The organism is Arachidicoccus terrestris (assembly GCF_020042345.1).
GTDB lineage: Bacteria > Bacteroidota > Bacteroidia > Chitinophagales > Chitinophagaceae > Arachidicoccus > Arachidicoccus terrestris.
Genome location: NZ_CP083387.1, coordinates 2,941,248 through 2,998,918 on the forward strand (window position 1 = coordinate 2,941,248; position 57,671 = coordinate 2,998,918).

Consider the following 57,671-nt stretch of genomic DNA (forward strand, 5'->3'; position numbering starts at 1 on the left):
TTTGAATCCTGAAAACCTAGCTTTATCCATGGAAGAAAGTACACAAATACAAGACAATCTGGCATTTGTACATACGGAAATCAGGTCCGCCTGCCTGCTGGCCGGCCGGCCTGAAGACAGCGTCCGTTTACTACTGGCTACTAAAACCGTTGAGCCGGAAAGGATCCGAATGGCTATTGCGGCCGGAGAAACGTTGATCGGAGAAAATAAAGTACAGGAATACCAGCAAAAGGCGGACGCCCTAGCAGACCTAAACTGTGAAAGGCATTTTATCGGCCATCTGCAAACCAATAAAGTCAAGGATATATTGAAGTACGTCACTTGTATTCAATCCGTTGACAGGATTACGCTGGCAGAAAAGCTACAGTCACAATTAGAGAACCTGGACCGGGAACTGGACATCTATATACAGATCAACACTTCGGGTGAGCAGAGCAAATCAGGTGCGGCACCTGAAGAGGCGCTGCGGTTGATGGAGCACCTTACTGCGCTGCCCCGATTAAAGGTGAAAGGACTCATGACCATTGGACTATTTAGCGATAATGAAGTGTTGGTCAGAAAGAGCTATGCGCTGCTCAGAACGTTCAGGGATAAAGGACTTGAGCAAGGGTTGTTACCCGGAGGCCCGCTGGAACTCTCGATGGGCATGAGCGGCGATCTGAACTGGGCCATTCAGGAAGGATCTACCATGGTACGCGTCGGATCCGCCGTTTTCGGTAAAAGAAACTATCATTGATATGACTGCAGGAACAGGCTGCTTAAGCTCCGATTGGTAATAGATTTTGTCAGTATTAATGCCAGTAACCTTTCCGTGTTTACTGTATCGGATGACGTATTGGCTGCAGGCTTAATATGCGCCTGAATATAGATTAATCCTGTATCTGCTTGGCGTTTTAATTAAAATCTACGTATCTTACTTGCCTTATTTTTATGGAAAAACGCTGGAAAATATTACCCACAGACCTGATGCATGAACGCGCGCTGCATGCAGTACTGAAGATCAATCCGGTACTTTGCAGGCTGTTGGTGCAAAGGGGATATCCTACCTTTGAAAAAGCGAAAGCCTTTTTTAGGCCGGTGCTGTCGGATCTGCACGACCCGATGCGCATGAAGGATATGGATAAGGCGGTCCAGCGGATCTTACAGGCACTGGAAAATGGTGAAAAAATACTTGTCTATGGAGATTATGACGTAGATGGAACGACGTCAGTTGCCAGCATGTTCAATTTTTTATCCGAAATCCACTCCGAGGTAATGTTTTATATTCCTCATAGGTACAAAGAGGGGTATGGCGTATCCAAAACTGGTATTGACTATGCTGCAGGTGAAGACGTACGACTGATTATATCGCTGGACTGTGGCATTAAAGCGGCAGAGCTGATCGGTTATGCAGCCAGCCTTGGTATCGACTTTATTGTTTGTGATCACCACTTGCCTGATGCGGTATTGCCTCCGGCGGTAGCCATCCTCAATCCTAAACAGCCTGATTGCCTTTATCCCTATAAAGAGCTTTGCGGCTGCGGTGTTGGATATAAACTGATGCAGGCATTAGCCGCTGCCAGAGGGCTGCCTGCGGAAAGTTACGAGCGGTATTTAGATCTGGTGGTAACGGCTATCGCTGCGGATATCGTACCGGTTACGGGTGAAAACAGAATACTGGCCTTCTATGGACTAAAAAGAGTGAATGAACAACCCTCTGTTGGCATTAAGGCACTCCTTGATCTCTCTGATAAAAAGGTCGAAGAGATCAATATGCAGAACCTGATTTTTATGGTTGCGCCGCGTATCAATGCGGCCGGCAGGATGGACGATGCCCGAAAGGCGGTGGAACTGTTTACCCAAAAGGACCCGGAGAAAGCAGCAGCGATCGCACGTCAATTGCACGCAGATAATTCAGATCGAAAGGAGGCCGACAGTCAGATTACACAACAGGCACTTGAAATGCTTTCTGCCGATGCTAAAGCCGTATTGCGTAAAACGACAGTTTTATATCAGGAGCACTGGCATAAAGGCGTGTTGGGTATCGTTGCGTCCCGACTGATAGAAACCTATTTTCGGCCTACGATCGTCTTGACGCTCTCCGAGGGGGTTGTCTGCGGAAGTGCCCGCAGCGTTCCAGGTTTTAATCTTTATGAGGCTATCCACGGCTGCAGGGATTATCTTTTAGGGTATGGCGGCCACTTCGCCGCTGCCGGACTAACCATGCTTCCTGAACATGTTGCTGGATTTAGCGAAGCATTTGAACAAGTTGTAGCTGATAACCTAACGGACGAACACCTTGTTCCCGAAGTGTCTATCGATGCGGAAATTAATTTTTCAGATATAAAATTCAGTTTTTACAATATTATTCAGCAGATGCGGCCCTTTGGCCCCGAAAACCGGACACCTGTTTTTGTCGCAAGAAACGTAGAAAATACAGGTCTTTCCAAGATCGTCAAGGAGAAACATATCCGTTTTGTCGTACGTCAGGGACGCCACCATTTTACCGGAATCGGGTTTGGACTGGCAGATAAATTTGATATTTTACAGCGTAGCCCCCAGATCGATCTGGTGTTTAAAATAGATGAAAATCACTGGAATAACAGCAGGACCCTGCAGTTGACAGTGGTTGATTTTGCAGCTTCTCAAGGCGCGGGCTGAAAGTTATGATCAGCAGGGGGTGTCGCAAAAAAAGCTGAAAAATTAAATGCTGATTTTAAAATATCAGACTTACATTTGCTTTTTAATCAATTTAAACAAATAATGGTAGATGTTATTCTCGGCCTGCAATGGGGCGACGAAGGAAAAGGAAAAATAGTTGATTACTTTGCACCTAATTACGATATTGTTGCCAGGTTCCAGGGCGGGCCTAACGCCGGTCATACATTGTATGTCGAAGGTAAGAAGGTCGTACTGCATCAGATCCCATCCGGTATTTTTCATCAGGGCGCTCAAAATATCATCGGCGGCGGCGTAGTGCTGGATCCGGTCATCTTACAAAAAGAATGTGCTACTGTTGAGAGCTTCGGCATTGATGTAAAGAAAAACCTGTTTTTATCCCATCGTACCAATTTGATCTTGCCAACCCACAGGGCCCTGGATAAGGCCTCTGAGCTGCAGAAAGGAGAAGGCAAAATCGGGTCCACCCTGAAGGGCATCGGACCTGCTTATATGGACAAGACCGGTCGCAATGCCCTGCGTGTAGGTGACCTGCTAAATAAAAATTTTACGTCACAGTACATTAAGTTACGTCTTAAACATCAGCGCTTGCTGGATACTTTTAATTTCTCTGAGGACATTTCAGCGTGGGAAGATGAGTTTTTCGAAGCGATAGAAGCATTGCGCTCCTTTAAGATCATTAATTCTGAATATTATATCAATGATGAGATCAGCGCCGGCAAAAAGGTGTTGGCGGAAGGCGCCCAGGCAGCAATGCTGGATATCGACTTCGGTACCTATCCTTACGTGACATCTTCCAATACGATTTCTGCTGGCGTATGTACCGGTCTGGGTGTGGCACCGCAAAAGATCAAAGACGTATTAGGAGTGACCAAGTCTTATTGTACAAGAGTCGGTAGCGGACCTTTCCCTACCGAACTGGAGAATGAAACCGGTGAAAAACTACGGCAGACCGGTGGAGAATTTGGTGCGACTACTGGCCGGCCGCGTCGTTGTGGCTGGATTGACCTGGTGGCCTTGAAATATGCCTGCATGATCAATGGCGTCACTCAGGTAGTTATGACAAAGGCAGATGTACTGGATAAATTTGAAAACCTGGATGTTTGCTTGTCTTACAATATTAATGGCGAAAGCACCCGTCAGGTTCCATTGCAGATGGAGAAATCGCCGTTGGCTCCTGAATATCAGAGTTTTAAAGGATGGAACACAGATACAACCGCTATCAGAGAGGCAGCGCAGCTCCCAGGTGATATGGATGCTTATATCCGTTTTATCAATGATTATTTGGGTGCACCCATCAAGTATGTGTCCAATGGCCCGGGCAGGGATCAGATCATTGCTCTGTAGAAAAATTTAACCCAAAAAAATAATTGAAAAAAAATTTGTTTGATTGGAAATCTCGTTGAAATTTTACAGTAGAAATCTTGATGAATTATGGCAACAAAATCTGACAAGGGCGCTAACAAAAAGCAGCCTGCTAAAAAAGTAGAGGGTCCTAAAAAAGTGAATGCAGGATCTAAAGCAAAAAAAGACCAGGATATGGATGAGGAGGATGAACTGGATGAGGATCTGGCCTTTTTTGACGCTGACGAAAAGAAAGGGAAAAGCAAACCTGGCTCAAAAAAATCTTCTAAGGCCTCTAAAGATGAAGACGAGGATGAAGAAGACGACGATTTTGAGGTGGAAGATGACTGGAACTCGGCAGATCAGGAAGACGACTGGGACCCTGATTTTGAAGAGTTTGATATTCCTAAATCCAAAAGTGCCAAAAAGTCTGCCGGTGGTAAAAAGAAAGGCAAGCTGGATGAGGATGACGACTTTAAGTTTGAGGATGATGACTTCGGTAATCTGGATCTCTTTAATGATGATTTTGATGAGGAAGATGACTTTTAATTAGGATAAGAATCTCCTGAAATAATAGAAAGGCATTAAATTATATATACGTTATAATTTAATGCCTTTTTTAATTTATGTAATATCCGGTTTTTTTGCATCTCAAAGAAAAATTACCTTTATCCTGATAAAAACCAACTCAGATGAAAAAAACAGCCGGTAACCTCTTCCTGATTTTAGCCTTATCCTTGACTTTTTCCCGTGCATGGTCCCAACAGAAGACCTCTCTGGATGGACTCTGGCTCCGGGCTGATACGCTGATCAACACGGCAAACCAACCCAGGGCGGCCCTTAGCTTACTGGATACGATCACTGCCATTGCCAGAAAGCAACATCAAAGCGATGAGCTGATCCGGGCCTCGGTCTATCGTCTGTCCTTGCAACAAACCATACAAGATGAGGATCCCGGCCATTATATGCTTTTTATAGATTCATTAATAAAGGCAGCGGATGGCGCTGTGGAAAGGAGCCTGCTGACCGTTTTGAAAGCCAGACTATTAATAGCCATCTATAACGGGGATCGCCGTAAGATCGTGAGTAGAACGGTTATTCAGGGAGGGCCACCGGATGAAACCAGGATCGCTTATTGGACAACGGCAGATTTTCAGATCAAAATACATGATTTATATACCAGGGCCCTGGCACCTGCTGCTTTATTACAACAAAGCCCTAACAAGAAATATGATGCCATTATCAAGAAAGGTAACACCCCTTTATTAAGACCGACCCTTTATGACCTTATCATGCATGATGCCATAGCGTATTATCATTCCGGTCTGGCCGGTGAAAGCGCCTCTGAGCCCGGTTATGTCTTAGAGGACCCACAGATACTGGCCGGAGCTGCCGCGTTTGCGACGCACAAATTTATACAGCCGGAGGCCAGTGACTCTTTGAATAGTACATGGATACAATTAAGATATTATCAGGCCCTGATAGCCTTTCACCTCAAAGATAAAGAGCCCATAGCTTTAGCGGATCTTGATCTGGAGAGGCTGGATTGGGCACATGACGTATTGACCGAACAGGCGCGCGATAAATACAAAGATGAATACAGGTCGGCGCTTGAGAAGGCCATTAAAGCATATGAGGGTACCGACGCCGCGCTTTACGGGGCTTTCCAGCTGGCTGACACATACGCAGATGATGCCAGCAATTATAACGCAGCTGAAGATACTGCCCACCGGTATGATTATGTCAGCGCGCTCAAGATTATTGAGCGGTTCCAATCCAGACTGGATCAGGCGCTTGAAGCTTCATCCGGTACTAAAAATAAAAATAAGTTGAGTCCGGGTGCTGCCGGTCTTTTGAATCTTAAAAACAGGATACTCGAGCCGGCAATTAACCTGGAAATGGAATCTGTGAATACGCCTGATGAACCGATGCGCGCACTGGTTAAATTCAGTAACGTTTCTAAGCTTTATTTTAGCATACTTCAAGTGCCGGTATCTCTGGAAAGCCTGGATTTGACGGATAGTCTCTGGAAAGTTCTGGTGAACAGGACACCTCTGAAGCGTTTTTCTCAGGCACTTCCGGCGACCGGCGACCACCAGCAGCATGCTGTAGAGATAAAGATTCCGGCACTGGGCAAGGGAGGCTATTTATTACTAGTGAGTGCAAGCCCTGACTTTCATACGGACAGCACCCTTACAGCAGTGAATTTTAATGTTTCCAGGCTGGCATATGTGAGCCAGGGCGCCGACATGTTCTTTGTCGATCGAAAAACAGGCCGGCCACTTAATGGTGTGGAGGTTCATTTTTATGATAAAATCTGGAAAAAAGACCGTTATAAGTATCTTCTTAATACGAGCATGCGTACCGACAAAGATGGACGCGTGACCATGCGTAAAGAGAATAATGGAAGCTTTTCGGTTATGGCCGTTTATGATGAAGATTCTCTGACTTCAAACGCTTCCTTTTATCAGGTTTACCGTTATCGTAATAACGATGAAGAGAGCGAAGCGCAGAAAAGCTGGCTGTTCTATTTAGACCGAAGTATCTATCGCCCGGGTCAACAGCTATTTTTTAAAGGAATCGCTACAATTATGTATCCAGACGTCCGTGGCCGCAAACTGCTGAAGGACGAGCGGCCCCATAAGATCTATTTATACGATGCGAATGGCCAGAAAGTGGATTCCGTGTCTCTGACGCTCAATGATTACGGGGCATTGTCGGGGAATTTCACACTGCCCGCGGGCCGCCTGCCCGGCAGCTATGCGTTGGGTGCTGAAGATTTTCAGGGAAGGCAATATTTTCAGGTCGAAGCATACAAAAGACCTACATATGTTGTCAATTTCGATACCTTGAAGGCGGCGGTGGCCCTGGGGGACAGTGTAACCGTTAAAGGGCAGGCAATGGCTTATAGCGGCTACCCGATTTCTGGTGCCAAAGTCAACATTCTCGTGACCCGAAATATATATTTCCCTTATAGCTGGTACCGGTATGTGCCCAATGTTTCCCCCAGCCCTATCGCACACGGGACTGTCATAACGGACGATAAAGGGCATTTTGAATTCACATTCAAAGCGCTTGAAGGAGAAAAAAACTGGAGCCGGTTAATGCCGAATTATCACTATACGGTGGCAGCCACCAGTACAGATCAGAATGGGGAGACACGGGAGGCCAGTACTTTGATCGTCGTAGGTTCACAGCCGTTTAATTTGTCCGTAGGCGTACCGGAAGATACGCCTGGGGACCTTTTGGATACGCTCAATCTGGTAAGTACAACGGCTGGTGGTCAGTTCATCCCCCAACAGGTCTCATTACGTATTACGAAATTACAGGCACCCCGGCGTCTCCTGAGAGCACGGCTCTGGCAAGTCCCTGATCTCGCCGTTATTGACTCAGCTTCTTTTGTACAGGATTTTCCGAACGACCCTTATATGGATGAGGCAAACAAGGATTTTTGGAAAAGAGATGCTGTCGTTTATAATGAGCAGGTAACGACCAATAGGACGGGTAAAATAGGGCTGAATAAGAAAATAGGACCGGGGTGGTATGAAATTACTTCCGAAGCGCCGGGTATTCACGGGCAGACCATTAAAGACCGTAAGTATGTCTATTTATATAATGCTAAAACCCCTTTAGTCGCTCCGGAATATAACTGGTCAGATCCCGGCCAGACTGAGCTGCTGCCCGGAGAACAGTCTGGGATTACACTGGCGAGTTCTGCCGGGGAACAATATGTTATCTATTCAACGACAAGAATGCCCCAAAACAAGCAGGTACAGCGCTATGGCCATTTAACAATAGGGGAGAAACCGGTATTATTACCATTGAGTTTGACAGAAAAAGAAGTACATGGTGCTGCATTGAATTATGTGTTTGTACGGGATAGCAGGCAGTATACCGGTAATTTGAGTGTGCACCTGAAGGACACGGCTAGCCTGCCGGAGATCGTCTACGAAAGTTTCAGGGATAAGACAGAACCCGGAAGCAAGGAACACTGGACATTGCATATTAATAAAGGGAAAGAGCGTTTAAAGGATATGGAATTACTGTCATCTATGTATGATGCTTCGCTGGATCAGTTTACCATGCATAACTGGTCTCTACCTGGTATGGATAACGGCAACAGGGTTTACCCCGGCTATTGGCAAACCGGTCAGATGTTCAGCGTTGCGAATTCCAGATCAAATAATGTTTTCAAAAGGAATTACACCTCTGTTAAAACTTATGATAGCTTTATTTACGATCAGTTATTGGGCAGAATGACACACGGAATTATGCTGCGGGGTGTTCGTCCGGTGCTGGCCGGTCGTATTAGAGGCGTTGCGGTCAATAGCCCTGCTGCACAGATGGATGAAGTCGTCGTGATGGGTTATGCCGCTCAGCAGGCCAAGGAAAAAGAATCTGTTTCCAGGGAGTCGTTAACTGCAGGTGTAAAGGTTGTCGATAACTCATTTTCAGGGCCGGTCCGCAGTGACTTCAGGGAAACAGCTTTTTTCTTCCCGGAGGTACACAGTGACAGTGAGGGAAATTATACCATTGACTTTCAGATGCCCGATGCACTGACGAAGTGGAAGTGGATGAATCTGGCCTATGATAAAGAGCTGCATATGGTTAAGAGCGAGAAGAAGGTTGTTACCCAGAAGACGTTAATGGTCGTTCCGAATCTGCCACGCTTTGTCAGAAATGGAGATCATTGGACCTTGTCTGCAAAGGTTGTTAACCTGAGTAAAGAGGCCATCAACAGCAAAGTCAGTCTGGTTATAGAAGATCCCGTTACCGGGCAGAAACTCAATTGGGTGGGAAGTGATAATACTGATAAAAGTGTGACGGTTCAGGCAGACGGTACCGCTACTGTCCGCTTTGATATCATGCAACCGGCGGACTTTACCGGACCGGTTAATATGACCGTTCAGGCAAAAGGGGGTGAATACCGTGATGCCGAAAAAAACATGATACCGGTGTTGACAAATAAGATGCAGGTCACAGAAACGTTGCCGATCTATCTAAAAGGGGATGGCGAGAAGACCTTTACATTGGATAAACTACTTTCTTTGACAGGCAAAGATAAGGAAAGCAAACAGCTGGTATTGGAACTGACGACTAACCCGATCTGGAATGTGGTCACGGCGTTACCCGATATACAGATCGGAGAAAAGCCAAATGGTATGGATGTACTAAACAAACTCTATGCAGATGCCATGGGGGCTTACGTGATGAGGACCTATCCGGCTATTACAAAAGTGATCGGGCAGTGGTCCACAGATACAGCAGCAGAGAATAGAGACGCGTTATTGTCGGCGCTGGAGAAAAACCCACATTTAAAATCGGTTCTTCTGCAACAGACACCTTGGGTCATGGATGCCCGCGATGAAACGGCTCAACATAAAGCGCTCGTGCGTTTTTTAAATAAACGGGCACTGGATTCCGGCCAACGCGTACTTGTAACCCAACTGCTCAGCTTACAGGATGATAACGGTGGGTTTAGTTGGTTTTCCGGTGGTCGTACGGATATTACTTCTACGCAAAATATACTAACTGGCATCCATCAGCTCATGCGCGACAAATTAAAGGACCCTTCTTTAGCGATTCCGTTATCAAAAATAGCAGGTGACGCAAGTCAGTATTTGAATGGCTATTATACGATGGAATATGAACAGTGGCATACAAAGAAAATACAAGCTATTGCTGCAATGAAAAACGGAGATAAACCGGATACGACCTATCCGATAGGCAGCCGTGAAATTCAGTATCTTTATGCGGTCAGCCTGAATCCGGAAACCGGTCAGTTGAACGAGATGCAAAAATTCTTCCTCGGGCAGGAGAAAAAAAACTGGCAGAGCAGGTCGGTATATCTGCAGTTAATGATTGCAGCAACACAGTATAGGATGGGCGATAAAGCGTTTGCGGTGAATACAATCATGCAATCGCTGCTGGACAGAACAGTCCGAGATAAAAACATTGGCATATACTGGAAAAAGGATACCCGTTACTATAACTGGTATGAGAATCCGTTGCGGGCACATGCATTGGCTATTAGCCTGCTCACAGAGACCGGTGCTAAAGCCGCTCATCCTGAATGGCAATCCTATGTCGATGAAATGATGCGTTATCTGATTGGTCAAAAACAGGTAAACCGCTGGCCGTCCACTACGACAACAATAGATGCCTGTGTGGCCATGATTGATGCCGCTCCCGAAAATTTCACCGCTGATAGATCCATTGATGTCAAACTGGGGAATAAAAAACTGGATCTCAGGCAGCAAACGGGAACCGGTTATATGAGGTATGCCGTCAACGCTAAAGATATACAACCGTCCATGGGCAAAGTGACAGTAGATGTAAAAGGCGTTGGTGGTCAAACTGCTGTTCCGGCATACGGAGCTTTGTACTGGCAATATATCAGCGCTATGAGTTCCGTCGAAGCGGCGGATAAAGCTCCGGGAATCAGTTTGCAGAAAGGTTTGTACAGAGAAATCAGTACCAATGGCGGTACGCGGCTGGTGGCTGTGAAAGCAGCAGATGTGCTGCATGTTGGCGATAAGCTTGTATCCAGATTAACGATCAACCTGGACAGAGATATGGATTATGTTCACCTGCGTGAAATGCGCGCGGCCGGCGTACAGCCGGATCAGACCATTAGCGGGTATCAATTTAACGACGGACTTTCTTATTATCAGACTGTCGGTGATCTGACAACAGATCTGTATTTTGACCATATCGCAAAAGGATCGTATGTGATAGAATATCCGGTACATATCAGTCATGCGGGCAGCTTCGAAGCAGGTACGGCGACGATGGAGTCTTTCTATTCGCCTGAATTTGCAACACATACTGAAGGTATCCGGATCCGGTCGGAACAATAAGGCATATATACAGGATAGCGTTAAAAATTGAAATATAGATACAAATGGGATATTCATTGGGAGAGGTAACAGTGGTATTATCGGAGAAGGGCATTCTTCTGGGTGACGAGACTTATATACAGCGACAGGGAGATAGAATTGAACATTTAGCGACTGATAGCCGCAAAATAAGTTTTGCGGCCAGTTCGCTGTTTTTTGCATTGACAACGGCTACAAGAGACGGGCAAAATTTTATACAACAAGCCTATGATGCAGGTGTAAGAAATTTTATATTACACCAGCCGCCTGATGACCGGCAGGCATTGCCGGATGCAAACCTGCTGGTCGTTACCGATACAACCCTTGCCTTGCAACAATTGGCCACCTACCATAGAAATCGTTTTACTTACCCCGTTATTGGCATTACAGGTAGCAACGGGAAGACGATCGTAAAGGAGTGGCTAAATTTTCTGCTGGAAGACAGATTCAAGATTGTACGCAGTCCCAGGAGTTTTAATTCTCAAATCGGCGTTCCTTTAAGTGTTTGGGAGATGTCTGATGAAGATCAGCTTGGGATATTTGAAGCTGGAATATCGACTGTAAGGGAAATGCAGTACCTGCAACCAGTAATCGCGCCTACGATTGGCATACTGACCAATATAGGTAATGCCCATGACAGCGGGTTTAACAACAAGAAAGAGAAGCTCCGGGAAAAATTGCTGTTGTTTAAAAAAGCACAGATTATTTTTTATACAGCAGAGAAAGATTGGATCCATGACGAAATGGAACGTCAGTTTAAAGGTTCGCCCATTCGCCTCAAGCGTATCGGTCATGATACAGATGCCGACTTGGTGTTACTCAGCGCTACGGTCAATGAGCAGACCCATACAACTGAGATGGCTACACTGATCAAAGTAACTGACGGTCAGCACAAGCAGGCCCGTTATACAATTCCATTTACCGATCAGGCAGCGATACAGAACGCCAGCATCTGTCAGGCAGTAATAACTTATTTGGGCATGCCGGCAGCGGCCTTTAATGAGAAAGCCAGCAATTTACCGGTAATAGATATGCGATTACAGGTTTTACCCGCCATTAATCATTGTAGCGTGATTAATGACAGTTATAGCCTGGATCAGAACTCCCTGCAGGTCGCGCTGGATTTATTAAACCAACAGTTACCCTCTAAGACATTGATCTTATCCGATATACCAGGATTGCATGGGCAAGACAACGCTTTTGCTTATGAAGAGATGGCGGCACTCATCCACAATAAGCATGTGCATCGATTAATTACCATTGGACCGGAGTGGCAAAAGTTCGCGGAACATTTAAATGTACCGGTACTGGAGCAGTATGGCAGCACAACAGCTTTTACAGCAGGGTTTCAGCCGGGGCAGTTCAAGGACGAGGCAATTTTACTCAAGGGGGCCCGGGCCTTCGGATTTGAAGCGATCTTTTATCTGTTACGGGAGAAAGTGCATCAAACCCGGCTTGAGATCAATCTGACGGCTATTGTTCATAATCAGAAAATATACCGCTCGCTTTTACACCCAAATGTCAAAATGATGGCCATGGTTAAAGCCTTTGCTTACGGGAGTGGCCTGTTGGAAATGGCCAGCGTACTTCAGTATCACAATATTGACTATCTGGCAGTTGCTTATGCTGACGAAGGAGTAGCGCTCAGGAATGGGGGAATCACCGTGCCTGTTATGGTTATGAATATGGATGAGTATGGTTTTGAAACCCTGGTCGCACACGGGCTGGAACCAGAGATCTATTCTTTTAGACTCTTGAATCAGTTTATCCATTTTTTAAACAGTCAGGGACTCAGCCAGTATCCGATCCATATTAAACTGGATACCGGCATGCATCGCCTGGGCTTTGACCCGGCTGAAGTAGCGAGCCTCGCAGAACAGCTCAGCCAGCAGCGCACCGTCTACGTAAAATCGGTCTTCAGTCATTTTACCAGTAGTGAGGATGAGCATGACGACCATTTCAGTTTGCGACAGGGGAGTCTGCTGATAGAGGGCTGTGAGATACTGGAAACTGCTCTTGGATATACATTTATACGGCATATTGCCAATTCTGCTGCTATAGCTAGGTTCCCCCAGTTCCAGCTGGATATGGTACGTCTGGGTATTGGGCTATATGGTATCAATACGACCCATGAAGATCTTCCTCTTAGGACTGTTGCGACACTGAAAGCCACTATCGCCCAGATAAAGGAATTGGCACCGGGAGAAACTGTCGGCTACAACAGAATGGGTAAGGTGGATAAAAAGACCCGGGTCGCAACGATCAGGATCGGTTATGCGGATGGCTTTAGCCGGATGCTTGGCAATGGTAGGGGACAGGTCTGGTTGCATGACAAGATCTGCCCGGTTATCGGGAATGTCTGTATGGACATGACCATGGTGGATATCTCTGCTGTTGCTGCAGCCAGAGAAGGTGATGAGGTGGAAATTTTTGGACCGCATTTGCCGGTACAGCAAATGGCGGCTGCCAGCGGCACCAGCAGCTACGAGATTTTTACTTCAATTGGCCAGCGGATCAACCGGATTTATGTAGAGGATTAGCTTTTACCAGGTCCTGTTTTATTGTAAAGAGAAAAATGGAGGCTATATTTGGCGTAAATCATGATGCAATGTTTTATATAGCTCGTCGTTATCCGTCAGGGCGAATGCCAGCGGCCATAAAGTCAATAATGGCGTCAATATTTATTATTTTTTGTTCCAGTGTCGGCTATTCACAGCGTACGCCTGAACATTTCAATAAGGATGTGCGTGCTTATTTTTTAGCGCGCCTTCATCAAACCGAAACAGATAGTATATTGATGCCTTTTGAGGGGCGCCATACAATCAGGATCAAGGATATACCGAAGATAAGGGCTGAGATTTGGCAACTATACAGGGGCGTGGTCTCGAGCGAAACACCGCTTGCCGTGCCGGTCAACGCATCTGCTCAGGTGTTTCCGGTCAACCATTGGAATCTGATCAAGGAAGACCCCATGCCTTTTTACTATTTTTTAAAGGATAGCGGGCAAACGCTAAATCAGCCGTTGCCGTTATATTTAGCATTACACGGATCCGGGCCCAGGGACCATGAGTTTGCGGCAACATTGAAATGGTGCCTCAGATATAATGATGGACCCAGTTATTATTTTATCCCTCAGATACCTACTGAAAAAAGATACAGATGGTGGTATAAAGCCGAGCAATATGCGTGGGAAAGATTATTTAGGTCTTCGGTTGCCAGCGGTAAGGTTGATCCTAACCGGATCTATGTGCTGGGTATCTCTGAAGGAGGTTATGGCAGCCAGCGCCTCGGTGCGTTTTATGCCGATTATCTGGCAGGTGCCGGACCAATGGCTGGTGGTGAGCCTCTGCAGAATGCTCCTGTAGAGAATTTTAGAAATATTGCCTTCTCTCTGCAGACGGGCAGTCTGGATAGCGGCTTCGGCAGAAATAGTTTAACACTCCGTGCCAAAACTGCTTTTGACAGTTTAGCACATCTGAATCCGGGCTTTTTCATCCATAAAATTGAACTCCAGCCGGGCAGGGGCCACCATATTGATTATACGGTTACAACACCCTGGCTTAAGCAATTCATCAGAAATCCATATCCCCTGGAGGTTAGCTGGATACGCTATCCGATGGATGGCAGGTACCGGTCGGGGTTCTATAATATAGCCATTGAATCAGATTTGGGAACTAAAGAATGGGATAGGTTTGACAGATCTGGTTTTACTATTGTATTTGACCGTAAGCATAATAAGATCTTTATTTCTGCGTATTTAACCACACCCGAATTGGATCAGAGAGAAAGTATCCGGCGGGGAAAGATAGGCATTTTCTTAGACCAACATTATATCAACTTGAAAAAGAAGGTTACCGTTTATCTGAATAAGAAAGAGGTATTTAACGCAAAGGTACCGATTGATAAGAAATATATGGCCGAAAGCTGCGGCTTGTTTGGCGATTCTGCCAGGGTCTTCCCGGCTAAGATCAGTATTCAGCTACAGTGATCAAAGATGGCGCTTAACAGGCCAGACGTTTACTTATTAAACTGCCCGGACTATAATCCTGTTTTAGGAAATAGCCGGGCAGATAGATATAGCTGAATATTCCGGAAGCATGGAAGTATTAAACATTAAATGGGCTTACGCCCACTGAACTATTTTAATCGCCATATAGAATCCCAACATCACAATTGCGGGCGACAGATACCAGGCTGTATTTGCCTTGATAAATACGCTGCGCAGGCTTTGGAAACAGATGGTAATCATCAGGAAGAAGGCATATACACTAAATATGGTTGACCAGCTGCCGCTGAAAAAGGAACTGAATCCACCTAGGTAATTATGTCCTGAAAAAAACAGCTGCAACAGGCAGATGACAATGAGCAAAACAATCAGTGGCAACGCACATAAGGCCCCGGTCAGGAGTTCATTCTGGAACTCCACTTGCTTATGGTGGATTTTTTTTATACACCAGGTCAGCAGTCCAATAAAGATCAATGCGATCATAACCGCGATCCCGATCTGTAAGAAGAACCTGAAGCCCAGAAATCTTCTGGCAGAGCCGACCAGCAAATAGGGTAGAAATGTGAATAAGATACCCGTCAGCAAAACAAGAACCGTGGTCTTTACCTGTGCATCCGGTTGTTTAAATTCCTGATTAAGTTCCAGCGGTTGAAAAAATACTTTTTTAATGAGCGGCCCGAAGCCTTCGGCAAGAAATTTTTTTGCAGCGTCCTTGGATTCCTGAAAATCCTTTAAGTGCTCTTTGTGCGCATTTGTTTCCATATTGCCAGGTTTTAGGTTAAAAAGATGGTGGAACAACATTCTGCCCTGTGAAATTAAAACAATTTTGAGGACTCTGACAAACAGGTTTCGCACAGGATGTGCATTACCTGGGTGCCAGACATCTGAATGAAATGAAAAGAGCATAAAAAAACTCCCCATCCGGTAAGGATGAGGAGCGTTGACATATGTGGAATTGTACTTAGCGCTCTGTATGTGTAGCAGGGATAACTTTTAGTGTTTCGGAGCCGGTTCCCGATGTACATACAGACTGATGTCTGATGCGTCGATCAGACGGAGCCCGTCTGCTATCAGGTTGGCGAGTTCGGGATCCTGTCCTGCCTTCTGCTCTAAATATCCTCTTATGGCCGATGCTTCATCTGAAAATACGCCATTATGGAGCATGAGCTCCAGGATTTCCATCGGTCCCAGCCAGTCTTCCGGGTGCTCAGTCTTGAGTTTTTCCCAGATAACTGGCAATAACCCTAAATCGCCTTTTTGTGTCCTTATTGACCGGATTTGACCATACAGCTTCTGTTTTTCAATGGTTTTGGCGTCGTAGGTAATCTTAGGCTCATCAGAAACAGGTGCGACATCCAGTGGATAATTCTTCTTATCTGCATGGCCGTTATATACAGAAATGATTTTCTCGCCGACTGCCATGTCGTAATTGCCCCATTCAGGTTTAAATAATACTTTACCCGTCGGGCGGTGCGTTACAGAACAGTCCGCAAAATGAATCAGCAGGTTTTTTCCCTCTCTTTTCGTAATACCCCTGACTTCACCACTTACCTCAACACCACTTTCAAAGAAAAGGCAGGCTTTATTGCCCTGAAAGATGCCCAGTTGACGCAACGCCGCCTCATCTGCGTCTTCCAGGGGCAGGTTTAAATTTTTGATCCTGCCTACGGGCGAACTAAAGCCGTCTGCATGGGTAACAGTCCCATGTCCTTCCAGTTCTTGATCTTTATAGGAAAGGGAGGTCGGACCAGCCAGGCGTATGAAAGCAGGCTGTGGGACAGGATTTTCTTTTTGCGGAATATCAGATGGCCAGGCTTCGGTGAAGATGCCACTGACTTGTAACCCGGAGCTATACACCGCAGTAGCGATATTCTTGCTTTCTATGGCTTTTATCAGACTGTCCAGGCCTCCCACCCTGAAGGCCATCGTATCTGCAAACGCCTCCAAAACATCGATTAAATTTTGAAAGGTAGGGGTCACAAATAGCTGTGGCTGCGCTTTGGTAATATCATATGCCTGGTCCGCAGCCGCTAATGTATACCATCTTTTTGTTACCTCCGGCTGCATACAACTCACGCTTTCGCCAATAGACGATAGTAATCCGGCCCCATAAATCTTTGGGTTTTCCAGCGTGCCTATAAGTCCATATTCTACAGACCACCAGTGTAGTCTGCTTAACATAGCCATTTCCGAAGGGTCGCCCAGGTTGTTGAAACAGTCGTCCAGGTGTTTTTCAGCTGCGGTTATTTTATCAGGAACCGTTCCGGGTATTTCCTTAAGAATAGATAAAGCGCGAATGGCATCGTACAGCTCATAATCCTTCGAAGAGAATAATGCTTTAGCGCCAATGGCTCCGAAATAGCTCAAATAGTTATTATAATCGGGATCCGCAATGATGGGGGCATGTCCTGCGGATTCATGGATAATATCGGGTGTAGGCGTGTATGCGATATGTTCCAGCTGCCGGATGTCCGCAGCGATGACCAAGACTTTATATTCCTGAAATTCCATAAAAATAGCAGGCGGAATAAATCCATCCACTGCAACGGCGCCCCAGCCAATTTCTGCGAGATTATCGTTCATTGTCTGCAGGTCCGGTATATGTTCAATGCTGAGTCCGGCTCTTTCCAGCCCCCTGATATAGGGATAATAAGCTACCGTTTTGAGATAGCTGTAGTTCTGGCGCATTACATAACGCCACACTGCGTGATCAATGGGCGTATACCTTTCATAATGCTGTGGCACAATATATTGCCTGAGATGCGGGGGCAAACCGGCCACCTGCGGATTATTAAAATCATAAAATGCCATACCGGTCCTCTTTACGGAAGGCAAGTTAGCAATTATTTTATAAACACGAACGTTTGTAAGCTAAAATATTCTTCAGAGAGTTTAATGGGGCCTGAACGGAAGTAAAGACAATGCTCATAGTAAGTCACCATTCAGATACGACTTAAAAATATAATCTGGATTTTCATAATACAGGCTGCTGTAGAAATCCTCAATTTTCCGGCAGCTGCATTTCTGCATATCCGCCATGATATACTTCCATATTTGTAAAGCCACCTGAATTTTACTGAACAGCAAATCGTCAGTCAGTTTTGTGACTGCATTGCGGTTGATTGCAGACATTTGCCCAGGCGCATAAAAACACCTAAGGCAGGAACCTGGTCCCTGCCTTTTGCAATAAACAATTATGAATTTTTAGCTTTTTAAAGCTTTGACAGCTTCTGTCAGCCTCGGTATTACCTCAAAGGCGTCACCCACAATGCCATAGTCAGCCGCCTTGAAGAAAGGCGCCTCGGGGTCTTTATTGACGACAACGATTGTCTTACTTCTGTTAACACCGCCCAGGTGTTGTATGGCACCTGAAATACCGATAGCGATATATAGATTAGGTGCGATCTGGATACCAGTCTGGCCAACGTGTTCATGATGCGGTCTCCAACCGTCATCAGCAACAGGCCGGCTACAGGCGATGGCACCATGCAATGCATGCGCCAGGTCAGTTACCAGGTGCCAGTTTTCAGGCCCTTTAAGGCCGCGGCCACCGCTCACGACGATTTCTGCCTCTGTCAACGGGACTTCTCCCTCTACTTTTTGTACGCCGGTAATGGTGACTTTGCTGGCTGCAGGGTGCAGATCCAGCGTAGTAATCGTTGCTGTACCTTCCGTCTTTTCTACAGGATAGCTGTTACCGGTCAGTGTAATCACCTTAACAGGCGTATTTATTTTTACATGGGCAAACGCCTTACCGGAGAAAACGACTTTTTTGACCGTAAATCCGTTTTCCAGTTCAGGAAGCGCAACTGCAAAGCTAACCAGCCCTGCTTTAAGGCGGACGGCAGTTCTGGGAGCTAACGCCACACCATTGGCATTTGCAGCGAAGATTAACACTTCTGCACCGCTCTGCGCGGCTGCACTGGCTATCACTTGTGAGAGAGCCTGTGAATCGGCTTTATCAAACGCTTCATCAGCTGCCTGATGAACGGTGCTGACACCATAGGCGCCAAGTGCCGAAAGATCCTCATTCACATGACCCAGAACCAGGCCTTCAGCTGTTGTATTTAATTTGTTTGCAAGTGCTGCACCATAGCTGATCGCTTCCAGCGCTGATTTCTTGATCTGACCGTCTGCATGGTCAATATATATTAAAACTGACATGGTTTTATTTTGTATTCGATATTCGTATTGATAAACTAATGTAGGAAGGAGCCCAATGAGCGTTAGATCACCTTTGCTTCTTCGTGAAGCAGACGTGCCAGTTCTGCTTCCTGTCCGGCTTCGATCATTTTTACACCTGTTTTAGCAGGCGGTAATTCAAAGCGGACGGTTTCAGTGCGTTGATCTACCTGTACAGGTTCAACGACTTTAATGGTTTTGGAGCGGGCGGCAATCACATTGCGGATGCCAGCCATACGCTGCTTGGCCATACCTTTCGCGCAACTGATCAGTACCGGGAAGCTGACTTCTTCGGTTTGCTCACCACCTTCTATTTCTTTCACGACAACGGCTTTGTCTCCCTCAACGGTTAATTTGGTCGCTACCGGTATACAGGGGATCTCAAGTAATTCTGCCAGCATACCCGGGACGGCGCCATCATTAAAGTCAATGGTTTCCTTACCGGTTAATATCAGGTCATAACCGCCATCCTTAGCTACAGCCGCCAATTGGCTGGCTACGCTAAAGCTGTCAGTAGGCTTACAGTTCACACGAATGGCCTCATCGCCACCCAGCGCCAGCGCCTTGCGCAAAATAACATCAGCTCCGCTTTCATCCACACTCACCAAGTGTATTACTGTATCTGGAGCCGCTTCTTTTAATTCTATTGCACGTACCAATGCATACCACTCGTCGTATGGATTGACAATCCACTGAACACCGTCCTCGTTAAAGGCGGTGTTGTTATCTTTAAAGGTTATTTTGGCGGTTGTATCGGGTGCTTTGCTTACCGCAACTAAAATTTTCATGTAGAGATAAAACTATTTATTATAAAAAATGTTAAAATGATGGTCTCAAATATAGTACAAAACTCCAATTTAGGCTTACGAATTCCGTAAATATTCAGGGGAGAAGGCCTAATTTTGTTCCATGAACAGAATGGAACAATTGCGGAAGCTTCTGGAAGAGAGCCCCAAAGACAGTTTTTTGAGGCATGCGCTGGCGCTTGAGCTCCAGAAAACAGGGGAGGACTACGCGGCCATTCAGCAGTTAGAATCTCTTCTGTCAGACGATCCCGGCTATATCGGTTCCTACTACCAATTAGGCAAACTTCTGGAAAAGACAGGAAATGAGAACATGGCCATCCGTTGGTATGAGCAGGGTATGGAATATGCCAAGAATGCCGGAGAAAAAAGAGCTTACAATGAACTGCGGTCTGCCTTGGAAGAGCTGACTTTCTAGTCATGGCTTTTATGGATTCCCCTTCGCTTCTCCATCATTTTTTTGAAGGTTTTTACACAGGTATTTCGCAGTTGAATAGAAAATGTTGTAAATTGAGCATACATTAAATTCAAATGCTATGATTAAAATTCAGGAACTTAAACAGGGTGATTTTGTAATAGCCGTATTTGAAGATGTGGAAAGAAGAGGGACTGTGGCTGAAGTAGCTGCCGATGATAAGATGGCACGCGTTATTACAGAAAACGGTAAACAGGACTTTTGGTATGACATGGATCATGTATTTCCGATTGCCTTATCTGACGCTGAAATGGGGCGTTTCGGATTTGACAGGGAGATTCTGCCGGACGGTGCCATCAAGTACAAAAAGAATGCGTTCAGACTGGTTATTCCCAGAGAAAACGATTTTTCGGAAGTAGAGATCTGGTACCGGGAAGATATCCGTAAGAATCCCAACGTACATGCGGTACATCAGCTGCAGAATCATTTTCATCAGATGACCAAGATCTACCTGGAAGAAGTCGCAAACACGACGATCATTTAGTCAGCGTGTAAGGAGCGTTTCCTCCTTTAAAAATTAAAAATAAGCTTGACTGCCCCATGGCAATTTTCGAAGGAAAATACAGACAGGGCAGTCTTTTTTTGCAATGAATTGTTTCAAATTATGTCAATGCCAAATAGCTGTAAATGAGTGTATCCCGCCATTTGACCGTCCATCATAAATAAATGCTATAATGCGGTATTTGTTGCATCTTTAGTATCAGAAAACTATATGCCCATGTCTGACAATGTATTATCGATTCAGTCTCTATCCAAAAGTTACGGCACGCTTCAGGCACTTGCTGCAGTCTCCTTTGATGTACCTAAAGGTAGTATCTATGGTATTTTGGGGCCTAATGGTAGCGGAAAGACGACACTGCTGGGGATCTTGACCGATGTACTCCGCCCTGATAACGGTCAGTTTACACTTTTGGAGGAGCCAGATCCGGTTTCAGCGCGCAAAAGAATCGGCACATTACTGGAAACGCCTAACTTTTATCCCTATCTGTCTGCCTATAAAAATCTGGAAATCAGCGCTGCAATAAAAGGCGTCAGCACGATGGAAATAGATCCCGTATTAGACAGAGTAGGGCTCCTGGCGCGTAAACATAGTAAGTTCAGTACTTTTTCACTGGGGATGAAACAGCGGCTTGCAATCGGTTCGGCCTTACTTGGCAACCCCGAGATGCTCATATTGGATGAGCCGACTAATGGCCTGGATCCTAACGGCATCGCAGAAATAAGAAACCTGATCAAGGGGCTGTCACAGGAAGGCAGAACGGTGCTTATGGCCAGTCATTTGCTGGATGAAGTAGAAAAGGTTTGCACGCATGTGGCCATTATTAAAAATGGGAAACTGCTGGCAAGCGGCAGTGTAGGCGAAGTCCTGGCAAGTGATGATGTGATTGCTTTGCGTGCTGCGGACCTGGAAAGGTTGGCAGAGATTCTCCCTGGTGTTAAAGGCTATGTTTCCCAGGACCGCCTGGAAAGCCGGATCCTGTTGCATGCCGATCTTGGCACCAGCAGCCTGGAGGAGATCAACCGTTATTGCTTTGAGCATGGCGTCGTCCTGGAGCATTTAGCCTTACAGCGTGCCTCCCTGGAAGCCAAGTTCCTGGAGATTACTCATTAGTTGCATGCATTTTCGGGAATGCATCAAACCTTGTTTAAAATATTTTATATGTTTAAGAATTTATCTATTGAATGGCTGAAATTAAAGAACTACCGGACTTTCTGGTGGCTCATGGGCTTGTTTGCCCTCTGTTTGATCGGTAGTAACTATATTACTTATCAGCTTAAGGTCGTTACTTCTGCCCAAAGCCATGGCGGGCTGGATCTGCTCATTGGTAATCCCTTTGGATTTCCTGATGTATGGCAGTCAGTTGCCTATGTCAGCAGTTACGTACTTTTTTTGCCCGGATTTTTAATGGTTATTCTTATTACCAATGAGTATAATTTTAAAACGCACCGGCAAAATATTATAGACGGTATGCGGCGATCTGAGTTTGCCTTGACTAAAATCCTGCTGGCAGTCTGCCTGAGTGTCTTGTCGACTATTCTTGTATTTATTATTGCATCTGTTACGGGACTTATCAGCGGAAGTAGTTTTAGCCTAACTGGCGCTGTTTATATCTTGTATTTCCTGCTGCAAGCGCTGACTTACACCCTTGGCGGCCTATTACTGGGCACGCTGTTGAAAAGATCCGGTCTTTCTATCGCTATTTATCTGATTTATATTGGGTTCATTAAAAACCTGATCGCTTTTCTGGCTGATCGTTATCTGGGAGGTATTGGTAGCTATACACCTGTAAAGAGCGCTGATAACCTGATTCCCCTGCCGTTTTTCAAGCAGGTCACCAAACAATTGATGACACCTCCGGATCTGACCTGGCTTTTGATTATGACCGTGCTATATCTGACGGCCTTTTATTGGCTTACGCTTCAAAAATATAAGATGCAGGATCTATAGCGGGATTTGATTTTGAAGCGTCTGTGGACAGGATCTAGTCTGTTTCACAGCCAAAATACGCATAATTTCTGCTAACTTTTGTGCAACAGTTCCAAAGTAAGTGGTGTAATTTCATGGTTTGATATCAACCGCGAGATACGAGCGGATCTTACTGCTCAACGTATTGTCTGTGGTAAGAATATCCATCCACCAAATTCAAAGAATTGAACCATGCAAAAGAAAAGATCTTACGCGAATACGCGCTCAAAATTGTCTGCTCTTATACTGGGCATCGCTATGGCCGGTTCGGCTTGTACACAGAAAGCTCCGCCGCCACCTGCACCCTACGGCGCACTTCCCACGCAAAATCAGCTGGATTGGCAGGAAAATAATATCTATGCCTTTATTCATTTTGGGATCAATACTTTTACAGACAAGGAATGGGGATATGGAGATGAAGATCCTGCTTTGTTTAATCCCAAGGATTTTGATGCGGATCAGATCGTAAAGAGTATCGCACAAGGAGGTTTTAAAGGAATCGTCCTTACCTGTAAGCATCATGATGGATTCTGTCTGTGGCCAACGAAAACCACGACTCATAATATTACAAAGAGCCCTTTTAGGGATGGGAAAGGAGATTTGGTAAAAGAGATTGAGCAGGCTTGCCGTAAATACGGGCTGAAGTTTGGTGTTTACCTGTCTCCATGGGACAGAAACGCATCCAGCTATGGCAGTCAGGAATATGTCAAAATGTACCGGGCGCAGTTAACTGAGTTGTTAACCCAATATGGAGATATATTTGAGATATGGCATGATGGCGCTAATGGAGGAGACGGCTATTACGGAGGTGCCAGAGAACGGCGGAATATTGACCGTTCCACTTATTATAACTGGCCAAGTGTCTGGGCGCTTGAAAGAAAGCTGCAGCCAAAGGCATTGATCTTCGGAGATATAGGCGCTGATCTTCGTTGGGTAGGGAATGAAAGAGGCTATGCGGGTGACCCTTGCTGGCAAACATTTACCCCTGTTTCCAATGAACCCGGCAAGGCTCCGTCTAATGGAACGATTAAAAGTGAACTTTCTACTAATGGCACCAGAAACGGGAAGTTTTGGATGCCGGCTGAAGTAGACTTTTCTATTCGCCCCGGATGGTTCTGGCATGCCAGTCAAAATGATCAGGTACGCACCGCACTCAATCTCTGGGACCATTATTTTTTGTCTGCAGGCAGAGGGGCGTCCATGCTGTTGAATATTCCGCCCGATAAAAACGGCTTGGTGTATAAAACGGATTCTATCCAATTGAAGGTATTCGGCGACATTCTTAAAGAGACTTTTTCCAGAGATTTAGCAAAAGGCGCTACTGCCACAGCGTCGAATATACGTGGAGAGGACCAGAAAGACTATGGCACGCAACATCTGTTTGACGGCGATCAGTTCAGTTACTGGGCTACTGACGACGCCATTCACACGCCCGAAGTAACGATCCAGTTAAAAGGGGAACAGACGTTTGATATTATCCGTCTTAAGGAAAACACCAAGCTGGGGCAGAGAATTGATTCTCTTGAGGTCGACGGCTGGCTGGATGGCAGCTGGAAAAGGCTTGCCGGTGCCAATTCTATCGGTTCCAATAGACTGATACGTCTTCCTGCAAAGGTTACAACAGAGAAACTGCGAATCAGAATTATTGCAGCCCCGGTTTGTCCGGCATTGAGTGATGTCAGCTTATTTAGCCAGCCCCTCCTGGTGGCTCAGTTACAAAAAGAGACACAGCTGGCACAGAGCACCAAGAAAGCGGTCAATCAGAATTGGAAAGTAATCGAGCCAGGTGGAGCGAATACCGCTACTATCCTGGATGATCAACCGGCAACCGTTTGGCAGTCGACTGATGCAGGTAAGGAGAATAAAACATCTGTCGTTTTAGATGCGGGCAGTGGCAGGTCCGTATTGGGACTCAATTATCTGCCACCCGGCAATAGTCAGGGAGCCATTGATAAATACAATATTTACGTGAAGGGAAAAGGAGAGGATTGGCAAAAAGTCGCCGGAGGGGAGTTCTCTAATATTAAGGCAAATCCGGTTGTCCAGACCGTCCATTTTTCGACACCGGTGAATGCCAGGTATATTAAACTTGAAGCTTTACATACAGTGGACGGCAAGCCTGCGGCTATTGCCGACCTGAACATCCTTGAACAATAACGGTGCCTAGGGGAGGTTGTATGAGGTAGAAAATAAAAATACGCTATAACTACATAGCGTATTTTTATTTTTTAAGCTTCGCTATTGTCTCATGGGAAAAATAGGCTAGCTTGCTGCTTGGATGATGCTTATTCGGTTCATCTATGGTCTTTAGCTTTGTAGAAAAGCGATTGTGGTTTGATAAAGTAAACTTTCCTGTAATTTTGTTTTATGGAGATTACGCTTAAGAATATTATTCCTATTCCACTTAAGGAAAACCTCGGGAAACGTCCTTCTGAGGTCTGGCATAACGAAATTGGCTTTAAGCCGACGGACAGAGTGAAAATTAAAGCACCTAGCGGTACCGGTAAAACAACGCTGGTGCATTACCTGTACGGGCTCCGCTCAGATTATACCGGACAACTTAACTGGGACGGAAAACAGTTGAAGGAGCTGCATACAGATAAAGTGGCTGCCTACCGTCAAAAAGAGATAAGTGTGGTCTTTCAGGATCTCCGTCTTTTCCCCCATTTAACGGCCCGGGAGAATATTGAACTCAATCGCGTCCTTCAAGAGCCATATTATCCTGGTTCAGTTATAGAAGAAATGGCGACAGCATTACAGGTAGATCATATCCTGCACCAGGCGGCGGGCATCTGTAGTTATGGTGAGCAGCAGAGAATCGCTATTATCAGGGCCTTGGTACAGCCTTTCTCCCTGCTGATCATGGATGAGCCTTTCAGCCACCTGGATCAGAACAATACAAAAAAAGCTGCCGCATTGATTGATAGAGAATGCCAAAAAAGAAAAGCGGGCTTTGTATTGACTGATCTGGATGAAGATTCTTTTTTCAACTACAATACCTATCTTAATCTATAGGTTATAATAATATATATGCTGAACACATTATTAAAGAAGATTATTAAGACAGGAGCGGGCAGGTTTAGGTATCTGCTGGCCATGGTCGGATTGACCGTGGCCTTACTGTTGATTCTGGCTGCGATCCAGTTGCAATCCAATTACTGGCAATTACTGCATGGCAATAACGCACAGGATAGTATCGCTAATTTTCTTGTCATTAATAAGGTGGTCACCAACCAGAATGCCGGAAATACCAATCTGTCTGACGAGGATATTCAGAATCTGAAGCAACAACCTTTTATACAGGGAGTGGGCGTGGTAACACCCAGCCGTTTCAAAGTAGCTGCCAGCGGCGGTAGCGCTATGCCTTTCTATACGGATATGTTCTTTGAAAGTGTGCCGGACGCGTTCCTTGACATTACCGGAGAGAACTGGAAGTGGGACGACAAATCTCAGTATATTCCCATTGTGATCCCTAACCAGTTCCTGGATATGTATAATTTTGGGTTTGCTAAATCCCAGAATTTACCGCAACTGTCTCATGAACTTGTAAAAAGCATTCCGATCCGCATCGATATCCAGACGCCAACGGGACAAAGGTCTTTCTATGCAAAAGTGGCAGGATTTAGTGACCGCATCTCCTCCATTCTGGTGCCACAGGCCTTTATGGAATGGGCCAACAAAAATTTCGCGACTGAGCCGCCTAAAGGAGCTTCCCGGGTCATCATCAGAACAGACGATCCAAGCAATCCTCAGCTGATTGACTATCTGGAAAGCCATCATCTGACGACGGACATGGAAAAGACCCGGTTCAGCAAATACCGGCAGATTGTGGGCTTTGTGGTACAGGTTTCCGGATTTACCGGCCTGGCTATGTTCTTATTTGCGTTGTTAATTTTTAGTTTATTTATTGAGTTGACGATTGCCAGTTGCCGGGAAGAGATCCGGTTACTGGTTACGTTAGGTGCATCTCCCAGACAACTGCGCAAGTTTTTGATGAAAACTTTTTACCCGGCTAATATCATCATTGCTTTGGTCGTACTGGCAATACTATCGGCTTTGCAGTGGTTATTGTCAGGGTTGTTGGCACGCGAGTCTATGGTGATTAGCCCTATCCTCTCTTTGTATACGATTGCAGGTGCGGTTATTGTACTCGCGATACTGTGGTGGGTACATGTCAGAACTATAAAAAAGCAGATTGCCGGGACCTGACCAACCTGATCGCCTGCTTGAATCGGGTCATTATGAATGTTTTTTACTCGTTGAGGACAGGAACTCAGCTCCCTTATTCAATAGAATATCCCCAAATTATCCCCGCTTAAGGAAGTGGAAACCCCCGTTTTGGAAAATTTAATATTATATTTGACGGGTTGTTTTATGAACGACTGTTCGTAACAAGGCTTATTTAAGCTCCGGCATCGAGAGAAAACAACCTAAAATCTATAAAATTAACAATGGCAGGACAAGGACAACTAACGTTAGAACAAATTCAGGATTTTAAAGGAAAATACCCAAAACAGATCTGGTATATGTTTTTGGTGGAGATGTGGGAGCGTTTTTGCTTTTATGGCATGCGCGGGGTATTGACGATATTTATGGTCGACCAGGTGACAGGCGGATTGGGACTTTCTGAACGCAGCGCTAATTTACAGTATGGTACCATTCAGGCTTTTGTATATGCTTTTACATTCGTGGGGGGACTTTTTGCAGACAAGATACTTGGATTCAAAAGGTCCCTTGTCTTTGGTGCACTGGTCATGATTGCCGGTAATTTTATTATTGCTGTTAATCCGCATACCTTCTTTTATATAGGGATTACTTTCAGTGTGATCGGTACCGGTTTTTTCAAGCCGAATATCACTTCCATGGTCGGATATCTTTATAAAGACGGCGACCACCGGCGGGACGCCGGTTTTAGCCTCTTTTATTCCGGTATCAATCTGGGTGCGCTACTGGGAGGAGCCGTCTGTGTGTATTTAGGAAAGTCGCCGGATTACGGATGGGCTTACGCCTTTATAGCCGCCGGTACAGTGATGATCATTGGCCTTTTGACGTTCCTGTTGACCAAGAAATATATTCAGCCTATCGGCAATAAACCGGGTGAAGATGAATCATTGCATGTCGTTGAGATGGATCAGACGCAGCAGATTGTCGAAGCCGATATTAAACCTGTAAAACAAAAAGGCTGGTGGAAAGAATATCTGGTTTACCTGGGTGCGCTAGCCAGTATCCCGCTGATCTTGATCCTGATTAAAAACGAGAATTTTACAACGGTATTTATGTATTCGCTGGCGGCTGTGGCAGTTCTGTATTTTCTCTTTGAACTGTTCCGGCAAAAAGAAGTCGGTGCCAAATCTAAACTGATCGCCGCCTTCATCTTTATCTTTTTCTATTTTGTTTTTGAAACTTTTTTTGAACAGGCAGGCGGTTCTCTGGCAATTTTTGCCGATAAGAACCTGCACCATACCATGCTGGGCTTTTTCACGATTGATCCGAATATCGTTAATAATTCTGCCAATTCCTTTTTTGTCTGCATTTTCGGCGCGCTCATGGGCCTTTTCTGGTTATGGCTGGCTAAACGTAAAAGAGAGCCCAATACGATCAATAAATTTGGTATCAGCTTCCTTTTAATGGCGCTGTCTTATTATTTATTTTATTACCTGCGTTTTACGGCCGATGAACAGGGATTGACTTCTTTGGGAATTTTTACCCTGGCTTATTTTGTGATATCACTGTCAGAACTTTGTCTGTCGCCAATTGGCATGTCAATTGTAACGAAGTTATCGCCAAAAAGATTACAAGGCGTCATGATCGGGATGTGGTTTTTAGCCAGTGCCTACGGGCAATATGGAGCAGGGTTATTGGGCGCCAGCATGTCTGCGGCAGAACCGGTCAAGCCGGCCCATATGGCTACTGCCGGTGAAATTATCCAGCAGAATTTTGAGCGCCTGAACAGTTATACCGAAGGGTATAAACAAATGGCGATTTACTGTTTGGCTGCAGGTGTAATACTGATTTTATGTGCCTCCTTCATCAAGAAATTAATGCGTGGCGTGCGCTAAATAAAGATTTGAATGTTATCTAAACGGAGCTGGGTCTATATAGGTTTAGTCATTTTTATGGGGTTTTTTCAGGCCGCACCTGCTTTGGGGCAGAAAAAGCTGATGGATAAGTTGATTCATAAATTTCTGTCCAACGAAAAGGACACGGTCAAGAAGAACACCTTTTTTCCTTTCCCTGTTGCCTCCTTATCGCCGGAAACGGGGCTGGAGTATGGTGTAGCCGCCCTCTATTCCTTTTATCTGGATCGCCTGGATACCATTACCAGGGTGTCTACCGTGAATATTATGCTCACCCACACCACCCACAACCAGTCTAAAGCCAAGATCGTCTCTGATATCTGGAGCAAAGAGAACAAATATCACTATAGCTCGGAATTAAGATATTGGGATTTTCCCTATGGTTTTTATGGCATCGGGGCCAATACGCATAAAGTCGACAAGGAGTATATCAATGAGAAAAAAATACGCCTCACATTTGCTGCAGATAAGTTGATAGCCGCTAATTATTATGTTGGCCTGCAAACGGGTTTTGAGTATTTTAAAAATGAAGGCACTGATCCGGACGGCATTTATTCTTCCCGGTCTTATTATGGTAAAGGAGGGGGAAAGCGAATCTATCTGGGACTACGTCAAACGTATGATACCCGAGATAAGGTCACCTATACAGGCAATGGATTGTATGGGAGCTTACAAGCCAACTATACCCCCGATTTTTTTAAGGGCGAACAATACAAAGGCTGGAATCTTGCATTCGATGGCCGGTATTTCAGGTCACTAAATGATCAGGTTATATTGGCCTTTAATGGAGTATACCAGGGAATCTATGGAAGCAATGTTCCGTTTTATCTGCTGTCCCAGCTTGGTGGAGAGAATTCGATGCGGGGATATTATCAGGGGCGTTTCAGAGATAACAACATGGCAGCCTTACAGGCAGAGATCAAATACCGTTTTATACCCCGCTTTGCCATCGTGGGGTTTGGAGGTGCCGGAGCCGTGTTTGGAGAGGATCCGCTTAACAGGTCTAATATTAAACCCAATTATGGTGCGGGTATCCGCTATTTCTTTGACCTGAACAAAGACCTGACACTTAGAATAGATTATGGCTTTGGAGAGAAACGTCCCGGTGAAAAGAGAATGTCGGGGTTCTATTTCTCAATGAATGAAGCCTTTTAAGCTGTCTGTTATTATTATTTTCCGGACTTGGTATCCATAAACCACGGCGCTTGCATTCGATGAATTGCCGGCGTTAGAAAGATGCCCCGCTTTTGTGAAGCAATTTTCAATACACGATAAGGAGCAGATGGTAGCCAGCTATCATGTTATTGATTGAACGACCATAGATTGAAAAGCTTTCCGTTATAAGTTCTGAGTGTTATCAATAACTCCGTCGTATGATCGAAAGAATATTTTTTAACCAGCGCTTTTAGTTTTTGCTCGTCGCCTGAATATTGGTATATGAATTTCTTTGTATATAAATAGCCGCTGTCATTTTTTTGTTCTATTTGCCCGTTGCCTGCTACTGTAAACAGGCCGTAGTTGCCTGGAAAATATGGCTGCCTCCTGGCGCCTGATTCCTGTAGTGCATCTAGAAAGCCATTAATGATGCCCACAGTGGCCGGAGAATAATAATGAACACTGCCGAAAATGCTATTCAGCGGGATCTTGTTTAACTTGTTGGCCTTTACTGTTACCAGGTCATTTTTTTCCAAATTCAGTTCATAGGTATTATTATCAACGATCAGTTTGCCCGGAATCTGGGTTTCTTTCAATCTTAGCGTTATATTATAGGTGCCATTTTCCAGGCTATCAATATTTGCGACCGTTTCAAGCGGCGCATTGGAAGGTGGGGTGTTGGCTGCAGTATATAAATTTACTTTTATTTTATTTTGGTGCTTAAGTACCTTGTTTTGTAATCTGAAACCTGCTTTTTCCTTAAGGCTATTGGACCAAAAATTGAAGGACAGTGTTCTTTTGTTATCTGAAATGGTCTCAGACATTTCCATCGTCAAATGATAACTCAGGTTATGCGCTTTTTTCTCCCGGCATCCGCTTACCATTATCAATAAACTTGATAGGAACAGGAAAATGTATGCTGACCCTCTATTTGACACAGTTTGCATAATGTCCCGTTTAACGTTTCATGTAAATTAGTGATTTTTTCGTTGAAACGGCAAGCTTGAGCTATTATTTTGCAGTAAGTGTTGTTTCGAACAAGGCCGGGGTAGCTCATGATCTTGAGGCAAGCGTGCGTTCAGACGCTCATTGCCGGGTTTTCCGGTTAATTGATTTTCCGGGTTATGGGATTATTGTGATACTCGGGTTGAGGAGAAAAGGCAGCTACTTCCAAGTAGCTGCCAGGGTGTGTATTTTAGTGAAATGCAATTTTAACCGAACCGCCGCTCGTGCTGGCATCCAATATTGAGCCGCCCCCATTCAAATGACCGGTCGCATGATCTTTCTGCTTATTGATCTCTACTTCTATCTGATTCGCCGCACCTACATGGACCGAAGAACCTCTAAGGTCAAAATCCATTTTAGCAGCGTTAGGCACGTCCAGCCGGATACTGCCGCCGCTGGTTGACAGACTCGCGGCTTTAGAAAATTTGATGAAACTGGCCTCTATACTGCCGCCACTGGTACTGGCTTTTAAAGTGGCATCAATATTTATGAGATCGATATTGCCTCCACTGGTAGAAGACGAGAGCTCTCCGGTAACATTTTCTCCTTTTATATTACCCCCACTGGTGCGCATCTCAATTGTGCCTTCCAGATTCTGCATCTTGATGTTACCGCCCGATGTATGTGCCTGGATATCACCATGGCTGTCACTGGCCACAATATTACCCCCGCTGGTGCGCCCCATCACCTCACCGGATAGCTCACTGAATTTAATATTGCCACCGCTGGTCGCGAAGTTTTGAGACCCTTTTAATCCGGACAGCTGAATATTACCCCCGCTGGTTTTTAACGCAGAAGAAACATCCTTACTGACATGAATAACATAGGAGATATTCACCCCATTTTTCCAATTAATGGAGTTTTTCCGTTTACAGATGGCTGAGATTTTATTGCCGTCTTTTCCGACTGAGAATTCATAGTCTCTCTGAAGAATATCCATAATTTCTTCTTTGGAATAGCTCTTGCCGTTATTGCCCTGTCCAAGCACCTCAATGGTTGCCTGACCGACAGCATCGCCGCTGACAGAAATGTTACCTCCGCTCGTGAGCGCCTCAATGCCCTTAATGGAGGCAGCATCAAAGCTTTTGGTCATCAACGTAACAGGATTGCCTTGCCCGCCAAAGTTTACACCATTAGATTCTACACTGATGCATGAAAGTGCTATCGCAATAAGTGCGGCACCAAGAATAGCAAATTGTAGTTTTTTCATGATTATGTTTTGTATGTTTCGTTTTGATTTTAGACCCATCTTTTTACGCTTACGCAAGATGCCAAACCGAGGCCAAAAAATTAATTGGCTGATTATCAGTATTATTTTAAAATCGTCGATTTTCCAGCTGTCCGTTTTTGATACAGACCCTGTCCGCTTATAAAACAAACTGTTTCGTCCTGTACTGGCTGCATCAAAATCAATCATGGATCCGCTTACCAAAATTACCGTTTTTGACAGCCACCGGGGACAATATCAAAAAATACAATCAGTATTGATCTATTGATAGACGGATGGAAGTTATGCTATAATAGAATCTTTCTGCCCCGTTTTGGAAAGACTAAACGAACGCCTAATTCATTTTGTTCGCGCAGGGCTTTATGGATCATTTGTTCGTTGCTGCCCAGAGGTTTAATGTGGGCAATAATTACAGGAAGGTCTTTTATAACCGGTTTGCCTGGTGTACCTCCTGCCAGACTATCTAATATGGATAAATTATGCATTAAAAGTGTCGGCTTTAAATGGCCAAACAAGTGGTTATCGGGTTGCTCATCAGGAAAGGAACATTCAATGGAGATTCCTTTTAACTGCCCTGCCTTAAGGAGTGGTGCGACGGCTGTCCACAAATCAAATAATTTATGGCTCTGTTCGTTTGTATCATCGCCTGTATCTCCTAAATACAAAAAGTAGTTCTGACCGCTTCGTATCAGATAGGCGGTACTCTTTCCGGGAACGGCATGGCTGAGCTGATAGGCTTTAACCTGCATATGTGTACCTTTAATCGCGGTGGCCTGAGCTTCTTTCAGCCTTACATAATGATATTTATTCAGGGCAGGCTGTTCGCCTTCATTGGCAAAATTGGCCCAGCTGGACCAGGTAAAATATTTGGTTTTTAGCGTTTTAATAGTGAAAGGTAAACCATAGATATTTTTACGGCTGTCATCAGGAGCGTTGATGATAAGCCCTGAAACGTGATCCAGATGAGGATGCGTAATTAAATAGCCTTTGATCCTTCGCCTTTGAAAATCTGCCGGATCCATCTTAAAAAAATGATGCCTCCGGGCTGCACGCAGGCCGTCATGAATCGTTCCCGCGTCAAGGGCGACGAAGGCTGTATCACCTATTGGAGAGATGAGGTAGGCCGAGAGATTGCCCTCGTCGCTGCCTCCATACACACCCAATGGCAGTATGGCAAAACTGTGTTGTGCCTTCAACGTAGTGGTCCCGGTAAGGCAAACACAACAAAGTAATATAATGGTGAAAGCACTTTTCATACAAAAGATTTGAATACAAGCGGGTTAGGGCTTTGAGGCATCTTGAACAAAACAAACTCCAGATGTTAAAGCTTTCTTGTCGTTTAACTTTCCTCCGGCTTCTTTTAATGCAAATTACGCATAATCTTCGGTATTATCCCTATTTTTACGCTCTAACAAAGTGTAATAATTCATGAGAAATTTGTTCGCCGCATTACTCGCCGCTATCTGCATGCAGGCACCTTTGCATGCGCAGATTCATAGTCAGTCAAGAGATACCGTCTGGAAAGAACAGTATAGGGCATCTGCTCCCAAAATTAATGATATTCAGGTCACTAAACTGGATGTCAGGTTTGATTATGACAAAAGCTACCTCTATGGTAAAGCGTGGATTACCCTGCAGCCTCATTTTTATCCGACTGACTCGCTGACCCTCGATGCCAAGGGTATGGATATTAAAAAGGTTGCACTTATCAGTGGTGAGAAACAGACTCCGCTTAAATACAGCTACGTTGACAGCCTTCAGCTGCATATCCAACTGGATAGAACTTATAAGAACAGTGATAAGTATACAGTCTACATAGAGTATACGTCCAAGCCGAACGAAATAAAGTCTCATGGCAGTGCTGCGATAACAGATGATAAAGGCCTGTATTTTATTAATCCCAAGGGTATGGAGAAAGATAAACCTACCCAGATCTGGACCCAGGGTGAAACGGAAAGCAATAGCGTTTGGTTCCCTACAATTGACAAGCCGGACCAAAAAACGAAGATTGAAATCGCGATGCGGGTGCCGGCCAAGTATGTTACGCTCTCCAACGGGTTATTAATCCATCAGCAAAAAAATAGTGATGGTACACGCACAGACACCTGGAAACTGGATATGCCTATCGCTCCTTATCTGGTCTTTATGGGGGTCGGTGATTATGCCGTTATTAAAGACAGTTATAAAGGCAAGGAAGTGGCTTATTATGTTGAACATGCTTACAGCGATGTTGCCCGTAAGATTTTTGGCCATACCCCTGAAATGATCGGCTTTTTCTCCAAAATATTGGGGATTGATTATGTCTGGCCGAAATATGATCAGATCGTGGGCCGGGATTATGTCAGCGGCGCTATGGAGAATGTTACCGCGACCCTGCATCAGGAATCTGCTCAGCAAAATGCACGGGAACTGACGGACGGAAACAGGTGGGAAAATGTGATCGCGCACGAGCTGTTTCACCACTGGTTCGGGGATCTGGTGACGGCCGAAAGCTGGAGTAATCTGACCGTTAACGAAAGTTTTGCGAACTACAGTGAACAACTCTGGCAGACCTATAAGTACGGGAAGGACGCCGGCGATGCTCAGGGGTATGAAGAAATGCAGGGTTATCTGCGTAGCGGCAGTGATAAAAAAGATCTGGTACGTTTCTATTATAAGGATAAAGAAGATATGTTCGATGCCGTAAGCTATAATAAAGGTGGCCGGATTCTGAATATGCTGCGGCATTATGTGGGCGATGACGCTTTCTTTAAGGCACTTAATCTTTATCTGACTGAACACAAGTTCTCAACGGGAGAAGCTCATCAGCTCCGCCTGGCCTTTGAACAGGTGACTGGACAGGATTTGAACTGGTTCTGGAATCAATGGTACTTTGGTGCAGGCCATCCGGTACTGGACATCAGCTATGTATATGATTCCAGTGCACATAAAATGATTGTTGCACTGGAACAACAACAAAAAACTGGGCAGATATTTCAGCTACCTATCGATATTGACATTTATATAGGGGGCAAAAAGACGCGTCACGCTGTCTGGATGCGTCACCAACGTCAACTGTTTAGTTTTGCCGTGAGTGCCAAACCAGAATTGGTGAACGTAGACGGAGACAAAATATTACTGGCAGAGAAAAAGGACCATAAGACGCTGCAAGAATTTATTAATCAATATAAGCTTGGTGGCAATTATGTAGACAGAAAAGAAGCGATCGATTATGCCTCAGATCATTCTGAGGAGCCGGGCGCTAAAGATTTCCTAGTCAGTGCCTTAGCCGATTCTTTCTATGGTATCAGAAAAGATGTCCTGCAACAAACCAATCCGAAGTCCTACGGCCCTGACGATCTTAAAAAGATCGCCGACATGGCTGCTAGCGATGTTGACAGAACTGTCCGGGCAGCAGCGATAGATGTGTTGTCATTTACCGGCAATCCCGCTTATAAACCCTTATTTGAGGCGGGGGTAAAAGACTCTTCCTATAGCGTCGCCGGCGCTTCCCTGCAGGGGCTGGCCAGAATCGACCAAAAGGCGGCCATGGCCCTTTTGCCGGTGGTGGAAAAAGATGCCAAAGGGCGTCTGGCTTCTGTTGTTCAGAAGCTGACCATCCTGACGAAAACAGATGCTGATTTTGATGAGATCTACGGTAATTTTACTGGATTGCCGATGGGGCAGGAGAAGGTCAGTGGGCTGTTTGATATGATCTCGTACATGAGCAACCTTAAGGACCCCGGGCATTTTAAGAAAATGACCGATGCCGTTGTGGAGATCCGGGAAAAAATCGCTGAAATGTATCCCCCTTTTAAAGACAGGATTAATGATGCGCTGACCCAGTTGCTCGATAAAAAAACTAAAGAACACGGTTCAGCAGCCAATCAGGAAGCAGACCAACAAGAAATAGACTATCTTAAATCCCAGATTAAATAGTTCTGCCCGCGTGGCAGTTCAATAGTGACGTCTTAGGATGGAATCAGGAAAATGGAATCTTTCATCTGAAGATTCCATTTTCCTTTTTAGCTATTATCTTCGCTCCATGACAGCAATTGAACAAGTAGAACTCCAAAATGTGATTGTTCACCAGGTAGGCAACCCTACAAGGGGGGAACAGCTACATTTATCCAATGCGCCCCTCACTTTGAATGATACCCTGGTCAGGGAGCTGCTGACCAAGTATTTTTTAGGTAATTTCAATGAGAATGAAAGGTATCAATTTACCCATGTCAGCGATCTGAACCTCAATGAGCTTTATCAGTATGCCGGTAAGATCTTCGAGGATAAAAGATCTTTTGTAGAAGTATCCGGTAATATTGCGCAGTTTCTGTTTAGTAAAAGCACACATGTTAAGGTCAAACAAGGAGAGCTTTATGTTGCTCATTTTAGCGGGGTTCCTTTAGATAACGGCTCTGTAGAAGCGATCGGCATTTTCAAAAGCGAGACAAAGCAGCCCTTTTTAAAGGTTTTTCCTCATGGAGATAACCTTGAACTGGTTTCTGAAGAAGGAATCAATATCAATAAACTGGATAAGGGATGCCTGATCTATAATAGAGGCAGACAGGATGGGTATATTGTTTGTGTTGTGGATATCACCAATAAACAAAATGATACCCGGTACTGGATTGATGAATTTCTACAGGTAGCACCCTACAGTGATGCCTATCACCAGACCGATAACTACCTGGGCTTCTGTAAACAATTCTTTACCCAGGAATACCCCGATAAGTTTGAAGTCGCTAAAAGTGATCAGCTGGAACTGGTTGAACGGTCCATGGATTATTTTAAAACAAATGAACAGTTTGACCTTCACGAGTTTGCCAGAGATGTGATTGTGCATGAGGAAGTTATCGATTCTTTTATGGCTTACAAGGAGAACTATGAGAAATCCAGAGAATTTGAAACGCCGGAAAACTTCAATATTCATTTGGCTGCTGTAAAGAAGCAGGCAAAATCCTTTAAATCTATCTTGAAACTGGATAAAAACTTCCATATCTATATTCACGGAAGACGAGATTTGCTGGAAAAAGGCTTTGATGACAGGAGTGGTAAACATTATTATAAGCTCTATTATGATGAAGAGAGCTAAGCCGTGGTCCCGTTGAAACTTCAGGCACGTAAATCGAGTGATTTGCAATGCTTTACTAAAATGGGGCAAATCAAAATGAATTTCTGTATTTTTGGCTCCGGAGGGTAAGGTAAAATCCTTCTGTTATTTAGATTCAATTGATAAGTGTAACGATATGCAACAGTATTTAGATTTATTACAACATATAATGGATAGCGGAGCCGATAAATCAGACCGGACCGGAACAGGAACACGTAGTGTTTTCGGCTATCAGATGCGCTTTGATCTCGAGGCGGGGTTTCCATTAGTGACAACGAAGAAATTGCATCTCAAAAGTATTATCTATGAATTGCTCTGGTTTTTAAACGGAGATACAAATGTAAAATACCTTAATGACCATAATGTCTCCATCTGGGATGAATGGGCAGATGAGCGCGGCGATCTTGGGCCGGTATATGGTAAGCAATGGCGCAGCTGGGAAGGTGCGGATGGAAAGGTCTATGATCAGCTGACGGAGGCTATCCATCTGATTAAGACCAATCCGGATAGCCGTCGTATTATCGTCAACGCCTGGAATGTAGCGGATTTACCCAATATGGCCCTCAGCCCCTGTCACGCCCTCTTTCAATTTTATGTAGCGGGCGGAAAACTGAGCTGCCAGCTTTATCAGCGTAGCGCAGACGCTTTCTTGGGCGTACCCTTTAATATCGCTTCCTACGCGTTACTTACAATGATGATGGCACAGATCACCGGCTTGAAACCAGGTGAGTTTATCCATAGTTTCGGGGACTTGCACATTTATAACAACCATTTTGAACAGGTAAAGCTGCAGTTGTCCAGAAAGCCCTATCCGCTGCCAGCCATGCGGCTGAATCCAGCGGTAAAAGACCTGTTTGGCTTTAAATTTGAAGATTTTACCCTGGAAAATTATCAGTCTCATCCCCATATCAAAGGCATCGTCGCTGTCTAATAACAGAAACGTTTGATTCTTTATTATTATATTCTCAATATTATGACCATAACTCTTATTGTAGCAGCAGCAAATAATCAGGCCATTGGTAAAAATAATCAGATGCTCTGGTATATGCCGGAGGATTTCAGATATTTTAAGAATCAGACCTGGGGACTGCCGGTGCTGATGGGCAGAAGAACCTATCAAGCGCTGGAAAGCAAGGCGCTGCCCGGCAGACTTAATATCATTTTGACCCGGGACAAAAATTTTAAGGCAGAAGGAGCCGTTGTGGTGCATAAGGTGGAGGATGCACTGTTCATGGCCCAGGAGCATCATTATAACGAACTCATGGTGATCGGCGGAGCAGAGGTCTATAAACTATTACTCCCCAAAGCAGGCAAAGTTTACCTGACCCGGATTGATGCGACTTTTGAAGATGCGGATGCGTACTTCCCCGAACTGAACCCCAAAGAATGGAATAAAACAGCCAGCTATCCACACCAGGCCGATGAAAAAAATCCTTATGCGTATACATTCGAAACCTGGGTGCGCAAGAAATGATAAAGGAAGCGTGAAATTGGCTTAGCGGAAATAAGGCCTGGGCAAATTCATCGTTGTGCTTCCCCACCGACGATTTATATATCGTCAGTAGGGAAGTCTTTCTTTTTTAAACCCCAGGATGCTATACCTGAAATACACCTACTTTAAAAGGTTCAAAATCGGGATTCTCATCTGCGCAGGCAATCGCCAGGGCAATTCTGTCGCGGGTCGAGCCCGGGTCTATGATCTCATCAATCCATAATCTGGCAGCTGCATAATAAGGCGTCGTCTGCGCTTCATAGCGGGAAGTGATCTGATCCAGTAATGCCTTCTCATCTGCTTCAGACACTGTTTCTCCGCCGCTTTTTTTAGAGGCCACCTGGATTTGTAATAATGTTTTGGCCGCCTGACTGCCGCCCATAACAGCGATCTTGGCAGATGGCCAGCCATAAATAAATCTGGGATCATACGCCTTGCCACACATGGCATAATTACCCGCTCCGAAACTATTGCCGATCACAATAGTGATTTTGGGTACAATGCTGTTGGCCACAGCCTGGACCAGTTTTGCCCCGTCTTTGGTAATGCCGGCATGTTCACTTTTACTACCTACCATAAAGCCGGTTACATCCTGCAAAAAGACCAGCGGTATTTTTTTCTGATTGCAGTTCATAATAAAGCGCGCCGCTTTATCCGCACTGTCGCCATAAATGACGCCCCCTAACTGCATTTCTCCTTTACCGCTTTTAACAACCAGCCTTTGATTGGCGACAATGCCCACGGCCCATCCGTCTATGCGTCCGTAACCACAGACAATGGTTTTACCATAGCCTTCCTTGAATTGATCAAACTGGCTTTGGTCGACCAGCCCATGGATAATATCGAGCATATCGTAAGGCCTGCTGTTATTTTCACTAAGTGTCTGATAGAACACCTGAGTAGCAGAAGCCGGTGGGGCCGGGGTTGCTCTGTCAAATCCCGCTTTTGGCCGGGTTGCGAGCTTAGATATGATACGTCTTACCTGATCCAGACATTCATTTTCAGTGGCAAATTTATAATCTGCTATACCACTGATCTCATTGTGCGTGGCAGCGCCTCCCAATGTCTCTGCATCAATATCTTCACCGATGGCGGCCTTCACTAAATAAGGCCCTGCCAGAAATATACTGCCGGCGCCTTCTACCATTAGTGTCTCATCGCTCATAATCGGCAAATAAGCACCCCCCGCAACACAGGCCCCTAATACCGCAGATATCTGCGTAAGCCCCATAGCGCTCATCCTGGCATTATTGTAAAACGCCCTGCCAAAGTGTTCTTTGTCTGGAAAGACTTCATCCTGCAGGGGTAGAAATACCCCTGCACTATCTACCAAATAGATAACAGGTAAATGATTTTCTATGGCAATCTCCTGCATGCGGAGAAACTTTTTAGCTGTAATGGGAAACCAGGCTCCTGCTTTAACAGTCTGATCATTGGCAATGATCATGCATTTGCGGCCGGCAATTTCACCGATGCCTGCCACCAGGCCACCACTGGGGCAGCCGCCATATTGTTCATACATCTCATAAGCGGTAAAACTGCCCAGCTCCTGAAATTCCGACTGTTTGTCAATCAGATACTCAATGCGTTCCCTGGCAGTCTGTTTATTTCTGCTATGCTGTTTTTCAATGGCCTTCTTCCCGCCACCCATCATAATCTGGGCGCGCCTTTTTTTCACCTCGCTGGTTAAAAGACGCATCCAGTCTTCATTTTTGTTTTTACTTAAATCCATTACTAACAATTATTAGTTTTAAAGGTAGGGTTTAATTGGTATATGTACCTCACTTAGTAGCAAATTTTTAAAATTATTTTCCGGCAGAGACGTATAATCCAGGTGATCGTATATTATGATCCACGTCATAATCCCAAAATAATTCCCAAAATACCTACCCTGAATTTTGGGATCAGGCAGAAATGGTTATTTTTGACGTTAATGTTTGACTGACTATGTGATAGCATATCAGTTTTGCATCCTGTCCATTTTTTAAATATACCTTCAGCAATGAAAAGATACTGGTTTGTATTATTCGCATCTGTATTAGTAGTAGGATTATGTGTATTTTCAACAGGCACACAGGCACAGGGCCCTATTGCCCAGCAAGCAGGCACTTCTCCCGGTATCACCACTGAACTCTTAAGAAAAGAAGGGATGTTGCGTCAGGAATTTGCAAAAAAAGGACTTATCTGGCCAGCCAGGGAAATTTATATCCGTTCCTTTAAATATGATAGCCAGCTGGAAGTCTGGGCGCGTAATAGTGATAATGAACCTTTTAAGCTTTTCAAAACCTATAAGGTTTGTGTAATGGCCGGAACGATCGGCCCTAAAAGAATTGAAGGTGATTATCAGGTGCCCGAAGGCGTTTATTATATTTCGGGATTTAATCCACGGAGTGAATACCATCTCTCACTGAAGCTTAATTACCCCAATGAATCTGATAAGCTGCTAAGTGATAAAGTCAAGCCTGGTGGAGGTATTTATATTCATGGAAATTGCGTGTCCGTGGGTTGTATTCCTTTACAGAATGACCAGGTTGATGAAGTATACCTGATGGCTACCGCCGCACGCTTAAGCGGTCAGAGTTATATCCCCGTACATGTATTTCCTATCCGCTTTGACAATGAACAAAGTCTGACCTATTATACCAAGTATACGTTTAATGATGTAGATCTACAGCATTTCACAGCTAATATTAAACCTATCTATGATTATTTTGAGCAGCATCATGAAGTTCCGCTGATAGGTGTGGATCTTAAAGGAAATTATAATATCCTGAACTAGCCGTTTTTCTTGTATTGCCGTCAATTACTTTGTATAAAAGCGGAATAAAAAAACAGAGGTCCTGTTTGCGATCAAACGCAAACAGGACCTCTGTTTTTTTAGGATTGTGATCAGGATTGAGGTGCAGGTACAAATGCCTTATAGGCCTGCCCTCCTTCATTACTACCTAGTGAATACCTGGTACCAGGGAGAATGTAGCAGGCTTCTCCTCTAAACAGATGTAAACTGTTATCTGATAACGCTTCCGCCTGCTGTATGCGGATATCGCCATCCATAACAAGAATGATTTCTCCCGAGGTGCTTTTACCTTCGGTCTCACCTTCTGCGTGGAGATCAATCTTCTGTATACCAAAATCGCCGACCGGACAGGGGTAGTTCCAGGTGCCTGGTGTGATCTGGTCCCCCTCCATGATATTAGGTTCAATGCCTTCGAAGATCGTATGTTTAAGTAATTCCGGTACGTCAATATGTTTGGGCGTCAGGCCCCCTCTGAGTACATTATCGCTATTGGCCATTAGTTCTACATTCTGTCCTTCCAGATACGCGTGCGGGACGCCTGCCCCCTGAAATACAGCCTGTCCTGGCTTTACAAAAACGATATTGAAAAAATAAATGGAGAAAATACCCCGGTCGATATTGACTAATGGCCCGGTCTCACTTATGCCATTGGGATAGAGTTTGCTCACCCAATAAGCCGGCTCATTTTTCCCCGCCTCTGCGGCCAGCGCTGCTTTTACCAGCGGTGTCAGAAAATGATCCACCTCTTCCTGGGGAAGTTCCATTACGTATTGATATAGGCCTTTATAGCCAGACTTTTCAAATACAGTCAATAATGGGGTAAGAGTCGGCGTCTCTTTAAGGGTTTTACGCAGCAAATCCTCTTTTTTAAACCCATGCAGTAAATAGAAATCACTGATTGCGACCATCACCTCTGGTTTGTGATTACGATCTTTATAATTTCTGGTAGCATCAGTAATGGGCTTACCGGAAGCCTCTTCTTTATCGAATCCCTTTTCAGCTTCTGATTTAGAAGGATGCACCTGAATAGACAACATTTCCTTTACATCCAGTACTTTAAATAAATAGGGGAGTTCGCCAAATTTACCAAGCACGGTATGGCCGATATATTTTTCCGGATCTGCCGCGATGAGCTCGTTGAGTCGATGCTTCAGCGCTCCGATCGTTATTGTGGACGGAGCGGAAGGATGGGCTCCCATCCAATATTCGGCAAAAGGTTCGTGATTTTTATTTTCTAAATGCAATAAACGGGGGATAAATACTTCGCCACCCCAACTGTAATTCCTGACAACACCGTTCAGGAGAAATATTTTTTTACCGGACATATGCTGATAAAGATGAAATGATGTTTAATGGCGCAAAAATACAAAGGTTCTGTCACTATACCGAACGTACAGGGGATTTCCGTTTTTTGCCCTTGCCGATAATTTTCAAGCCGGAAAGGTCTTTTTTATCCGGAAAGGTCTTCAGTTTTTGCTTAAGCAGTTCTACAAATCTATAGGTGGCCGGGCAATACATCATATTCTGACGGTGGATGTGAATATAATCTTTGACCTTTTGCTTCGCCAGATGGGGAAAACCAGCGCAGTCGTCTGGCCGGGCCTCGTAGATCGTACAGAGGTTTGTGGACAGGTCCAGAAACTGACAGGGTTGTTGACGATTCACCCAATCTTTGTCCTGTTTTTCCTTTATCAGCCATTTTGCCTTAAAGGCGGCCGGCGTCATATGAAGGAAAGTGGCAGCGCGTTTAATGTCTTTAGGTGTAAAAGTCGGCGTCATTTTTTTACAGCAATTGGCACAGCTGGTACAATCAATTTCCTGCCAAACTTCTTTGTCTGTCTCGATAGCTAAGCTGTTCAGGTTTTTGGGTGGTTTTTTTTCACATTTGGTGATAAAACGACGAAATGCTTTTTTCTTTTCTTCTGCCTTTATAGCAAAGGCCTTTAAATCTATTTTTTCCATTTTTCTGCGGTTGAGACAATGACCGGATATCCAATTGTATGAATAGTCTTACAAACCTAAGATTTTGAAATAACTTTGCCAATAATGTGGGACTCTTCTATAAAAGGTTTTGCAGCCTACCTGCAACTGGAGCGCTCACTGAGTCATCACTCAGTGGAGGCCTACCTGCGTGATATCCGTAAACTGACTAGCTATCTGGAGATGCAGGGAATAGCCGTGCCTCCCGAAGGGCTCAGTCTGGAGGTTCTGCAAGGCTTTATCAAGTATGTGGCAGAATTAGGGCTGGAGCCCGCCTCACAGGCCCGGCTGATATCCGGAGTAAAAGGCTTTTACAAGTATTTATTAATTGAGAATCTGATCAGTATTGATCCGACTACTTTATTGGAAGCACCAAAAATGCGCAGAAAGCTACCGGATGTGCTTTCTTTCGGGGAGATCGAAGCGATGATTCAAGCTATTGATCTGAGCCGGCCGGAAGGTCATCGAAATAAAGCCATGTTGGAGGTGATGTATAGTTGCGGGCTGCGTGTCAGCGAACTGGTGGCATTGCGTAATAGCTGGCTGTTTTTAGATACGGGGTTTATCAGAGTGATTGGCAAGGGAGATAAGGAAAGATTGATTCCTATAGGAAGCGAAGCGATTCATTATTTGAATATTTATCTGGAAGGGCAAAGGAGAACAGGCGTGATTCAGGCGGGATATGAAGATTTTGTTTTTTTGAACAGAAGAGGTAAGCCGCTGACAAGGGTGATGGTGTTTCTGATTATTAAGGACCTGGCTAAAGCCGCAGGCATCAAGAAGAATATATCTCCTCATACGTTACGTCATTCTTTTGCTACACATCTGGTAGAAGGAGGGGCAGATCTCAGGGCGGTGCAGGAAATGCTGGGACATGAAAGCATTACGACAACGGAGATCTATACGCATCTGGATAAACAGTTCCTGAAGTCAACCCTGGAGCTTTTTCATCCGGCATTTAAGAAATAGGAAAGCAGGACGGGGCTTACCGTAATGGGGGCCATTGCTGAAAGGCTAGGATAAGATACTGCAAGCTTAGCAGGTAGGAATCCGTATGCTGGCTGAGGCATGCGTCAAATGGTTTGTGAATGGCCATTGCGTCCATGGCATCAAAAAATGGCCGCGAGACCTTCTCTCATACTACTTTACATTGAAACGGTCCGATTGTTGATCGGTACGGACGCTTTAGTAATCCACATTTCCGGTGAAGATCCGGGTCAGCTTCTTCGCATTATAGTTGTTGGGGTTATATTTATTTCCTAATAGAATAATGGTTGCGGTATCCTGCGCAATACGGTTGAAAACCGTATTGCTGCCATGCCAGTATCCATTATGATAAATAATAGAATCTCCGGTTCTGGGATTAAAATAAGTGCGCCATGCCAGCCCGTAGTTATGCATGGAAGGATGTTCGTGGCTTTGAGGAGTGAAGGCCATTTTAAGCGTAGAGGCCTTCAGGAACGTATGGGCATAGAGGCTTCGGTCCCATAGCAGCAAGTCCCTGACTGTACTATAGACGTTTTTATCGCCATAAGTACAATCTACATTCGTCATTGGGAAAGGCCGATTCCCCCTATAGGTCGGAATATAATTGAGTGTATCTTTAGTGGAGAACACATAGGTGTCTTGCATGCCCAAAGGCATAAAAACACTGTCTTTCATATATTCCGGGAAAGGCATTTTGGTGACTTTTTCTATAATAGAAGCCAATAATAGGAAATTGGTATTACAATATTGGAATGCTCTGTCAGGCTTCGCTGTTATTTTGGGCTTATTCACCATCATGAAGTTGATGACGTCCTGGTTTGTAGCTTTTCGCTGCCGGTCAAACCCCTTTTCCATAAAATATACATAGTTGGGTAAGCCTGTCCTATGGGAAAGCAGCATCTTGATCGTAATGCCGTAATACGGCAATTTGGGAAAATACTTTTGCAGATCGTCATCCAGGGAAAGCTTACCGGTCTCCCAGAGATGTAAGATGGTCATACCGGTAAATGTCTTGGAAATGGATGCCAAGTGCATGGGCGTATGAATTGTGATAGGGGTCTTTTTTCTAAAGTCAGCAATACCCTTGTAATCCTCATATACGACCTGACCATTCTTCGCGACCAGGATGGCTCCATTGAAGTACGGTCCCAGTATCTTATGGTAGGCAGCTTCCACTTCGTTTTTGTAATGATTCTTCTCGGCATCTGTGAGCGGCCTGAAATAAGAAGAATCAGCTGGATAGAGCACAATACCAGGCTCCTTTTTCTCTTTTTTAGGCTTTTTATCCTTGGTGGCTCCGCAGGACAACAATAAACTAGCTGATATAATTAAGAGAAAAAGTACTTTCACAAATATTGATTTTTTTGAGTTGGACAAAAATAACAGAAATATATTCGCTCGTTAACAAGTTCCGCGCCACGGCCGGAAAATAAGATTTTTTTAGCATTTGAGCGTGCCGCTTTCAGCAAGTCTGGCCGGGCAGAAAAATTTGTCAGATAAAGGCCTATTACGGAACTTCATGCCTAATATGGCGATATACTTATTTGAGACCCTGCAGTTGAGGCAGCGCTTTTATCCTCTGACCAGAAACAAAAATGTTGCAGACCTGCAATTGGGCGGGTATGAGCTTGCATTCTGGTGGCAGCATTATAACGAAGAAATAATCCATATATTGACAGAGGATTATTTACAGACAACTATTCCAGCATTCATGGAGCCTGGTGACATACTTGTGCACGGGGCGTCTTATCCAGGCCAGATGAGGACCTTGCTAAAAAAATACCATTCGGATAAAAAGGGGGTTGGTTTTAAGCTGAAAGGAATAAACGTTGAGAAGACAGATGGGATTGCCGCTGTCTGCATAAAAGAGCGCCTTTCTACCGAAGCGGTAAGAACCTGCCTTTTTAACAGTACAGACGCCGATATTGCTTTAGCAGCGCTGCTGGAAGGCCAGAATATCACCTGGACTATCCCTGAAGGTAATATTTATCTAAGTACACCGGAGCAATTATTGAAGTGGCAGGGGGCCGGCATACGTATGTCGGTTGCGGCGTTTACAGATATAATGGAGGGGACGACCGGCAGAGAAAGTCAGCCTCTAGACAAGAGCAACCGGATTACAGGGGATCATCCGGTGATCATTAAGGAAGGGGCCATTGTCAGAATGTCTTTGCTGAATACAGAAAGCGGTCCGATTTGCATTGGAAAAGATGCCTCTGTTATGGAAGGTTCCATGCTACGGGGCCCCCTTTATTTAGGTGATCGTTCCGTTATTAAAATGGGTACCCGGATCTACGGCCCTGTTGTTACGGGAGCAGACTGTGTCTTAGGAGGGGAAATCAAGAATGTTATCTTTCATGAGGGGTCCAATAAGGGACATGAGGGCTATTTAGGCGATTCTATCATCGGAGCCTGGTGTAATTTCGGGGCCGGAAGTGGCGGTAGTAATCTCAAAAATACCGCAGGCGAAGTAAGGTTATATGATTATGCATCGCAAAACTACAGAAAAGTTGGTTTGAAGTTTGGGGCACTGGTAGGTGACTATACCCGCACGGGCGTCGGGACACAGCTCACTACAGGCTCTAGCATCGGCCTCTGTTGCCATCTTTTCGGGCAGCAGATGCCACCCAGGCTCGTGGCGGATTTCTCATGGGGCACGGGGCATGATCTGGATACCTATCAGCTGGAAAAAGCCATTCAGCATATCGGGCAATGGAGGAAATTTAAGGGGAGCACCCTTACTGATAGGGAAATTCGAATTTTGCATCATATCTTTGGCCAGGCCAGATAACAGGGAAAACCCTGTCACAGGCCCATTCCATCATCTCAGTTATATATTGATTAAACAAAAATTGAATATGCGTACACAAATTGCAGCAGCAAACTGGAAAATGAATCTGACCTTGCAACAAGGCCAGGATCTGTTAAGTCATATTTTGTCTAAATCTACTTCCGTCAGAGAAGGACATGCCGTCATCTTTGCCGTTCCTGCTCCTTATTTGCAGGCCGCAAAAGAGATCGTAGGCGACAGACAAAATGTCTATATTTCGGCTCAAAATATCTATTCCAAGACTTCAGGCGCATACACTGGAGAAGTTTCCGTAGAAATGCTTAAGTCTGTGGGGGTTTATCATACCTTGATTGGCCACTCCGAAAGGAGAGAGTATTTTGGAGAATCCAATCAGTTCCTGGCGGATAAAGTAGATATTGCACTGGCGAGTAATGTCACACCGATCTTCTGCCTGGGCGAATCTCTGGAAATCAGGGAGAGCGGTAAACAAAATGAATTCGTGGCCACACAGTTAGAACAGTCTCTGTTTCATCTGAGCGCTGATCAGATAACCAAGATCATTATCGCTTATGAACCCATCTGGGCTATCGGCACCGGTAAGACAGCGAGCAGTGAACAGGCGGAGGAGATCCAGAAATTTCTGAGAGATCATCTGGCTGGTAAGTACGGACAGGAAATAGCGGATCAGATATCGATCCTGTACGGCGGTAGCGTCAAACCGGGCAACGCTAAAGAACTCTTTGGTCAGGCGGACATTGACGGAGGCCTTGTAGGCGGCGCGTCCCTGGTGGCAGACGATTTTGTTGCTATTATTGATGCCTTAAGCTAAAACACTTGGCTGAATTAAAAGAGGATTTTTTTATTAATGATATTAGGAAACATGGGGTACTTATGATTAAACGGTAAGATAATCATAAGTACCCCATGTGATTTAAGAGGGTATTATTTGGTGGTCTGACACCGTTCAGACTTATTTATTGACCCCGCAGTATTTGTCTGTTCGCGCATTTGTAATATAGCGCTGCAGATATAATCGGGTATGAGGCATTCAACTTGACTTCGTCTTTTAAAGATTTCAGATACCTGTCCCGGTAGGGAATATTTTTTAATTTGGGATCTGATTTTAAATGGGGGTAAAGTATATGCACATTATAGTCCAGGTTACTTAAATATGCGATATCTGGTGTTGCCATATAAGCCAAATCATACCGTGTGACAATCGCGCTCCAATTAACGGTACTGTTCAATATAATGGTCCCGAAGATAATTTTAAACATGACTGATACAAGATAACCGGCACTTTGATGATCTCTAATTTTTCTATAGGTAAAATAAAGCCCGATCATCGATAATAAGAGAAAAATATACACGCCCACTCTGAGCAGGGTTAATCCATAGCGTTGTATATAAACAGTATTATGCAGAGCTGCGGAGACAACCAGTATAATGTTTAAAATAACCCAGCAGTAAGCCAGTTTTCGCAATAATCTTGATTTTTTGTTACGGACAGTATTAGGGTGATCCGGCCGGATATAATACATGATAACTGCTACAGCCATAACAATGGAAAGAATGACAGAATTGACCTGTTCATGAACGGCTGCACTGAGGCGCGCTGCGTGAATACCCTGATAGAGTTCATACCCATAGATTAATAGAAAAGGAATCAGCAGTGCAATCAGCAATGAAAGCGTTATAATAGCCCCTTTTTGGTGAGCGGCAGTCTGTTTATTCTCCCCGGCAGTTTCATCGCGCCGGGTATCCCAGCCAAGTACTTTTTCATTGATTGTATACAACCACGGGATGGGTAACAGATACATAAAATTGAATAGCAGGAAAAAACCAAGTAGAGACAGCGCAAATATCACCCCGAAGTCCAGATCAGGGAGCAGCTTAGTCAATACATCTGCGAACATTGAGCTGCTGAACATATAAACCACCAAAAAAAAGATCGCGATTATTATCGGAAGCAACCAGGTCCGGACCCAGGAAATTGTATGACTGGGTTTCGTGGGGGTGAACAAGATATCAGATGTAATAACGTTGCTGTCAGTTCTCTCAGGCTCTTTGTCTATATCGGGCCGGAACAGGTGACTCCGTTGGGGAATCCATCTGTCCACGAAGAATATCCGTACAATAAAAGTTCCAAAGCTATAGGCCAGCAATAACGGATATAGGATTATCTGGAACTTTCGATCCGTCAGGTAAACACCCAGGGCATAAAAACTCAAAAGCAGACAAAACATCGAACCCGGATCTCCATAATAGGTAAATGCACCCGCCGTCAGGCCGACAGCAAGGCTTAATGCCCAAAAACCGGTATCAGATTTGAATGCTTTAAATCCGTCCAGACTTATTATTGCCAATAGCCAGGCAATAGCACAGAAGATAAAAACATTCAAACCGGGTTCTCTGTTGTAGAAGAGCACCACAAAACTGAAGAGGCCCACAAGAAATATCAGTAGTTTTCTTTTGATTTTCATTTTTATTGTTTTAAAAGTACTTTGAGTTGCAAAGTATAATGATAAAAAAATTATGATTGACGCATCAGTTTCTCTAATTGTGTTAAATGATCAGTGAATGCTTTTCTGCCTAATCTGGTAACATTATAAGTCGTTCTGGGCTTCTTCCCGACAAACTCTTTGCGGACTTCAACATAATCATTTTTCTCCAGGGCGCCTGCATGGCTGGCAAGGTTACCATCAGTGATTTCAAGGAGTTCTTTAAGCTCCTTGAATTCCACCCATTCCCTGACCATGAGTATACTCATTATTCCCAGGCGTACCCGACTCTCAAATTCCTTATTAAGTGATTGAATATTAATCATGATCAGCCGCAAATTTAACGATATTTCCGTTGCATCAAAATACCGTAGATGATATGAAGCACCCCAAAACCAACGATCCAGAATATCAGTCCGTATCCGATCAAAAAACAACTGATCAATCCCAGACAGGCTTCCAACAGTCCTAAATAATAGATTTCCTGGAAAGTGTATTTGCTGGCGTTGATCAGCGCCAGACCATAAAATATAAGGGTGGCAGGAGCGAGGAGTTGCAGCTGACCATGATAGAATAATGCCAGGCAACAAATGCCACCGATAATGAGCGGTATGAATAAATTGACCAGTAGTTGCCGGGTGGCAGATGTCCATATCTTCAGGCCGGATCGTTTGCTTTTGCGTACTGTAAAATAAGCGGCTGCAGCAATAGCTAATATCAGGATCAAAAGTGCCGTAATAAATAATTGTGTAAAAAAGGCAGTGGAATAAGCCATCTCGGAAGCAGTCAGGTAATCTCTTCCCTGTTGATGCAAAAGATATAATGCCCAACAACCGCCAACGAGTGCGATCAGTCCGGCAGCCACACCGGAAAGCCCACTCAGTGAAATAAATCTGGAAGAACGTTCCATCATGGAACGAATGGCGGTAAGATCGTCTTGATATTTTTCTGCTGCCATAAAAAGTACTTTGAGATACAAAGTAAATACTAATTATCTTTTCAACAAAATTTATTTTTCAATATGGATGGGGCATACTAATTGCCCAATTATAATTGCTAGCCAATCTCTTATGTGTTATGGTTGTTTTTCTTAAGACCCTTTTCTGAAAAAATAGGTTGTCAACATATCTGCTTTTTCTTCGTAATCCCCCGAAGACACCGATGTTATTGTACATTGGGATCCAACATGTAACCCAAGTTTCTATTGGTTTTTACTCCGCCGGATTTGTGTAAATTTGCGACATGACTTCAGAAGAGTTTCTTGAGATCGCACCCAGTATCCCTAAACTTCCAGGTATCTATAAATACTTCGATGGTGAGGGCCTGCTGATTTATGTAGGAAAGGCCAAGCATCTGCGTAAACGTGTGAGTTCGTATTTTAATAAAACCCTAAGCAATTACAAAACGCATGAGCTGGTACAGCGTATTCGGCATATAGAATTTACGATTGTGGATACAGAGCAAGACGCCTTTTTACTGGAAAACTCCCTCATCAAGCAGTTCCAGCCTAAGTATAATATTATGCTTAAGGATGACAAGACCTATCCTTATATTGTCATAAAAAAAGAGCCTTTTCCACGGATTTACCTGACCCGCAACAAAATAAAGGATGGCTCAGAATATATTGGTCCCTTTACCAATGTATGGAGGGTCAGGGAAATATTGGACCTGATCAAGGAAAATATACCGCTTAGAACCTGTAAGTTAAATCTGACTAAAGCCAATATCGAAAATGGAAAGTTTAAGGTCTGTCTTGAGTATCATTTGGGCAATTGTAAAGGGCCCTGTGAAGGTTTGCAAACCAGGGAGGATTATGACGAAAGTATACAACAGATCCGCCAAATTGTAAAAGGCAATCTGGGCCCAGTAGTGCAGCATTTCAGGGAAGAAATGAAGAGCCACGTCGAGAATATGGCATTTGAAAAAGCGGAGATCGTCCGCAGAAAGATCGCCGACCTGGAAAATTATCAGGCAAAATCGACGATTGTTAATGCACATCTCGGGAGTCTGGATGTTTTTTCAATCTGGAAGCAGGAAGAAATCGCCTATGTTAATTTCCTGATGGTAGAAAACGGTACTATTATACATACTCATACTGTGGAACTTCTGGCGCAGATTGAAGAAAGTGAGGAGGATGTATTATTGTTTGCCATTGCTAATCTCAGAGAGCAGTTTAACAGCAACAGTAAGGAGATTGTACTCGCAACGGCTCTGGAATTTCCGGATCAGGATATTAAAATCACTGTTCCCAAGGCAGGAGAGAAAAAGAAGTTACTGGAACTATCCGAGAAGAATGTTAATTACTTCCGGATGGAACTTAAGAAGAAAAAGACATTGTTACTCGAGTCCCAGGCAACCGCAGAAGATGAAAGGGCACTTAGAATGATACAGGAACAGCTTTCCTTACCTGAGCTGCCGGTGCATATTGAATGTTTTGATAACTCGAATTTTCAGGGATCTTATCCGGTGTCGGCGATGGTCTGCTTTAAAAACGCGCAGCCCAGTAAAAAGGATTATCGTCATTTTAATGTTAAGACTGTAGAGGGGATCAATGACTTTGCCACCATGACAGAGGCTGTATCCAGAAGATACAGTCGTCTGACGCGAGAAGGTCTACCCTTACCTCAGTTGGTTATTATTGACGGAGGGAAAGGGCAGCTAAGTGCTGCGATGAAAGCCATCAACGAACTTCGTTTAAATGGTAAGATGACCTTGGTCGGTCTCGCAAAAAATGAAGAAGAACTTTTCTTTCCCGGAGATACACAATCCCTGAAACTCCCCTGGGATAGTCCCTCACTTAATCTGATACGCCGGATCAGAGATGAGGTACACCATTTTGGCATTACCTTTCATCGCAATAAAAGGTCAAAGGGCACTTTTAAAAATGAACTGGAGGCTATTCCCGGCATCGGAGAGGCCACTGCGAGTCAGCTACTTAAGCGCTTTCGTTCAGTCAAGCAGATTCGCCAGCTGACAGAAAGAGAGTTAACTGCTGAAGTAGGGATATCTAAGGCGGTGAAGATCTGGCAATACTTCCACCCTTAGCATTTCATCAATGTCTCGCTGCAAGCTGTCAATATACTACTCAGGGTCAACTTTTATCAGACGCCTCATTAGCTGCTGTAGCGGTGGCGTCTACATCCGCTTTGTTGGCAGGAGGCTTTCTGTTTTTAAGCTGACGGTGTAAGCGCATAAGGTTAAAGCCTGAAAGGGAACCAGCCACAAAGATAATCGCTGCAAACATTGTATTGGTGGTCATGCCTTTTTGAATCAATTCAATGACGCCAATGATCAGGGATAACCCTGCCAGAATTAATGCGATACAGCCCAATATAAGAGGCATTCTGTATTGTTTCATTGCTTATGTTTTATTGCTGGCGGATTCGTGTCGGCGTACTCCAGTCAATTATCGGGTTGCCAGACCTGCATTGTTATTGGAGAACCGGGGATGAACACCGCTTTTGATCAGACTATTCAGTAACGCTTCAGATTCCGTAACGGGTTGGTTACAATGATAGTCCTGGCAAAGATAAATAAAGCTTTGGCCCTTTGGCACATTTTTACCCGCTAATAATGGTAATTCCGCCAATGCGATACTACTTTGCTGTATTAATGCGCCGGGAATATAGTGCTTTGATATTTCCTGTGCCAGGGATGCAGCATCTTCTCCTATTACAGCAATCTCAGGGGTGCCAAAAGCCACCTTCTGCCAAAGTGTGCCCCAATAACCAAAAGAGGTCGGATAATGGCTAAACAGCGGTTCCATAGCTTTTATCATATAGACCGCTCTTTCCCGCCAGATCGATTTATCCAGTAAAATAGACAGACGCCATAGATTATCCGCCATTACGGAATTGCCAGAGGGCGTTGCATTATCATAGGTGTCTATTTTCCTCACTAGTGCGCCGGCCTGCCCGTCGGTATAATAAAAGAAATTTTTCTGTTCATCACTAAAGTTCGTAATAGCATTTTTCGTGAGATCCGCTGCTGCATACAGGTAATCCTGTTTACCTGTGACAGCGTTCAATTCTATCAGTGCCTGAATTAGCAGGGCATAATCATCTAAAAAGGCGCCGGATTCAGCAACCTTTTTATTCCAGTGGTGACGCCAGGAATTTTTCCCTCCTGTATCTTTTATCAATAGATGAGTCGCCAGAAATTGATAACAATTCTCTGCTAACTGGATGTATATCGGATTATTTAATGATGCGCCACATTTGCAAAGGGCGGTGATCAGCATTGCGTTCCAACCAAGAATGATTTTATCATCTTTACCTGGCGGCTCTCTTTTGATTCTTTCATTCAGCAGTTTTTGCTGGCATCGTTGAATGACCTTTAACAGTGATGAAGGAGGAATTTTAATGTTTTGCGCCACCTCTTGAATACTCTGCGGCAGCCATAGGATATTACTATCCTCCCAATTTCCCCGTTCTTCTACATCATATACCAGACAGAAAAGCTCTGCTTCTGGGCCCAGAATGTGCTCGATTTCTTGTTTTTGCCAAACGTAATATTTGCCCTCTATGCCTTCGCTGTCCGCATCCAGAGCCGCGTAAAACCCGCCTCCGGTATGGAGCATTTCCCGGGTTAGAAAATCTACCGTCTGCCGGATCGTGATTTCATAAACAGGATTACCTGTTAGAGACCAGGCTTCTGTCAAGGCTTCCAGAATCAAGGCGTTGTCGTAAAGCATTTTCTCAAAATGCGGTACCAGCCATTTTTCATCCGTACTATAGCGGGCAAAGCCACCTCCGATCTGATCATAAATACCACCTTGGATCATTTTGTCAAGACTCAGCAGTGCCTGCTGAGCACTCTGTTCGTTACCGGTGTAGTAATAATCTCTCAGCAAATATCGAATGGCTAGGCTTTGGGGAAACTTCGGGGCATGGCCAAAACCACCCCAACGTGTATCTGCTGTTTGCATGACGGCTGCCCGTATTTCCCCGGCCTGATCCAAAACTGATTTGTTGTTTTCGTCAGGAGCGTCCGTTAACCGTTGCCTAAGCGTTAATGGTAAATTCTGTTGCTCCAGATGGTTGATAAGGTTGCCTGCCTGGGTTAATAGATCCGTCTGTTGCTCATTGAAAGCGTGAACCACACTCTCGAGCACTTCTTGCCAGGAGGGGCGCTGATAGACACGACTTGGGGGGAAATAGGTGCCACCAAAGAAAGGTCGGATATCCGGCAGTAAGAAGACATTCAGGGGCCAGCCGCCCTGACCGGTCATGGCCTGCACTGCATCCATATAGAGATGGTCCAGGTCCGGCCTTTCTTCCCGATCTACTTTAATATTTATAAAGTGCTTGTTCATGTAGGCAGCCACTGTCACATTCTCAAAACTTTCTCTTTCCATCACATGACACCAGTGACAGGCTGCATAGCCAATGCTGATCAGGATCGGTTTATTTTCCTGCAGGGCTCGCTGTAGAGCCGTTTCTCCCCATGGATACCACTCTACAGGATTATAGGCATGCTGTAAAAGATAGGGACTGGTTTCATTTATGAGATGATTAGGTGTCTTATTAATATTATTGTGAGATGTTTGTTCCATGGATTGTCTGCTTTACGCAATAAATATGATTTTTGCCATATTTAAGGCCGCCTTTCAAGTTTATGCTTACGAAGCTACGCCATTTTAATAGGAATAAAGCGTTTTGGTATCCGTGTATTATAGTTCCGTCAAGAACACTCCGGCTCCAGTGGTGTTGCGGATGGCTGGGGCATTGGGCACATCGGTTAGACTGGCGTCGCATTGAATTTAGCCGGCATCCTTGATTTGTAGGGATTTAATTTTACTTTTGGGCTATGATTATAGAAAAAATTGAGTCCCTGTATAAGGAGGTATTTCAGTTAGAACCGAAGCGCATTGAAAAGTTGCCTCAGAGTGGAAGTGATCGGTTATATTTTCGGGTCTTTGGAAAAGGGGATCGCGCCTGTATTGCTACTTATAATTATAATGAACAGGAAAACCGTACCTTTTTAGCTTTTACAAAAAGCTTCCGTGGGCTTGGGCTACCTGTCCCGGAGATTTTTGGCGTATCGGCCGATTATCTGCTTTATTTGCAGGAAGATTTTGGATCTACCTCCCTGGCAGGCCTGCTGGAATCGGAAGGACATAGTGACCGGGTATACAAGCTCTTTCAAAAAAGCCTGGCGGCACTTGCCAGACTACAGATCAGCGGCCATGATAAGGTCGATTACCGGCTTTGTCTGACTTCCACAGAGTTTGGCAAACAGGCCATTCTAAGCGATCTGCTGTATTTCAAATATTATTTTCTGGATTTTCTTGGATTGCCGTATAATAAACAGCAATTACTGGATGAATTTGATGTTTTGAGTGTGTTTTTGGGCCAGAGCCGGTATAAGTATTTTATGTTCCGGGATTTCCAGAGCCGCAATATTATGATCAAAGAGGAAGAGGTTTTCTTTATCGATTATCAGGGGGGCATGAATGGTGGCCTGCAGTATGATGCAGCAGCCTTACTTTGGCAGGCAAAGGCCAATTTGCCAAAAGAGTGGAAGGACGCATTGCTGGATTATTATATGGAACAGGTAGATGGCCTGGTAGCAAATAAAGTTGACAAAAATGCTTTTAGAAATCAGTTCAAGGGATTTGTGCTGATCCGTTTATTACAAGTGCTCGGCGCTTATGGGTTCCGGGGCTTGTTCCAACGAAAAGCCGCATTTTTGGCCGGCATCCCCATTGCCCTGGATAATTTGAAAAAGTTTACAGATAACAATGTGATCGGCATAGAACTTCCTGAATTTGAAAGAATCCTGGGGCTGATTACCGGTCCCGAGACCAAAACTAAATTCTTGCCTGTACAAGCCAGTGACAAGACACCGCTGGTGGTTGAGATCAATAGCTTCTCTTACAAAAAAGGTATCCCTGAAGACAAAAGCAGCAACGGGGGGGGATTTGTCTTCGACTGCAGGGGCATACTTAATCCCGGCAGACAAGAAGAATTTAAAAAACTGACAGGGCAGGACAAACCGGTACAGGATTACCTGCAACAGCGCACCTCCATGAATGAATTCCTGAATAGCGTTTTCGATCTGGTGAGTATTTCTGTAGAAAATTATATTTCCCGGGATTTTGCACATTTACAGATCAATTTTGGATGTACAGGTGGTCAGCACAGAAGCGTTTACAGCGCAGACCAGACCGCCCGGTACCTTAAAAACAAGTATAAAGTAAAAGTCATACTGACCCATACCAATAAAGACAATTGGGTTCAATAACGGCTGTGTGAAGATGACCAATAAATATTTTACTATGAAAGCACTCATTCTAGCTGCTGGTTTAGGAACTCGTTTAAAACCCTGGACATTAAATCACCCTAAGGCACTGGCCTTGGTGAATGGCAAACCTTTACTCCAGCGAACCATCGAATATCTGCAAAGAGCCGGCATCTATGAAGTGATTGTAAATGTCCATCATTTTGCTGATCAGGTCATTGACGCCCTGGAACAAAATAAGGGCTGGGGGAGCAAATATCAGATTTCCGATGAAAGCGGCTTATTGATGGACACGGGAGGCGCCATAATGAAAGCGGCACATTACGGCTATTTAGACGGGTTGGATCATTTTGTTGTCGTGAATGCCGATATACTGACGGACATGCCTTTGAAAGTATTTATGCAACAAAGTGAGGAGAGCGGGCAGTTGGCCACACTGGCTGTCAGTGAGAGACAATCCTCCAGAAGGTTGCTATTTGATACCCGCTCCGGACTTTTAGGAGGTTGGGAAAAT

43 protein-coding genes (1 of these 43 only partly in view) are annotated in these 57,671 nt (G+C 44.6%); 27 read left to right on the forward strand and 16 right to left on the reverse strand.

Annotation, left to right across the window (positions count from 1 at the left end; all coding sequences use genetic code 11):
• Positions 1-28: 28 nt before the first annotated feature.
• From K9M52_RS11480 to K9M52_RS11510, 7 genes are all read left to right on the forward strand, one after another.
• Complete coding sequence (locus tag K9M52_RS11480) at positions 29-736, forward strand: YggS family pyridoxal phosphate-dependent enzyme (protein WP_224068572.1); 708 nt, start codon at positions 29-31, stop codon at positions 734-736.
• Positions 737-930: 194 nt separating this feature from the next.
• Positions 931-2,640 carry a single-stranded-DNA-specific exonuclease RecJ gene (gene recJ / locus K9M52_RS11485; protein ID WP_224068573.1) on the forward strand — a complete coding sequence of 570 codons (1,710 nt, stop codon included), beginning with the start codon at positions 931-933 and terminating at the stop codon, positions 2,638-2,640.
• 102 nt (positions 2,641-2,742) lie between these two features.
• Complete coding sequence (locus K9M52_RS11490) at positions 2,743-4,005, forward strand: adenylosuccinate synthase (RefSeq protein WP_224068574.1); 1,263 nt, start codon at positions 2,743-2,745, stop codon at positions 4,003-4,005.
• Positions 4,006-4,092: 87 nt separating this feature from the next.
• The gene (locus K9M52_RS11495) at positions 4,093-4,551 is read left to right on the forward strand and encodes a hypothetical protein (RefSeq protein WP_224068575.1); all 459 of its coding nucleotides are present in this window, start codon (positions 4,093-4,095) and stop codon (positions 4,549-4,551) included.
• 143 nt (positions 4,552-4,694) lie between these two features.
• A complete protein-coding gene (locus K9M52_RS11500; RefSeq protein ID WP_224068576.1) occupies positions 4,695-10,862 on the forward strand; it encodes an alpha-2-macroglobulin family protein in 6,168 nt (2,055 codons plus the stop codon).
• Between the two features lie 44 nt (positions 10,863-10,906).
• A complete protein-coding gene (locus K9M52_RS11505) occupies positions 10,907-13,420 on the forward strand; it encodes a bifunctional UDP-N-acetylmuramoyl-tripeptide:D-alanyl-D-alanine ligase/alanine racemase (RefSeq protein ID WP_224068577.1) in 2,514 nt (837 codons plus the stop codon).
• Positions 13,421-13,548: 128 nt separating this feature from the next.
• Positions 13,549-14,868: an alpha/beta hydrolase family protein gene (locus K9M52_RS11510; RefSeq protein WP_224068578.1), complete on the forward strand. Its 1,320-nt coding sequence runs from the start codon at positions 13,549-13,551 to the stop codon at positions 14,866-14,868.
• Between the two features lie 135 nt (positions 14,869-15,003).
• Here K9M52_RS11510 and K9M52_RS11515 read toward each other — a convergent pair whose 3' ends face one another.
• The 4 genes from K9M52_RS11515 to K9M52_RS11530 form a co-directional block, all read right to left on the reverse strand.
• On the reverse strand, positions 15,004-15,648 hold the full coding sequence (locus tag K9M52_RS11515) for a hypothetical protein (RefSeq protein WP_224068579.1): 645 nt from the start codon (positions 15,646-15,648) through the stop codon (positions 15,004-15,006).
• Positions 15,649-15,879: 231 nt separating this feature from the next.
• On the reverse strand, positions 15,880-17,697 hold the full coding sequence (locus K9M52_RS11520) for an aromatic amino acid hydroxylase (RefSeq protein ID WP_224068580.1): 1,818 nt from the start codon (positions 17,695-17,697) through the stop codon (positions 15,880-15,882).
• A gap of 393 nt (positions 17,698-18,090) precedes the next feature.
• Positions 18,091-19,050, reverse strand: coding sequence for an electron transfer flavoprotein subunit alpha/FixB family protein (locus tag K9M52_RS11525; RefSeq protein ID WP_224068581.1), 960 nt, complete (start codon positions 19,048-19,050; stop codon positions 18,091-18,093).
• A 62-nt stretch (positions 19,051-19,112) separates the two neighbouring features.
• Positions 19,113-19,856, reverse strand: a complete 744-nt coding sequence (locus K9M52_RS11530) for an electron transfer flavoprotein subunit beta/FixA family protein (RefSeq protein WP_224068582.1) — start codon at positions 19,854-19,856, stop codon at positions 19,113-19,115.
• A gap of 121 nt (positions 19,857-19,977) precedes the next feature.
• Between K9M52_RS11530 and K9M52_RS11535 the strand changes: the two genes are divergently transcribed.
• The 9 genes from K9M52_RS11535 (at position 19,978) to K9M52_RS11575 (ending at position 30,045) form a co-directional block, all read left to right on the forward strand.
• Positions 19,978-20,289: a hypothetical protein gene (locus K9M52_RS11535; protein WP_224068583.1), complete on the forward strand. Its 312-nt coding sequence runs from the start codon at positions 19,978-19,980 to the stop codon at positions 20,287-20,289.
• Positions 20,290-20,407: 118 nt separating this feature from the next.
• A complete protein-coding gene (locus K9M52_RS11540; RefSeq protein ID WP_224068584.1) occupies positions 20,408-20,830 on the forward strand; it encodes a hypothetical protein in 423 nt (140 codons plus the stop codon).
• A gap of 234 nt (positions 20,831-21,064) precedes the next feature.
• Positions 21,065-21,958, forward strand: a complete 894-nt coding sequence (locus tag K9M52_RS11545; RefSeq protein ID WP_224068585.1) for an ABC transporter ATP-binding protein — start codon at positions 21,065-21,067, stop codon at positions 21,956-21,958.
• 48 nt (positions 21,959-22,006) lie between these two features.
• Entirely contained in the window at positions 22,007-22,795 is a 789-nt protein-coding gene (locus K9M52_RS11550) for a hypothetical protein (protein ID WP_224068586.1), read from the forward strand.
• Between the two features lie 210 nt (positions 22,796-23,005).
• Positions 23,006-24,970 carry an alpha-L-fucosidase gene (locus tag K9M52_RS11555; protein WP_224068587.1) on the forward strand — a complete coding sequence of 655 codons (1,965 nt, stop codon included), beginning with the start codon at positions 23,006-23,008 and terminating at the stop codon, positions 24,968-24,970.
• Between the two features lie 210 nt (positions 24,971-25,180).
• Positions 25,181-25,828, forward strand: a complete 648-nt coding sequence (locus K9M52_RS11560) for an ATP-binding cassette domain-containing protein (protein WP_224068588.1) — start codon at positions 25,181-25,183, stop codon at positions 25,826-25,828.
• Positions 25,829-25,843: 15 nt separating this feature from the next.
• Positions 25,844-27,022, forward strand: a complete 1,179-nt coding sequence (locus K9M52_RS11565) for an ABC transporter permease family protein (protein WP_224068589.1) — start codon at positions 25,844-25,846, stop codon at positions 27,020-27,022.
• 242 nt (positions 27,023-27,264) lie between these two features.
• Positions 27,265-28,872, forward strand: a complete 1,608-nt coding sequence (locus K9M52_RS11570; RefSeq protein WP_224068590.1) for a peptide MFS transporter — start codon at positions 27,265-27,267, stop codon at positions 28,870-28,872.
• A 12-nt stretch (positions 28,873-28,884) separates the two neighbouring features.
• The gene (locus tag K9M52_RS11575; protein WP_224068591.1) at positions 28,885-30,045 is read left to right on the forward strand and encodes a BamA/TamA family outer membrane protein; all 1,161 of its coding nucleotides are present in this window, start codon (positions 28,885-28,887) and stop codon (positions 30,043-30,045) included.
• Between the two features lie 146 nt (positions 30,046-30,191).
• On the opposite strand, the gene K9M52_RS11580 is transcribed toward K9M52_RS11575, so the two are convergent.
• From K9M52_RS11580 to K9M52_RS11590, 3 genes are all read right to left on the reverse strand, one after another.
• Entirely contained in the window at positions 30,192-30,929 is a 738-nt protein-coding gene (locus tag K9M52_RS11580; protein ID WP_224068592.1) for a hypothetical protein, read from the reverse strand.
• Between the two features lie 311 nt (positions 30,930-31,240).
• Positions 31,241-32,260, reverse strand: a complete 1,020-nt coding sequence (locus K9M52_RS11585) for a DUF4097 family beta strand repeat-containing protein (RefSeq protein ID WP_224068593.1) — start codon at positions 32,258-32,260, stop codon at positions 31,241-31,243.
• 305 nt (positions 32,261-32,565) lie between these two features.
• A complete protein-coding gene (locus K9M52_RS11590) occupies positions 32,566-33,534 on the reverse strand; it encodes an MBL fold metallo-hydrolase (protein WP_224068594.1) in 969 nt (322 codons plus the stop codon).
• 172 nt (positions 33,535-33,706) lie between these two features.
• Between K9M52_RS11590 and K9M52_RS11595 the strand changes: the two genes are divergently transcribed.
• The 4 genes from K9M52_RS11595 (at position 33,707) to K9M52_RS11610 (ending at position 38,841) form a co-directional block, all read left to right on the forward strand.
• Entirely contained in the window at positions 33,707-36,196 is a 2,490-nt protein-coding gene (locus K9M52_RS11595) for a M1 family metallopeptidase (RefSeq protein WP_224068595.1), read from the forward strand.
• A 37-nt stretch (positions 36,197-36,233) separates the two neighbouring features.
• The gene (locus tag K9M52_RS11600; protein ID WP_224068596.1) at positions 36,234-37,349 is read left to right on the forward strand and encodes a nucleoid-associated protein; all 1,116 of its coding nucleotides are present in this window, start codon (positions 36,234-36,236) and stop codon (positions 37,347-37,349) included.
• A gap of 154 nt (positions 37,350-37,503) precedes the next feature.
• Positions 37,504-38,298, forward strand: coding sequence for a thymidylate synthase (locus K9M52_RS11605; RefSeq protein ID WP_224068597.1), 795 nt, complete (start codon positions 37,504-37,506; stop codon positions 38,296-38,298).
• Between the two features lie 42 nt (positions 38,299-38,340).
• Complete coding sequence (locus tag K9M52_RS11610) at positions 38,341-38,841, forward strand: dihydrofolate reductase (RefSeq protein ID WP_224068598.1); 501 nt, start codon at positions 38,341-38,343, stop codon at positions 38,839-38,841.
• A 121-nt stretch (positions 38,842-38,962) separates the two neighbouring features.
• Here the strand turns inward: K9M52_RS11610 and K9M52_RS11615 are convergent, their stop codons facing one another.
• Positions 38,963-40,591 carry an acyl-CoA carboxylase subunit beta gene (locus K9M52_RS11615; RefSeq protein ID WP_224068599.1) on the reverse strand — a complete coding sequence of 543 codons (1,629 nt, stop codon included), beginning with the start codon at positions 40,589-40,591 and terminating at the stop codon, positions 38,963-38,965.
• A 270-nt stretch (positions 40,592-40,861) separates the two neighbouring features.
• Between K9M52_RS11615 and K9M52_RS11620 the strand changes: the two genes are divergently transcribed.
• Positions 40,862-41,638 (forward strand): L,D-transpeptidase family protein, encoded by a 777-nt coding sequence (locus K9M52_RS11620; protein ID WP_224068600.1) that lies wholly within the window; start codon positions 40,862-40,864, stop codon positions 41,636-41,638.
• Positions 41,639-41,748: 110 nt separating this feature from the next.
• Here the strand turns inward: K9M52_RS11620 and manA are convergent, their stop codons facing one another.
• Together manA and K9M52_RS11630 are read right to left on the reverse strand one after the other, a co-directional pair.
• A complete protein-coding gene (gene manA, locus K9M52_RS11625; protein ID WP_224068601.1) occupies positions 41,749-42,981 on the reverse strand; it encodes a mannose-6-phosphate isomerase, class I in 1,233 nt (410 codons plus the stop codon).
• 55 nt (positions 42,982-43,036) lie between these two features.
• On the reverse strand, positions 43,037-43,618 hold the full coding sequence (locus K9M52_RS11630; protein ID WP_224068602.1) for a YkgJ family cysteine cluster protein: 582 nt from the start codon (positions 43,616-43,618) through the stop codon (positions 43,037-43,039).
• Between the two features lie 84 nt (positions 43,619-43,702).
• Here K9M52_RS11630 and xerD point away from each other — a divergent pair, with 84 nt between their 5' ends.
• Complete coding sequence (gene xerD / locus K9M52_RS11635; RefSeq protein WP_224068603.1) at positions 43,703-44,605, forward strand: site-specific tyrosine recombinase XerD; 903 nt, start codon at positions 43,703-43,705, stop codon at positions 44,603-44,605.
• A 216-nt stretch (positions 44,606-44,821) separates the two neighbouring features.
• On the opposite strand, the gene K9M52_RS11640 is transcribed toward xerD, so the two are convergent.
• Positions 44,822-45,973, reverse strand: coding sequence for a serine hydrolase domain-containing protein (locus tag K9M52_RS11640; RefSeq protein ID WP_224068604.1), 1,152 nt, complete (start codon positions 45,971-45,973; stop codon positions 44,822-44,824).
• A gap of 178 nt (positions 45,974-46,151) precedes the next feature.
• Here K9M52_RS11640 and K9M52_RS11645 point away from each other — a divergent pair, with 178 nt between their 5' ends.
• Complete coding sequence (locus K9M52_RS11645) at positions 46,152-47,414, forward strand: putative sugar nucleotidyl transferase (protein WP_224068605.1); 1,263 nt, start codon at positions 46,152-46,154, stop codon at positions 47,412-47,414.
• Positions 47,415-47,481: 67 nt separating this feature from the next.
• Complete coding sequence (gene tpiA, locus K9M52_RS11650) at positions 47,482-48,243, forward strand: triose-phosphate isomerase (protein ID WP_224068606.1); 762 nt, start codon at positions 47,482-47,484, stop codon at positions 48,241-48,243.
• Positions 48,244-48,388: 145 nt separating this feature from the next.
• Here tpiA and K9M52_RS11655 read toward each other — a convergent pair whose 3' ends face one another.
• The 3 genes from K9M52_RS11655 to K9M52_RS11665 are packed head-to-tail and all read right to left on the reverse strand — an operon-like array spanning position 48,389 to position 50,873.
• Positions 48,389-49,897: a DUF4153 domain-containing protein gene (locus tag K9M52_RS11655; RefSeq protein WP_224068607.1), complete on the reverse strand. Its 1,509-nt coding sequence runs from the start codon at positions 49,895-49,897 to the stop codon at positions 48,389-48,391.
• A 50-nt stretch (positions 49,898-49,947) separates the two neighbouring features.
• Positions 49,948-50,241, reverse strand: coding sequence for a winged helix-turn-helix domain-containing protein (locus K9M52_RS11660; protein WP_224068608.1), 294 nt, complete (start codon positions 50,239-50,241; stop codon positions 49,948-49,950).
• A 14-nt stretch (positions 50,242-50,255) separates the two neighbouring features.
• Entirely contained in the window at positions 50,256-50,873 is a 618-nt protein-coding gene (locus K9M52_RS11665) for a hypothetical protein (protein WP_224068609.1), read from the reverse strand.
• A gap of 284 nt (positions 50,874-51,157) precedes the next feature.
• Here K9M52_RS11665 and uvrC point away from each other — a divergent pair, with 284 nt between their 5' ends.
• Positions 51,158-52,960, forward strand: a complete 1,803-nt coding sequence (gene uvrC / locus K9M52_RS11670) for an excinuclease ABC subunit UvrC (protein WP_224068610.1) — start codon at positions 51,158-51,160, stop codon at positions 52,958-52,960.
• A gap of 46 nt (positions 52,961-53,006) precedes the next feature.
• Here the strand turns inward: uvrC and K9M52_RS11675 are convergent, their stop codons facing one another.
• Both K9M52_RS11675 and K9M52_RS11680 read right to left on the reverse strand, forming a co-directional pair.
• Positions 53,007-53,273, reverse strand: coding sequence for a hypothetical protein (locus K9M52_RS11675; RefSeq protein ID WP_224068611.1), 267 nt, complete (start codon positions 53,271-53,273; stop codon positions 53,007-53,009).
• Between the two features lie 48 nt (positions 53,274-53,321).
• Complete coding sequence (locus tag K9M52_RS11680) at positions 53,322-55,469, reverse strand: thioredoxin domain-containing protein (RefSeq protein WP_224068612.1); 2,148 nt, start codon at positions 55,467-55,469, stop codon at positions 53,322-53,324.
• Between the two features lie 254 nt (positions 55,470-55,723).
• Here K9M52_RS11680 and K9M52_RS11685 point away from each other — a divergent pair, with 254 nt between their 5' ends.
• Complete coding sequence (locus K9M52_RS11685) at positions 55,724-57,160, forward strand: RapZ C-terminal domain-containing protein (protein ID WP_224068613.1); 1,437 nt, start codon at positions 55,724-55,726, stop codon at positions 57,158-57,160.
• A gap of 34 nt (positions 57,161-57,194) precedes the next feature.
• On the forward strand, positions 57,195-57,671 hold the 5' portion of the coding sequence (locus tag K9M52_RS11690) for a nucleotidyltransferase family protein (protein WP_224068614.1). Its footprint extends 267 nt past the window's final position; the window shows 477 of its 744 coding nt (coding positions 1-477); the start codon lies at positions 57,195-57,197; the stop codon falls past the right edge of the window.

Excerpts from the sequence above, each read along its gene's own strand:
- K9M52_RS11480 (WP_224068572.1), top strand. The coding sequence starts at position 29 with ATGGAAGAAAGTACACAAATACAAGACAATCTGGCATTTGTACATACG.
- recJ (WP_224068573.1), top strand. The coding sequence starts at position 931 with ATGGAAAAACGCTGGAAAATATTACCCACAGACCTGATGCATGAACGC.
- K9M52_RS11490 (WP_224068574.1), top strand. The coding sequence starts at position 2,743 with ATGGTAGATGTTATTCTCGGCCTGCAATGGGGCGACGAAGGAAAAGGA.
- K9M52_RS11495 (WP_224068575.1), top strand. The coding sequence starts at position 4,093 with ATGGCAACAAAATCTGACAAGGGCGCTAACAAAAAGCAGCCTGCTAAA.
- K9M52_RS11500 (WP_224068576.1), top strand. The coding sequence starts at position 4,695 with ATGAAAAAAACAGCCGGTAACCTCTTCCTGATTTTAGCCTTATCCTTG.
- K9M52_RS11505 (WP_224068577.1), top strand. The coding sequence starts at position 10,907 with ATGGGATATTCATTGGGAGAGGTAACAGTGGTATTATCGGAGAAGGGC.
- K9M52_RS11510 (WP_224068578.1), top strand. The coding sequence starts at position 13,549 with ATGGCGTCAATATTTATTATTTTTTGTTCCAGTGTCGGCTATTCACAG.
- K9M52_RS11515 (WP_224068579.1), bottom strand. The coding sequence starts at position 15,648 with ATGGAAACAAATGCGCACAAAGAGCACTTAAAGGATTTTCAGGAATCC.
- K9M52_RS11520 (WP_224068580.1), bottom strand. The coding sequence starts at position 17,697 with ATGGCATTTTATGATTTTAATAATCCGCAGGTGGCCGGTTTGCCCCCG.
- K9M52_RS11525 (WP_224068581.1), bottom strand. The coding sequence starts at position 19,050 with ATGTCAGTTTTAATATATATTGACCATGCAGACGGTCAGATCAAGAAA.
- K9M52_RS11530 (WP_224068582.1), bottom strand. The coding sequence starts at position 19,856 with ATGAAAATTTTAGTTGCGGTAAGCAAAGCACCCGATACAACCGCCAAA.
- K9M52_RS11535 (WP_224068583.1), top strand. The coding sequence starts at position 19,978 with ATGAACAGAATGGAACAATTGCGGAAGCTTCTGGAAGAGAGCCCCAAA.
- K9M52_RS11540 (WP_224068584.1), top strand. The coding sequence starts at position 20,408 with ATGATTAAAATTCAGGAACTTAAACAGGGTGATTTTGTAATAGCCGTA.
- K9M52_RS11545 (WP_224068585.1), top strand. The coding sequence starts at position 21,065 with ATGTCTGACAATGTATTATCGATTCAGTCTCTATCCAAAAGTTACGGC.
- K9M52_RS11550 (WP_224068586.1), top strand. The coding sequence starts at position 22,007 with ATGTTTAAGAATTTATCTATTGAATGGCTGAAATTAAAGAACTACCGG.
- K9M52_RS11555 (WP_224068587.1), top strand. The coding sequence starts at position 23,006 with ATGCAAAAGAAAAGATCTTACGCGAATACGCGCTCAAAATTGTCTGCT.
- K9M52_RS11560 (WP_224068588.1), top strand. The coding sequence starts at position 25,181 with ATGGAGATTACGCTTAAGAATATTATTCCTATTCCACTTAAGGAAAAC.
- K9M52_RS11565 (WP_224068589.1), top strand. The coding sequence starts at position 25,844 with ATGCTGAACACATTATTAAAGAAGATTATTAAGACAGGAGCGGGCAGG.
- K9M52_RS11570 (WP_224068590.1), top strand. The coding sequence starts at position 27,265 with ATGGCAGGACAAGGACAACTAACGTTAGAACAAATTCAGGATTTTAAA.
- K9M52_RS11575 (WP_224068591.1), top strand. The coding sequence starts at position 28,885 with ATGTTATCTAAACGGAGCTGGGTCTATATAGGTTTAGTCATTTTTATG.
- K9M52_RS11580 (WP_224068592.1), bottom strand. The coding sequence starts at position 30,929 with ATGGTAAGCGGATGCCGGGAGAAAAAAGCGCATAACCTGAGTTATCAT.
- K9M52_RS11585 (WP_224068593.1), bottom strand. The coding sequence starts at position 32,260 with ATGAAAAAACTACAATTTGCTATTCTTGGTGCCGCACTTATTGCGATA.
- K9M52_RS11590 (WP_224068594.1), bottom strand. The coding sequence starts at position 33,534 with ATGAAAAGTGCTTTCACCATTATATTACTTTGTTGTGTTTGCCTTACC.
- K9M52_RS11595 (WP_224068595.1), top strand. The coding sequence starts at position 33,707 with ATGAGAAATTTGTTCGCCGCATTACTCGCCGCTATCTGCATGCAGGCA.
- K9M52_RS11600 (WP_224068596.1), top strand. The coding sequence starts at position 36,234 with ATGGAATCAGGAAAATGGAATCTTTCATCTGAAGATTCCATTTTCCTT.
- K9M52_RS11605 (WP_224068597.1), top strand. The coding sequence starts at position 37,504 with ATGCAACAGTATTTAGATTTATTACAACATATAATGGATAGCGGAGCC.
- K9M52_RS11610 (WP_224068598.1), top strand. The coding sequence starts at position 38,341 with ATGACCATAACTCTTATTGTAGCAGCAGCAAATAATCAGGCCATTGGT.
- K9M52_RS11615 (WP_224068599.1), bottom strand. The coding sequence starts at position 40,591 with ATGGATTTAAGTAAAAACAAAAATGAAGACTGGATGCGTCTTTTAACC.
- K9M52_RS11620 (WP_224068600.1), top strand. The coding sequence starts at position 40,862 with ATGAAAAGATACTGGTTTGTATTATTCGCATCTGTATTAGTAGTAGGA.
- manA (WP_224068601.1), bottom strand. The coding sequence starts at position 42,981 with ATGTCCGGTAAAAAAATATTTCTCCTGAACGGTGTTGTCAGGAATTAC.
- K9M52_RS11630 (WP_224068602.1), bottom strand. The coding sequence starts at position 43,618 with ATGGAAAAAATAGATTTAAAGGCCTTTGCTATAAAGGCAGAAGAAAAG.
- xerD (WP_224068603.1), top strand. The coding sequence starts at position 43,703 with ATGTGGGACTCTTCTATAAAAGGTTTTGCAGCCTACCTGCAACTGGAG.
- K9M52_RS11645 (WP_224068605.1), top strand. The coding sequence starts at position 46,152 with ATGGCGATATACTTATTTGAGACCCTGCAGTTGAGGCAGCGCTTTTAT.
- tpiA (WP_224068606.1), top strand. The coding sequence starts at position 47,482 with ATGCGTACACAAATTGCAGCAGCAAACTGGAAAATGAATCTGACCTTG.
- K9M52_RS11655 (WP_224068607.1), bottom strand. The coding sequence starts at position 49,897 with ATGAAAATCAAAAGAAAACTACTGATATTTCTTGTGGGCCTCTTCAGT.
- K9M52_RS11660 (WP_224068608.1), bottom strand. The coding sequence starts at position 50,241 with ATGATTAATATTCAATCACTTAATAAGGAATTTGAGAGTCGGGTACGC.
- K9M52_RS11665 (WP_224068609.1), bottom strand. The coding sequence starts at position 50,873 with ATGGCAGCAGAAAAATATCAAGACGATCTTACCGCCATTCGTTCCATG.
- uvrC (WP_224068610.1), top strand. The coding sequence starts at position 51,158 with ATGACTTCAGAAGAGTTTCTTGAGATCGCACCCAGTATCCCTAAACTT.
- K9M52_RS11675 (WP_224068611.1), bottom strand. The coding sequence starts at position 53,273 with ATGAAACAATACAGAATGCCTCTTATATTGGGCTGTATCGCATTAATT.
- K9M52_RS11680 (WP_224068612.1), bottom strand. The coding sequence starts at position 55,469 with ATGGAACAAACATCTCACAATAATATTAATAAGACACCTAATCATCTC.
- K9M52_RS11685 (WP_224068613.1), top strand. The coding sequence starts at position 55,724 with ATGATTATAGAAAAAATTGAGTCCCTGTATAAGGAGGTATTTCAGTTA.